Source organism: Companilactobacillus halodurans, assembly GCF_009600995.1.
Taxonomy (GTDB): domain Bacteria; phylum Bacillota; class Bacilli; order Lactobacillales; family Lactobacillaceae; genus Companilactobacillus; species Companilactobacillus halodurans.
Window position 1 is genome coordinate 1 of sequence record NZ_VDFO01000007.1, and the last position, 57,671, is coordinate 57,671.

At 35.5% G+C, this 57,671-nt stretch carries 49 protein-coding genes, 1 other RNA gene and 1 pseudogene (1 of these 51 running past the window's edge); 19 read left to right on the forward strand and 32 right to left on the reverse strand.

What is annotated here, in order from left to right; genetic code table 11:
• Positions 1 to 104 precede the first annotated feature (104 nt).
• Entirely contained in the window at positions 105 to 1,445 is a 1,341-nt protein-coding gene (locus tag FHL05_RS02550) for a C40 family peptidase (protein ID WP_153521951.1), read from the reverse strand.
• 330 nt (positions 1,446 to 1,775) lie between these two features.
• Here FHL05_RS02550 and FHL05_RS12795 point away from each other — a divergent pair, with 330 nt between their 5' ends.
• Positions 1,776 to 1,883, forward strand: coding sequence for an IS3 family transposase (locus FHL05_RS12795; protein ID WP_153386431.1), 108 nt, complete (start codon positions 1,776 to 1,778; stop codon positions 1,881 to 1,883).
• A gap of 52 nt (positions 1,884 to 1,935) precedes the next feature.
• Here FHL05_RS12795 and FHL05_RS02560 read toward each other — a convergent pair whose 3' ends face one another.
• Genes FHL05_RS02560 through FHL05_RS02570 form a run of 3 tightly spaced genes read right to left on the reverse strand, consistent with a single transcriptional unit; the run spans position 1,936 to position 4,220 of the window.
• Positions 1,936 to 2,946, reverse strand: a complete 1,011-nt coding sequence (locus FHL05_RS02560) for an alpha/beta hydrolase (RefSeq protein WP_153521953.1) — start codon at positions 2,944 to 2,946, stop codon at positions 1,936 to 1,938.
• Positions 2,947 to 2,965: 19 nt separating this feature from the next.
• Positions 2,966 to 3,700: an SDR family oxidoreductase gene (locus FHL05_RS02565; protein ID WP_153386435.1), complete on the reverse strand. Its 735-nt coding sequence runs from the start codon at positions 3,698 to 3,700 to the stop codon at positions 2,966 to 2,968.
• A 1-nt stretch (position 3,701) separates the two neighbouring features.
• Positions 3,702 to 4,220, reverse strand: a complete 519-nt coding sequence (locus tag FHL05_RS02570) for a DapH/DapD/GlmU-related protein (protein WP_153386437.1) — start codon at positions 4,218 to 4,220, stop codon at positions 3,702 to 3,704.
• Between the two features lie 117 nt (positions 4,221 to 4,337).
• Between FHL05_RS02570 and FHL05_RS02575 the strand changes: the two genes are divergently transcribed.
• From FHL05_RS02575 to FHL05_RS02585, 3 genes are all read left to right on the forward strand, one after another.
• A complete protein-coding gene (locus tag FHL05_RS02575; protein WP_153386439.1) occupies positions 4,338 to 5,222 on the forward strand; it encodes a LysR family transcriptional regulator in 885 nt (294 codons plus the stop codon).
• A gap of 128 nt (positions 5,223 to 5,350) precedes the next feature.
• Positions 5,351 to 6,748: a hypothetical protein gene (locus FHL05_RS02580; RefSeq protein ID WP_153386441.1), complete on the forward strand. Its 1,398-nt coding sequence runs from the start codon at positions 5,351 to 5,353 to the stop codon at positions 6,746 to 6,748.
• 451 nt (positions 6,749 to 7,199) lie between these two features.
• Positions 7,200 to 8,240, forward strand: a complete 1,041-nt coding sequence (locus FHL05_RS02585) for a zinc-binding dehydrogenase (RefSeq protein WP_153386443.1) — start codon at positions 7,200 to 7,202, stop codon at positions 8,238 to 8,240.
• Between the two features lie 346 nt (positions 8,241 to 8,586).
• Here FHL05_RS02585 and FHL05_RS02590 read toward each other — a convergent pair whose 3' ends face one another.
• The 5 genes from FHL05_RS02590 to FHL05_RS02610 form a co-directional block, all read right to left on the reverse strand.
• On the reverse strand, positions 8,587 to 9,405 hold the full coding sequence (locus FHL05_RS02590; RefSeq protein ID WP_153521955.1) for an alpha/beta hydrolase: 819 nt from the start codon (positions 9,403 to 9,405) through the stop codon (positions 8,587 to 8,589).
• Positions 9,406 to 9,443: 38 nt separating this feature from the next.
• Entirely contained in the window at positions 9,444 to 10,745 is a 1,302-nt protein-coding gene (locus FHL05_RS02595) for a PTS transporter subunit EIIC (RefSeq protein WP_238334024.1), read from the reverse strand.
• A 25-nt stretch (positions 10,746 to 10,770) separates the two neighbouring features.
• A complete protein-coding gene (locus FHL05_RS02600) occupies positions 10,771 to 12,099 on the reverse strand; it encodes an Nramp family divalent metal transporter (RefSeq protein WP_153386445.1) in 1,329 nt (442 codons plus the stop codon).
• A gap of 85 nt (positions 12,100 to 12,184) precedes the next feature.
• The gene (locus tag FHL05_RS02605) at positions 12,185 to 12,412 is read right to left on the reverse strand and encodes a hypothetical protein (protein WP_238334025.1); all 228 of its coding nucleotides are present in this window, start codon (positions 12,410 to 12,412) and stop codon (positions 12,185 to 12,187) included.
• Positions 12,413 to 12,566: 154 nt separating this feature from the next.
• Positions 12,567 to 13,838: a YhgE/Pip domain-containing protein gene (locus tag FHL05_RS02610; protein ID WP_153386447.1), complete on the reverse strand. Its 1,272-nt coding sequence runs from the start codon at positions 13,836 to 13,838 to the stop codon at positions 12,567 to 12,569.
• Positions 13,839 to 14,003: 165 nt separating this feature from the next.
• Between FHL05_RS02610 and FHL05_RS02615 the strand changes: the two genes are divergently transcribed.
• On the forward strand, positions 14,004 to 14,555 hold the full coding sequence (locus tag FHL05_RS02615) for a TetR/AcrR family transcriptional regulator (RefSeq protein WP_153386449.1): 552 nt from the start codon (positions 14,004 to 14,006) through the stop codon (positions 14,553 to 14,555).
• Between the two features lie 383 nt (positions 14,556 to 14,938).
• Here the strand turns inward: FHL05_RS02615 and FHL05_RS02620 are convergent, their stop codons facing one another.
• Positions 14,939 to 15,673 (reverse strand): SDR family NAD(P)-dependent oxidoreductase, encoded by a 735-nt coding sequence (locus tag FHL05_RS02620; protein WP_162000176.1) that lies wholly within the window; start codon positions 15,671 to 15,673, stop codon positions 14,939 to 14,941.
• Between the two features lie 378 nt (positions 15,674 to 16,051).
• Here FHL05_RS02620 and FHL05_RS02625 point away from each other — a divergent pair, with 378 nt between their 5' ends.
• Both FHL05_RS02625 and FHL05_RS02630 read left to right on the forward strand, forming a co-directional pair.
• A complete protein-coding gene (locus FHL05_RS02625; RefSeq protein WP_153385772.1) occupies positions 16,052 to 16,276 on the forward strand; it encodes a hypothetical protein in 225 nt (74 codons plus the stop codon).
• A 299-nt stretch (positions 16,277 to 16,575) separates the two neighbouring features.
• The gene (locus FHL05_RS02630) at positions 16,576 to 17,163 is read left to right on the forward strand and encodes a site-specific integrase (RefSeq protein WP_153385773.1); all 588 of its coding nucleotides are present in this window, start codon (positions 16,576 to 16,578) and stop codon (positions 17,161 to 17,163) included.
• Between the two features lie 62 nt (positions 17,164 to 17,225).
• Here FHL05_RS02630 and FHL05_RS02635 read toward each other — a convergent pair whose 3' ends face one another.
• Complete coding sequence (locus FHL05_RS02635; RefSeq protein WP_153385774.1) at positions 17,226 to 18,491, reverse strand: CAP domain-containing protein; 1,266 nt, start codon at positions 18,489 to 18,491, stop codon at positions 17,226 to 17,228.
• A gap of 130 nt (positions 18,492 to 18,621) precedes the next feature.
• The gene (locus FHL05_RS02640) at positions 18,622 to 19,488 is read right to left on the reverse strand and encodes a DegV family protein (protein WP_153521957.1); all 867 of its coding nucleotides are present in this window, start codon (positions 19,486 to 19,488) and stop codon (positions 18,622 to 18,624) included.
• Positions 19,489 to 19,624: 136 nt separating this feature from the next.
• Between FHL05_RS02640 and FHL05_RS02645 the strand changes: the two genes are divergently transcribed.
• A complete protein-coding gene (locus FHL05_RS02645; protein WP_153385776.1) occupies positions 19,625 to 21,286 on the forward strand; it encodes an Rqc2 family fibronectin-binding protein in 1,662 nt (553 codons plus the stop codon).
• 58 nt (positions 21,287 to 21,344) lie between these two features.
• Here the strand turns inward: FHL05_RS02645 and FHL05_RS02650 are convergent, their stop codons facing one another.
• The 7 genes from FHL05_RS02650 to FHL05_RS02680 all read right to left on the reverse strand — a co-directional run bounded on the left by FHL05_RS02650 (position 21,345) and on the right by FHL05_RS02680 (position 28,902).
• A complete protein-coding gene (locus tag FHL05_RS02650) occupies positions 21,345 to 23,744 on the reverse strand; it encodes an ATP-binding protein (protein ID WP_153521959.1) in 2,400 nt (799 codons plus the stop codon).
• Positions 23,735 to 24,823, reverse strand: a complete 1,089-nt coding sequence (locus FHL05_RS02655; RefSeq protein WP_153385778.1) for a carbamoyl phosphate synthase small subunit — start codon at positions 24,821 to 24,823, stop codon at positions 23,735 to 23,737. Before FHL05_RS02655 ends, FHL05_RS02650 begins: the two co-directional genes overlap by 10 nt.
• 26 nt (positions 24,824 to 24,849) lie before the next feature.
• Positions 24,850 to 25,377, reverse strand: a complete 528-nt coding sequence (gene pyrR / locus FHL05_RS02660; RefSeq protein ID WP_153385779.1) for a bifunctional pyr operon transcriptional regulator/uracil phosphoribosyltransferase PyrR — start codon at positions 25,375 to 25,377, stop codon at positions 24,850 to 24,852.
• A gap of 92 nt (positions 25,378 to 25,469) precedes the next feature.
• The gene (locus FHL05_RS02665) at positions 25,470 to 26,381 is read right to left on the reverse strand and encodes an RluA family pseudouridine synthase (RefSeq protein ID WP_162000181.1); all 912 of its coding nucleotides are present in this window, start codon (positions 26,379 to 26,381) and stop codon (positions 25,470 to 25,472) included.
• Complete coding sequence (gene lspA / locus FHL05_RS02670; protein ID WP_162000177.1) at positions 26,374 to 26,838, reverse strand: signal peptidase II; 465 nt, start codon at positions 26,836 to 26,838, stop codon at positions 26,374 to 26,376. The genes FHL05_RS02665 and lspA overlap by 8 nt, the downstream gene beginning before the upstream one ends.
• Positions 26,838 to 28,520 carry a formate--tetrahydrofolate ligase gene (locus tag FHL05_RS02675; RefSeq protein WP_153521961.1) on the reverse strand — a complete coding sequence of 561 codons (1,683 nt, stop codon included), beginning with the start codon at positions 28,518 to 28,520 and terminating at the stop codon, positions 26,838 to 26,840. The genes lspA and FHL05_RS02675 overlap by 1 nt, the downstream gene beginning before the upstream one ends.
• Positions 28,504 to 28,902 carry an EbsA family protein gene (locus FHL05_RS02680; protein WP_153385781.1) on the reverse strand — a complete coding sequence of 133 codons (399 nt, stop codon included), beginning with the start codon at positions 28,900 to 28,902 and terminating at the stop codon, positions 28,504 to 28,506. Before FHL05_RS02680 ends, FHL05_RS02675 begins: the two co-directional genes overlap by 17 nt.
• A 27-nt stretch (positions 28,903 to 28,929) precedes the next feature.
• Here FHL05_RS02680 and FHL05_RS02685 point away from each other — a divergent pair, with 27 nt between their 5' ends.
• From FHL05_RS02685 to FHL05_RS02695, 3 genes are all read left to right on the forward strand, one after another.
• The gene (locus tag FHL05_RS02685; RefSeq protein ID WP_153385782.1) at positions 28,930 to 29,334 is read left to right on the forward strand and encodes a reverse transcriptase-like protein; all 405 of its coding nucleotides are present in this window, start codon (positions 28,930 to 28,932) and stop codon (positions 29,332 to 29,334) included.
• A 72-nt stretch (positions 29,335 to 29,406) separates the two neighbouring features.
• Positions 29,407 to 30,420, forward strand: coding sequence for a lipoate--protein ligase (locus tag FHL05_RS02690; protein WP_153385783.1), 1,014 nt, complete (start codon positions 29,407 to 29,409; stop codon positions 30,418 to 30,420).
• Positions 30,421 to 30,523: 103 nt separating this feature from the next.
• Positions 30,524 to 31,468, forward strand: a complete 945-nt coding sequence (locus FHL05_RS02695; RefSeq protein ID WP_153385784.1) for a magnesium transporter CorA family protein — start codon at positions 30,524 to 30,526, stop codon at positions 31,466 to 31,468.
• Here FHL05_RS02695 and FHL05_RS02700 read toward each other — a convergent pair.
• From FHL05_RS02700 to FHL05_RS02715, 4 genes and pseudogenes are all read right to left on the reverse strand, one after another.
• A complete protein-coding gene (locus FHL05_RS02700) occupies positions 31,465 to 32,583 on the reverse strand; it encodes a THUMP domain-containing class I SAM-dependent RNA methyltransferase (RefSeq protein WP_153385785.1) in 1,119 nt (372 codons plus the stop codon). The genes FHL05_RS02695 and FHL05_RS02700 overlap by 4 nt on opposite strands.
• A gap of 69 nt (positions 32,584 to 32,652) precedes the next feature.
• Positions 32,653 to 33,014: RNase P RNA component class B (gene rnpB, locus FHL05_RS02705), an RNA gene on the reverse strand.
• A gap of 261 nt (positions 33,015 to 33,275) precedes the next feature.
• Positions 33,276 to 33,674: pseudogene (gene gpsB / locus FHL05_RS12800) on the reverse strand (cell division regulator GpsB); the annotation flags it as partial.
• A gap of 60 nt (positions 33,675 to 33,734) precedes the next feature.
• Complete coding sequence (locus FHL05_RS02715) at positions 33,735 to 34,286, reverse strand: SLOG family protein (RefSeq protein WP_153521963.1); 552 nt, start codon at positions 34,284 to 34,286, stop codon at positions 33,735 to 33,737.
• A gap of 64 nt (positions 34,287 to 34,350) precedes the next feature.
• Between FHL05_RS02715 and recU the strand changes: the two genes are divergently transcribed.
• Both recU and FHL05_RS02725 read left to right on the forward strand, forming a co-directional pair.
• Positions 34,351 to 34,974, forward strand: a complete 624-nt coding sequence (gene recU, locus FHL05_RS02720; RefSeq protein WP_153385787.1) for a Holliday junction resolvase RecU — start codon at positions 34,351 to 34,353, stop codon at positions 34,972 to 34,974.
• Positions 34,974 to 37,487: a PBP1A family penicillin-binding protein gene (locus FHL05_RS02725; RefSeq protein ID WP_153385788.1), complete on the forward strand. Its 2,514-nt coding sequence runs from the start codon at positions 34,974 to 34,976 to the stop codon at positions 37,485 to 37,487. Before recU ends, FHL05_RS02725 begins: the two co-directional genes overlap by 1 nt.
• A 67-nt stretch (positions 37,488 to 37,554) precedes the next feature.
• On the opposite strand, the gene FHL05_RS02730 is transcribed toward FHL05_RS02725, so the two are convergent.
• The 6 genes from FHL05_RS02730 to FHL05_RS02755 all read right to left on the reverse strand — a co-directional run bounded on the left by FHL05_RS02730 (position 37,555) and on the right by FHL05_RS02755 (position 49,417).
• On the reverse strand, positions 37,555 to 38,223 hold the full coding sequence (locus FHL05_RS02730) for an endonuclease III domain-containing protein (RefSeq protein WP_153385789.1): 669 nt from the start codon (positions 38,221 to 38,223) through the stop codon (positions 37,555 to 37,557).
• 1 nt (position 38,224) lies between these two features.
• A complete protein-coding gene (locus tag FHL05_RS02735; RefSeq protein ID WP_153385790.1) occupies positions 38,225 to 38,848 on the reverse strand; it encodes a DnaD domain protein in 624 nt (207 codons plus the stop codon).
• Between the two features lie 66 nt (positions 38,849 to 38,914).
• A complete protein-coding gene (locus tag FHL05_RS02740) occupies positions 38,915 to 39,394 on the reverse strand; it encodes a cell wall elongation regulator TseB-like domain-containing protein (protein ID WP_153385791.1) in 480 nt (159 codons plus the stop codon).
• 47 nt (positions 39,395 to 39,441) lie between these two features.
• Entirely contained in the window at positions 39,442 to 42,252 is a 2,811-nt protein-coding gene (locus FHL05_RS02745; RefSeq protein ID WP_153521965.1) for a helicase C-terminal domain-containing protein, read from the reverse strand.
• A 12-nt stretch (positions 42,253 to 42,264) separates the two neighbouring features.
• Positions 42,265 to 45,924: a helicase-exonuclease AddAB subunit AddA gene (gene addA, locus FHL05_RS02750; protein ID WP_153385793.1), complete on the reverse strand. Its 3,660-nt coding sequence runs from the start codon at positions 45,922 to 45,924 to the stop codon at positions 42,265 to 42,267.
• Entirely contained in the window at positions 45,917 to 49,417 is a 3,501-nt protein-coding gene (locus FHL05_RS02755; RefSeq protein WP_153521967.1) for a PD-(D/E)XK nuclease family protein, read from the reverse strand. The genes addA and FHL05_RS02755 overlap by 8 nt, the downstream gene beginning before the upstream one ends.
• A gap of 103 nt (positions 49,418 to 49,520) precedes the next feature.
• Here FHL05_RS02755 and mvk point away from each other — a divergent pair, with 103 nt between their 5' ends.
• The 4 genes from mvk to fni are packed head-to-tail and all read left to right on the forward strand — an operon-like array spanning position 49,521 to position 53,575.
• Complete coding sequence (gene mvk, locus FHL05_RS02760) at positions 49,521 to 50,471, forward strand: mevalonate kinase (RefSeq protein ID WP_162000178.1); 951 nt, start codon at positions 49,521 to 49,523, stop codon at positions 50,469 to 50,471.
• On the forward strand, positions 50,464 to 51,429 hold the full coding sequence (mvaD, locus tag FHL05_RS02765) for a diphosphomevalonate decarboxylase (RefSeq protein ID WP_153521969.1): 966 nt from the start codon (positions 50,464 to 50,466) through the stop codon (positions 51,427 to 51,429). Before mvk ends, mvaD begins: the two co-directional genes overlap by 8 nt.
• A gap of 24 nt (positions 51,430 to 51,453) precedes the next feature.
• On the forward strand, positions 51,454 to 52,533 hold the full coding sequence (locus tag FHL05_RS02770) for a phosphomevalonate kinase (protein WP_162000179.1): 1,080 nt from the start codon (positions 51,454 to 51,456) through the stop codon (positions 52,531 to 52,533).
• Positions 52,526 to 53,575: a type 2 isopentenyl-diphosphate Delta-isomerase gene (gene fni, locus FHL05_RS02775; RefSeq protein WP_153385797.1), complete on the forward strand. Its 1,050-nt coding sequence runs from the start codon at positions 52,526 to 52,528 to the stop codon at positions 53,573 to 53,575. Before FHL05_RS02770 ends, fni begins: the two co-directional genes overlap by 8 nt.
• On the opposite strand, the gene FHL05_RS02780 is transcribed toward fni, so the two are convergent.
• From FHL05_RS02780 to FHL05_RS02790, 3 genes are all read right to left on the reverse strand, one after another.
• Positions 53,564 to 54,913: an RsmF rRNA methyltransferase first C-terminal domain-containing protein gene (locus tag FHL05_RS02780; RefSeq protein WP_153385798.1), complete on the reverse strand. Its 1,350-nt coding sequence runs from the start codon at positions 54,911 to 54,913 to the stop codon at positions 53,564 to 53,566. The genes fni and FHL05_RS02780 overlap by 12 nt on opposite strands.
• Positions 54,914 to 54,917: 4 nt before the next feature.
• Positions 54,918 to 55,892, reverse strand: a complete 975-nt coding sequence (locus FHL05_RS02785; RefSeq protein WP_153385799.1) for a hypothetical protein — start codon at positions 55,890 to 55,892, stop codon at positions 54,918 to 54,920.
• A gap of 97 nt (positions 55,893 to 55,989) precedes the next feature.
• Positions 55,990 to 56,751, reverse strand: coding sequence for a hypothetical protein (locus FHL05_RS02790; protein WP_153385800.1), 762 nt, complete (start codon positions 56,749 to 56,751; stop codon positions 55,990 to 55,992).
• A gap of 186 nt (positions 56,752 to 56,937) precedes the next feature.
• On the opposite strand from FHL05_RS02790, the gene lepB reads away from it, so the two are divergent.
• Complete coding sequence (gene lepB, locus FHL05_RS02795; RefSeq protein ID WP_153521971.1) at positions 56,938 to 57,603, forward strand: signal peptidase I; 666 nt, start codon at positions 56,938 to 56,940, stop codon at positions 57,601 to 57,603.
• Between the two features lie 36 nt (positions 57,604 to 57,639).
• A protein-coding gene (locus FHL05_RS02800; protein WP_153385802.1) for an LBP_cg2779 family protein crosses the window boundary here: on the forward strand, positions 57,640 to 57,671 show its beginning. The gene runs 154 nt beyond the window's last position; 32 of the gene's 186 nt are visible here — the first part of the coding sequence; it begins with the start codon at positions 57,640 to 57,642; its stop codon lies off the right edge, out of view.

Sequence of the window (57,671 nt, forward strand, 5' to 3'; positions counted from 1 at the left end):
GTTAAACTACAAAACTCCACGGGAACTATTCACTAGTTTCTGTGGAGTTTAGAAATGTACTTTTCTGGTACTGATATATTTCGTATTTATTTTTGGACAAGTGGCTAACTTGTTCTTGTAATTTTCGGTTTGAAACTGTTAGATATATTGTCGATTTTTACGTTAGTTCCAGGACGTAAAGCATTGAGATATTGATTATTACCAAGATATAACGCTACATGATAACTTGCTCCTGGAGTCCCCCAGAACAATAGATCGCCACGTTTGGCTTGATTGGTCGAAACTCTAGTTCCAGCTGTCTCTTGAGGCACGGTCCATGATCCAATATTTTGCCCGGTAACTTGACGAAAAACATACTGCATCAACCCTGAACAGTCGAATCCATCAGGTCCCTTGCCATTCCACACATAAGGCTTACCCAATTGATTCTTAGCACTTGCTATTACTGCTTCAATGGCTTGAGATTTAGTTTTGCCATTCAACTCGATGGCAGACCGTTTGACGGAAATATCCTGAACATTAGTAGATGGCAACCAGCCACCATTACTTGTTTCATACCAAATGGTACTGCCTTCTTGAACAGTCGAGGCTACTTCAACAATCGTCCCAGCAGAAACCTGGCTCGTCTGTTTAGCAGAGAATTTACTATCGGAGTACACCCCTGAGTTTTTGGTAACTTTAACAGCACCAAAGTTTGGATCCCAATGTTTGGCAGCAGCTTCATTAAATGAAGTGTTCTTTATTTTAGTGAATGCCCCTGAAATCCAGGCGTTGTTTCCAACTTCATACCAAGAATCGCCATTCCAATCAATTACTTTTTGCGAAAAATGCCAGTTAGTACCGTTGGCTAATCTTTGTCCACTGTCGGTTTTATTAGGTCCCAAGCCATTAAAAAGCGTTGTTCCTGAAGCTGGAGCATAGCTTATTTGTGCTGTACCGGTATTTTGAATCGTGATACCGTCAGAAACATCATCGCTACTGATCCAAGTATTGGTTGCTACTTGATACCAAGTTTTGCCATCAAAATTATCCTTGCGATTGTATTTCCAAGCACTGGAACCAGCAAGTCGGTTGCTTGAATCAACATATTTATCAGTTTGATAATTATAAATTAAAGCGCCACTACTTTTAGTCCGAACGATTCCATTAGCAGCGCTCCCCGTTTGTAATTGCACGTCGGAAGCTTTGACAAATTCATTGGTGGCAACTTGGAAGCTAGTGCCGACTTTTGGCAATTCTATTTTTTTATTAGTAAACCATGGAGTGTTGGCAGCTAGAGCTCGATTGGTTATTTTTTTGCCATCTTGATTATACAAAAAGGTCACCTTTGAGGTAGTTACGACCCCATTTATATTATCAGCTGCGTTAACTGTCAATGGATTAAAAATTGTTCCACCAAAAAGACTAGTTCCAAGTAAAAGAGTTGTCAGTATTTTTTTATTCATATGTTCCCCCTACTGAATCATTTGAATTAATAAAAAATATCCTAATCTAAGGACAATTATAAATCTATTTACTATAAAAAACAGTCTTATTTGTTCACTAATAATAATTATATATAAAAAAACAGTCTTTTAAAATGTAAACTGCTTCATAATTGTCAGATGACAACCATAAAAGGATTATCGCAGTATCTTCGAGTTGGTATTAGTATTAGCTTTCTTTTCAAAAAAAGTAACCTACAATTTAGATATTCATTTATCAGATACCGTTTTGCACCGTTAGATGGATGAACTAAATGTTCAAGTAAGTAACAGTCCTAACAGTAAATTGATATGGATACACTCAAGGATTACATTGATTGGTTCAACAATCAATGTGTTTCAAGGAAAACAAAAGGCATAACTCCCCGCGAATATAGAGAGCATGCCTTAATAGATTAAAAATATTCAATTTTGTCTAACTTTTGTGTTGCACTTTAATAATCAAACTTTTTTAACTAAAGATTTTTTTGAAGAAACTTTCAAATTTATCAAATGGAATCAAATCCATTTTGTCATACAAATCAGTATGAGTAGCGCCAGGCACAATAACTAATTCCTTAGGATCCTTCAAGCGATTATATGATTCTTCAGCCATATAACGTGAATGGGCCTTCTCTCCTGTCACGATCAAAGCTGGACGGGGTGAAATAGTTTCGATATGTGCTTGCAAATGGAAATTATAATAACTAAGTGGTGATGTAGCAGTCCATGCGGCAGAAGAATTCACTGAACGAGGGTGGAAAGCCCTACCACGATAATAATTATAGAATTCAGTTGTAACCGAATCAGCATCCTTAGGCAATGTTTCTGGGAGAATAGTGTCAGATTGCATAGGTTTGTCATTTTCATCGAATGGTAATTCATGTAGTCCTCGAGCGGGAACTCCGTTTTCAGCATCTTCCCAACGTTGTTGAGCTAGAGTTTGTTTTTCAATTTCACGTTGCTTCTCAGTCTTAGAATTATTCATACCCATCCACATTGAATCAGACATATCATTCATAACTGATGTAGCAACAGCCTTGATTCGAACATCAATTGAAGCTGCAGTTAAAACGTGACTTCCTAGGCCACAGATACCAACTGCTCCAATTCTATCGCGGTCAACAAATTTTTGAAGACCAATAAAATCAACAGCAGCCGAGAAATCTTCCACAAAGATATCAGGTGAAGCTACATTTCTAACACTGCCGGAACTTTCACCAGTGGTTGATTGATCAAATGCGACTGTTACAAAGCCACGTTCAGCTAAGGTCTGTGCGTATAAACCACTTGATTGCTCTTTAACAGCACCGAAGGGGCCAGAAATTACAATTGCAGGATATTCTTTACTATCGTCAAAATCTAATGGTAAGTATAGGTGTCCTGCAAGGACAAAACCATATCGATTTTTAAAGCGAACATTTTGTACATCTATCTCAGGATTAATCTTAAAAACTCTTGTATCATTGGCTAATTTACTCATAATTAATTTCCTCTCTTATTTAAACATCTTGTCTAATAGGACGGATGATAACTTCATTCACATCCATATTATCTGGTGAACTAATTGCAAAAGCGACTGATTTAGCAATATTTTCAGCCGATAAGCCGATTTCTTTTTCGACATTTATTTCATCTTTTTTGTTCTCAGGGTTATTAATAGAATTATAAAGTTCAGTTGAAACAGAACCTGGAGAAACAATCGTTGTCCGAATATTGTTATTATGCTGTTCCTGACGTAAGCCTTCCATGATTGCTCTGACAGCAAACTTTGAACCATTATAGACAGCTAAATTTGGTACGACCACGTGACCAGCAACTGAATCAGTCGCAATAATATGACCTGACTTTTGTTTGACCATAGTTGGTAGTACTGCAGCAATTCCGTTGAGAACTCCCATAACATTAACGTTTAGAATTTGTTGCCATTCGTCACGAGCTCGATTGATCAAAGCGTTAACTGGCATTACCCCAGCGTTATTATATAAAACGTCAATATGACCAAATTTTTCATTAGCAGTATCGATCAATGCTTGAACTTCATCGAAATTAGTAACGTCGACTTTTTGAGTAATGATCTGTTCATTTGGAAATTCATTTTTTAAATCATTTAGCCGATCCAATCTTCTAGCGCCAATAACTAACTTGGCATGATTTTTAGCTAATTCTCTAGTTGTAGCGGCACCAATACCACTTGAGGCACCAGTTATTACGACAACTTTATTTTCTATACCCATCTTATGATCTCCTACTTTCTTTATTATTGATTATTTTTGCTGGATTACCAGTAACTTCAGAATTTTTGGGAACACTTGTGACCACGACCGAACCAGCATCAATAATTGAGTTCTCACCAATCGTGACACCAGGTAAGACAGTTACTTGACCACCGATATTGGCACTTTGTTTAATTCTGATCGGCTTTTTTATCAAATTCTCTTTAGAATAATTAGTGGTTATTAAGGTTGTGTTAGGACCAATAATAACGTCATCGTCGATTTGTATACCACCAATATCGACCATTGTGACGTTACTGTTGATAAAAACGTGTTGTTTGATCTGAATGTTCCTTCCATAATCGGTGTAGAAAGGTAATCTGATTTCATTATTGGGATTCAATTCATATCCAAATATCTCACTCAATAATTGATTTATTTCTTGAGAACAAAAATGACCGGTGTTTAGACGTTGCATTAAACGTTGATTTTGTTCCACTAGACGTTTATCAATATTGAATAAATCACTTTGACATGTCATCGTTATATTCCCTCCCTTTCCATCGAATGACTATAGTATAAAATCATTTGCTAACTATGTGAAATACTTCTAAAATATAGACAAGCATAATCAAAAACTATGGAAGCGGGTGTGACCTTGGAATTGAGAATTTTACGTTACTTTTTAGCCGTATCGCAGGAAAAAAATATTACGAAGGCAGCGGAGAAACTACTAGTATCACAGCCTACTTTATCAAAACAGTTATCTGACTTTGAAAAAGAATTAGGGACTAAGCTTTTCGTTCGTGGTCACCGTCAGATAACTTTGACCTCGCAAGGTGCCTATCTCCGTTCAAAAGCTGAGGAAATAGTTTCCTTGGCTGACAAGACAGCTTTAAACATTCAGACTAATCAAGTTATCAGTGGCGATTTGACTATTGGTGCCGGTGAAAGCATTGGTATGAAAAGAATTATTGATCTAATGGGCAATATTAATCAAGATTACCCTGACGTTAAGATTCATTTAATCAGTGGTACTGCTGATGAAATGGAAACAATGCTTAATAATGGTTCAACTGATTTTGCCGTATTTATGGGCGAACGAAATCTGAATGACTATAATTATTTGCAGCTACCAGAAACTGACCGCTGGGGTGTGATCATGCGTAAAGATTCATCCCTAGCTGATAAAACAGCAATTTCGCCAACTGATTTATTAGAGAAGCCGCTTTTGATTTCTTCACAAGAGATTTCTAGGAGCCGTTTTAAAAATTGGTGGGGAAACTTAGGTTCACAGATGAATATCATAGGTACCTTCACTTTGGTTTTCAATGCCGAATTCTTGGTGGAAAATGGAACTGCTTATATGCTGAGTTTTGACAATTTAATTAATAGAACTAACCAAACTGAGTTAACTTTTCGTCCACTTGATCCACCGATGATTGAACCAATCACGATTGTTTGGAAGAAAAACACCGTCCTCTCAAAAGTTGATCAATTATTTATTAAGCGGTTACAAGCCTCGTTACATAATAATGACTAGCCAATGAAATTTTTGAAGTTGACTTTACCTATAAACTAACGGTTGACTCTTGAACAACTTTTCGGAGATTCACAATACCTGTTTTGACGCCTATACTTAAAGTAACTCATTTAAACAGAGGTATATTCATGTCAATCAAGAACAGGCTTTATCGTGATTTCATCTTGTTGTTAGTCGTCTTACAAATGTTAGAGATAATTCTGCCCATACATTTAACACTGTTGGTGGCTATCATCTCAGTACCAATCTTTATTCTCGGACTCAGCCGTTTGAGTCATTCATTCAAAATTGCTACTAGTATCTTCTTAGTTATGGGAATCATCTTATTATTGACCAGCAAACTTTCGTTAAATAGCTTTGCTAATTCAGTGACATCGATGATTGATATCGTAGTCTTGTTAGTAATCATGCAGTTATTTATGGTACCTGTGACGATGGGAAATTATCAGACAGCCGTCGAAGACTTTATGAAAAAGAAATTACATACACCAAAAGCCATTTATATATTTGTTATGGCTGTTACCCATCTATTATCCAGTATCTTATCGATGGGAACAGTTCCAATCGTCATCTCAGTTTTAGGTGACAGCATCAAGCAACGTGTCAATGATTACCAACAGTTTTCAGGAAAAGCTATCACCAGAGCTTTTACGCTTGGAACTCTCTGGGCTCCTGGCGCAGCTACGATCTTTTTGATCAGTACCGTGACTAAAGTTAAATGGAATGTACTATTTTTACCATGTATTATTTTAGGAATACTAGGTCTGTTCTTAGCCTATTTTTTGGAATCGAGACAAGATTTCTTTAAGAAGCCTCAAAGAACAAATAATTCTGAACAAGCATTTGAACAATCAAGTAAAGGACAATCATTGATCCCCGTTTTGGTTGCCATTGCAGGCTTATTGATTCTAAGCTTTATCTTCATGCATTTTAATATTGGAAGTTCCATGAATTCAGTTACTCTTGCCGGAATCATCACCATTGGAGTTTGGATTGTTTTGTTGTTGTTACCTAAAAACAGCCGTCAAGAACATTCTCAGTCATTGAACGTCGCTGTCAAAGAGTATTTAAATAATGGCGTCTTTAGTGGTGCCTCATTAGCACCATTCTTCATTGGTATTGGGACCTTTACTTACGGTTTTGAACACTCTGTCGTCAGTGCCATGTTGATCCAATTCCTCAAACCGATTTTTTCTCAGCTAGGTTGGGCTCTAGTTGTTTTGATTCCATTGATTGTAGTCTTATCATCATTAGTTGGGATTCATCCCTTAGCATCAGTTGCTCTGATTGGAAAAATTGTTATGTCCGCTCACCTTGTCTTATCCCCATTACTCATCGCTTTGAGTTTAAACATTGGAAGTGTGATAGCATACATGGTTTCGCCATTTGCCGGAATCATAATAATTGTGGCTTCATTATTGGAAGTCAAACCAACGACCATTTCCTTACGTTGGAACTGGCTGTTTTGTCTTTTGTTTGCGGCAGTCGGATTAACATTTTCAGTTTTGTTTAGCTTTATATATTGAGTACTTCAAAATTAATTTTATGATGATCATCCATAATTAGGTGCGTATCAAAAAAAAGAACAACTGCTAGTCAGTTGTTCTTTTTTGTCTAACTTATTAAAAAAACAGTTAAAATCATTTGAACTAGGATGTTGTACCTTATCTTTGGAGGAGACCGACCAGAGTCTATGGTTCTTATCAGTTACAACACAATTATTATAAACAGCCTTCGCATGACCTTAAAAGTTATCGATTGAAAGGTTTGCACTACTTACTATCAAGCCTACCCAAGATATAAGGCTAAGCATTATATCTCCTTTTTACTATGAGAGTTCTGTTAAATCAATTATTATATTATATGGATATAAATTGTAAAACTAGATTATAAAATATATAATTGTCTTGTATAAAATATATAAAAAAGGATAATTTCCAATTTTAGTTCCTCATTGGGAATAGAAGGTTATTGTTTATGAAAACTGCGATTTTTGAAAAACCCGGATTAGTGGACACCGAGGATGTTGAAAAGCCTACTATTCAAGCTGACGATGATGCAATTATCAAAATTGTCCGCACTTGTGTTTGTGGCTCTGATCTTTGGGCATACGCTCAAGGAGATCGTAAGGAGAAACATTCGATTAACGACGGTCATGAAGCACTGGGTATTGTGGAAGAGATTGGCTCAGCTATCAATACGGTCAAACCTGGTGATTTCGTGATTGTTCCATTCACCCATGGTTGTGGTGACTGTGCATCCTGTCGAGCAGGATTTGACGGAACTTGTGATCGTCACCAAGGAGGTAGTAATTGGTCGAACGGATTTCAAGCTGAATATGTCCGTTTCCGATACGCTAATTGGGCTTTGATCAAGATTCCAGGACAACCAGAGGATTATACTGAAGGCATGCTAAAGTCACTCTTAACTCTTGCCGATGTTATGCCAACAGGTTATCACGCAGCACGTTGTGCCAATGTACAGCCAGGAGACAAAGTTGTTGTTATTGGTGATGGAGCTGTCGGACAATGTGCTGTCATTTCTGCTAAAATGCGTGGAGCTTCGCAAATCGTTTTGATGAGTCGTCATGAAGACCGTCAACAGATGGCTCTACAATCTGGTGCTACTGCTATTGTCGCTGAACGTGGCGAAGAAGGAATTAAAAAGGTACGTGAAATCCTTGGTGGCGGTGCCGACGCAGCACTTGAGTGTGTAGGAATGAAGACGGCCTTTGAACAAGCTCTTGGTGTTCTACATAATGGTGGTCGCATTGGCTTCGTTGGTGTTCCCCACTATGACGATCATGCAATCGGTTCAACCTTTGCACAAAATATCGCCATTGCCGGTGGTTCAGCTTCAGTAACGACTTATGACAAACAATTCTTACTTAAAGATGTGTTGGAAGGTAACATTAATCCTGGTCGTGTCTTTACTCAAACTTATTCTTTAGATGACATTAACCAAGGTTATCAGGATATGCAAGCTCGTAAGACAATCAAAGCAATGATTCAACCATAATAGATGATTTATTAAATATGAAAAAGTGAGATGAAATTCCAATTATTTGGATTTTCATCTCATTTTTCTACTATTTCCATAATTTCCCTCACTTTCAATCCATACATCTCGTATGTTAGGACTAAGATAGTATATATCTAAAGAGTTTGTTTTAAAAAATTTGAACGTTTAATTAGTTTTACCAAATGAAAATCAAGAAGAAGACTTATATAATGTTATTAATCAGGATAGGAAAGAATTATCTAATTTGAAAAGTTACGCTCATTCATTTACTTACCTCCTTGCGAAATAACGTAAATCATATAATATACGAATTATTTCAGAATATAAATTAAGATAACTAATCTTAGGTTGTTTCAATATATTGTTCAATGGCCATTATTATTTGTCGGTTCTGTGGTAAATCAGAATGTTCCGCCCCAACACCTGAAACAGTTATTTGCGTATAATGTTTAACTTGCTTTTGGTAAATATAACGACCTGACAATACACTGTACAAAGGAACTAACCCGTCATTACTATAACTTTGAGTGCCAGCTAAAGAATACATATCAATTGATTTTGGAATGTATTTTTTGTTTGTAACCAAGTTTTCTAATAATTCAGTCTCACTTCTAACAGAAGAATCGTTCAAATTATACGGTGCAGCAATAGTCATAACCTTTTTTACAGTTAGGTAATGACTAGTCAAATTATGTTCCAGTGCATATGTGATAACCAGCCCACCATTTGAATGCCCAATTAGTGAAACCTTTCGAAATTCATATTGTTGTGATAAACATTTTAAAGCGTATTTTAACCAGTTAGCCTGCTCCTTTATATTTTTAAAACCATCTTTATTGTCTTCAAAAGCAATCACAATATAAGGTTGTTTATCACCTTTTTTTATTGTCCCACTATAGGAAATCGTATAATTTTTATTCACTAACACTCTTAACGAAGAATGAGGTATTTCTTCCCTTTTATTAATGTCTCTTATAAGAGAATCAAATCTATATTGCGTGGCATCACTACCTGGAACCAAAACTATGGGTTCAGTAACTGAGTTGCGTTGAATCTTCAAATTTGAAATATTCTGTTTAGTCCATTTATCAGATAACAAAATTAAAGTCATAAAGAAACATAGTAGACCTAATGAAACAATAATTTTTTTTAAGATTCGCAAATTAATCACCCCATCTATGATTCTCTAGACACACAAATTCAAAATTTATCTTTTAAAGGAGGACTAATTTTTGCATGCTCTAGATTAATTAGTTTCATCTCTGCTTTAACAAACGGTAGATATATCAAGCAAGAAACTATTAAGCAAAAAAGTCCTAATAGTAGGGTCAAAATGTTGCCCCCAGTGGCAATAAAACCCATCAGCGGTCCTGGCGTACCATTAGGCACTGGATAAACTGGTGTTGGGATAATATTATACTTTAAAAACGGATAGACAATGATCGTCGTTACTAAAGGACTCATTATAAAAGGAATTAGATAAATAGGCATATACATTATTGGAAATCCAACCATCACTGGTTCTGAGAAATTAAAAAACGTAGGTATGAACGACCAAGTTAATAACCTTCTCAAATGTTTATTTTCCCCTATGATGAGTACGACAATTACCAATGCTAGTAACATGCCATCACCACCCAAATGTACAAAACAAGAATATAACGTCGAGTAAGCGGTCGGATAAACTGCAGCTACAGGATGTGAAAATTTCAAAGCATGATTTAAATTTACCAATTGCGCTCGGGTACTAAAATCAAAAATAGAGTCTGTACTAATACCCATAAACTTACTGATACTTCTCAGAAAAATTATTAGTAACATTGGTATCAAACTGTAGTGATTATCAGTTAGATTTGTCTGAATTATGCTCTGAATGCGAACGTTTATTCCATTTGAGTAAATTTCAAAGTTTAATATTTTTAGAACTAAAATACCAAAGATGATACATAGAATAGGCCTAATGTTTGCCAATGTCGAAATTAACGAATTTTGATAATCATTATTATCCCTATTTACTTCGACTCTAAAAAAATCGAAACATTTACTAACTCCTAGTCCCGTTAGCAAGGCAAAAGTCACACCATGGATTATAAAAATTAATTCGTTACTTTGACCCAACTTAATGCTCAAAATAATAAAAGAAAATGCAGTCATTGCACCACAAGTTATATTATTATCTAGAGATTTAGCTACATTTCTTGAGAACTGGACAGCAATTATTGTATTGGCAAAAACTTGCAATAACTTAACTAATACAGTCAGTTGATTTATTAAAACAACATTACTTGCAACAAAGTGTTCTAAGTGAAATGTAACTACAAAAAATCCATTGTCAGTCATTAATGTTTGCAAGATTGTCTCAAGAAATCCATTAACAACAATTATCGGGAAAGCAACTATTAATGCGTTTTGCAAATAATTAAAACATTTTAAAGTACTGATTCTGTAAAGCCAACCAATTATGGGCCGATTATTATATTTTTTCATTGATTGTTTCACCATTTAGAATTACTTCCCATGTCAAATGTCAAAAAATCTGAATAATTAAATATATATTTAATAGGATTAAGATACTTGTTACCGTCCACGCAGAAATTTTCATCCAAGTGGGATTGACAAATCTATTACCCATTAACTCTCTACTATTAGTTAATTTGACAAGTGGAATAACGGCGAAAGGAAGTGCAATACTCAGAAAGACTTGGGAAAATGTCAATAGTGATTCAAGCTTAGCTTCATTTCCATGATAGTAAATGGCAAACGCCAATACTGGTGTTACTGATAGTAAGCGTGTTATTAACCTTTGTGCCCATAAAGGCATCTTTAATCTAATAAATCCCTCCATGATAACCTGTCCTGCCAAAGTTCCAGTAATTGTTGAACTTTGACCTGACGATAATAGAGCAACCGCAAACAACATACTTAAAAATGGGCTAGCTATTGAGCCAACAATTTGTTTGTTGCTCAGTGCATTAAATAGATCAACAAAATGCCCTAGATTACTGTCTTTACCATAGAAAAGTGCAGCACCCAAAATTAATAATAAACAGTTTACAATAAATGCAATTATTAATTGATTATTTGAGTCGATAGTACTAAATTTCAATGCTTTTGCTATTTCGTTATCATTTTTCCGATCAACCTTTCGAGTTTGTGAAATGGAAGACCCTAAATATAAATCATGAGGCATAACCGTTGCACCTACGATTCCTAATGACAGATACAACATGGAATGATTTTGTAAAATTCTCATTTGTGGAACTAAGCCTGTCAATATACCTAAAGGATCTGGTTTTGAAAGAAAAACTTCATATATAAAGACTAATAATATTACTAATACAAGTGTGGCAACTATTGCTTCAATCTTCCGAAAACCAAGCTTCATTAGAATTAAAAGTAGTAAAACGTCTGTCGCAGTTATTAAAATACCGACAACTAATGGAATTCTAAATAACAACTCTAATGCTATTCCTGATCCGATTATTTCCGCAACATCAGTGGCCATAATAGCCAGCTCAGCAATAATCCACAAAATGATTCCAACTGACTTAGATGTTTTCTCTCGTGTAAGCTGCGCCAAGTCCTTGCCAGTGACAATTCCAAGTTTTGCAGACATTACTTGCAGTAACATGGCAATTAAACTTGACAATAATATTACAGACAATAATGCATATTTATATTTCGCCCCTCCGGCAATGGACGTGATCCAATTACCGGGGTCCATGTATCCGACCGCAATCAACGTACCTGGACCCGTATATGCAGCCATTGTCTTCCAAAAACCTGCGTTTTTTGGGACATCTATGCTACCATTTATTTCATCTAAGCTTTTATTTTCCTTATTTACGAATTTCATATCTATGTCCTCTTTTCTTTGTACAGAAATTTGACTTTTCGAATAGAAATCCCTCAAGTTAAATATTTGTCGAGCGTTCAACAAATTAATGAAAATGTTTCGGTATCTTTACATATTGTCGATAGTAATGACGTTTATTAGGCTCTACAATATTAACGGGTGGGTAGTGACGATAAAATGTTTTTCTATCTACCCCTGACGTTAAGCAAGGCTTTGTAACGATAATGCCTTCGAGCTTTTGTCCATCCTCAATGAAATCAAATAAATGATTTACCAATTTAGCATCAGTTAGTTGATGTTGTTCTAGTGACATTTATTTTATCCTCTTTCATAAAAAACCTTGAAGATAAATTATCATTTGTTGAATTAAATAGTGGCAAACCAGGGATATGTTTGGTTTAACCACTATTCATGTCTTAAATTCGTTTTTACTAAGCTCAGAATTTTAAAAAAGGTGTAAATAAATTTTATGCTATGTCTTCTTTCCGTTTCTTAATGAGAGTAGATGCATACATGGCAATGATTGAAGCTATTCCAATGTACAACAAGCTCAACATTGAAGAACCAGTGATTGATGCATCTGTAATATACATCTGGTTAAGAATAAGATCGTAGGCAAATCGAATTGGAGTAATATCATAAACGTAATTATGATATAAGGGACTCAGCATTTGCGGAATGAAAGTAATGACTGCCATTGAACCTATCCAGATAATAAGCAATAGTGGCCATCCTTTTAGTCCAAGCAAATCGAGTACAGCTGACTGCAGTAGATAGAAAACAAATGATATACCACCAATCAGCAATAGAAATTGTTTTGGATCATGGATGGGAACGGAGTAGCAAACTTTTGTGAAGAAGTAAACTGATACAGCAATCGCAGCAACAATTGCTACGCCTGAAATTAATTGACTTGTGACACTAGTTAATGAAAGGCGACCATCACTACGTTTCTTTTCATTCTTACTATGGTCTCGCCAGTTCAATAAACTAGCAATAAGACTACCGAGCCAACAGAAGATGGTTACTAAGAATGGTGCCATACCATTTATTTCTTTGGTTGAAACTTTATTACGTTTTATAAGTGTTGCGTGAATTGGTGTTTGCAATTTAGACCAGTCTTGTGGAGAGAGCGTTAGCCCTGATTTATTTGCAACAGTTATATATTTGTTAGAAATCTTCTGATTTAGACGGTCAGTCATCTTTGGAAGTGCAGTAGTCAAAATGTTTGCAACTGTAACGTTACTTCCTTGACTGACGTATAAAGATACTTTTGCTTGTTTGGGAGTTTTCATGGTTAATGAATTTGCTAAGACTTTTTGTTGTTGGAATGGTGCCGTCTTAGCAGCCATTGGTGTTTTAACTTCCAGTGCGTCTAGTTTCTGAGTTATGATTTTACCTTTCAAATAGTCTGTTTGTTGATTGATATCTTTAGTAAATCCTGAATGAATGACAACGGCCCCGTAGTATTTTCCGGATGCAAAACCTTTAGTGAGTTCATTCGTGTGGTTTACATTGACCCATTTGATTTCAGAATTTTTCTTATAACTCTCTTTTTGTAATTTCTTAACAACATTATTAGCATCTTTTCCTTTATCGTTTACTACTAAAGCTAATGGTAAATGACGAACCTTAACTGTGCTTCTAGCTCCAACTTGCGCGAAGGCAAATAATCCAATTAATATAGCAGCGACTAACATGCAGATCCAGATGCTTTTTCTCTTAAATACACTGAACATTTTCACTGCCTCCTTTTTTTATTCTAGGGGTAGTTTATATTAATTTTTAAATTAAAAACATGGCCAAATTAATATGATTTGGGTCTTAATGCTACAGATAGCAGCAATATGTGTCATAAGGTTACAGAATTGACAAAATTGGTAATTGGTAATGGAGGAATCGATATGACAGATTTTAGAATGAAAAAAACTGACGATGTTATCAGAAAATCATTTGTTGACCTAGTAATAGAGAATGGGTTTGACAACGTTACTGTTAGTGATATTGCACTCAGATCTATGATCAGTCGTAAAACGTTCTATTTGCATTATGAGGACAAATTTGCATTGACAGATGCAATATTACAAGATATTCTTACGTGGCTTGATGAGACCTTGAAAAAAAAGCTATTACTCATAAATCAGGGAATTGTCTTAAATAACTCAATTAGTATACTAGAACCGGAACTTAGACAATTAATGAAGTGTTGGAGCAGACCAATAAAAGCGATAATGACAATTCCGCAAGCTAAAATGCAACTAATGGATGGTCTTAAAGATATTTTAGCTAATCATTTACAAGTAGGTCTCAAACATCCAGAATCAGATTTGGAATTAAATGTTATTGGTGGCATGATGTTAGGGATGATAAGATATTACTTGCAGACAAATGACTTTCCATCAAGCAAAGAAATCCAGCAATTATCAGACACTCTTAATTTGATATTTGTTACGTAGTATAGGTCAGTCACATCTTTTTCGAATATAAGCCGCAAATAACGCTTTAGAAGCCGGTATATATATTAAATCTATAGTCTAATCTATTCATGGAATCTAAAACACAGAAAAATCAGGACCAGAATTGTAATTTTTACAATCTTGGTCCTGATTTTTTTGGCTCTTTGTCAACAGCTGTTGATGAGGAATTTCCTTTTATTTTACATAAAAAACCAGAAATTAGGTGTTGATGGAATTCTCCATCAACACCTAATATTGTAGAGCCGTAATAAGTCATTCAGAGATTTATCAATATTTGTTAAATTTCCAAATTAAAGTAGATTGAATATTTTTAGTATTGAAGTGCACCCTCTCAATTGGAGACAATATGGAGAGTGTTTTTTCTATACATCTTGTTTAATAGGACGAATGATCAATTCATTAACGTCCATATTATTAGGGGCGTCAATTGCAAAGGCAATCGAGTTAGCAATGTTTTCAGCTGAAAGACCAATTTGTTTTTCGACATTGATTTCAGCTTTTTGATTGTCAGGATTATTGATTGATTTATAAAGTTCAGTTGAAACTGCTCCTGGTGAAACAATAGTTGTCCGGATATTGTTTTTGTGTTGTTCTTCGCGAAGTCCTTCCATGATTGCTCTTACAGCAAATTTCGAACCTTTGTAAACAGCTAAATTTGGAACAACAACATGACCGGCCAAGGAATCGGTTGCTAAGATATGACCATATTTTTGCTTGACCATAGTTGGCAACACAGCAGCTATACCATTGATAATCCCCATAATATTGACATTCAAAATCTGTCGCCATTCAGCACGAGCACAATTAATCAAGGCATTGACAGGCATTACCCCAGCATTGTTATATAAAGCATCGATATGTCCAAATTGTTTGTTGGCGGTATTAATCAAATCTTGAACTTCATTTAAATTAGTTACATCGACTTTTTGAGCAATGATTTGTTCGTCAGGGAATTCATTTTTCAATTCGTTTGGTTTTTCTAATCTTCTAGCTCCAATAACTAATTTAGCGTGTTTTTTTGCTAATTCTCTGGTTGTTGCTGCACCAATACCACTTGAAGCATCTGTAATAATAACAACTTTATCTTTAATACTCACTTAATTTCTCCTTATTACATTTCTTCATTGAATGACTACAGTATATGAATATTTGCTAGCTATGTTAAATACTTTTAAAATATGGACAAGTATAACTATTAATTATGAAAGTTGGAATATTAATGGAACTAAAGATTTCACGTTATTTTTTAGTTGTAGCACAAAAAATTATTACTAAAGCAACAAAAAGTTATTGATATTACAACCTATCCTTTCAAAACAGTTGTCAGATGTCAGATTTTGAAAAAGTAATTTATCATTCCAAAAGATTTGAGTGGTTTACCATTATTAATATCATCTCAAGAAGTTTCCAAAAGTCGTTTTAAAAATTGATGTGGAAACTTAGAATCTAAGATAAACATTATTGGAACCTTTACCTTGGTTTTTAATGCCGAGATGTTGGTAGAAAATGGTAATGCCTATATGATGACTTTTAACCATCTAATTAATAAAACTTATCAAGAACAATTAATATTCCGCCCTCTTAATCCACCGATGATTGAACCAATTACTATTGTTTGGAAGAAAAATGCTATTTTATCGAAAGTGGCACAATTATTTGTTAAACGAATCAAAAATTCTTTACATCAGGATACGAGATAATTACAAATCTTCGAAAAAGCTCATGCTAATTAATTAGTATGAGCTTTTATTTTTGTGATTTTTGATATGTCTGACACGTTCATTCTATGAATTTCAAACGTAGAGATGGTCACATTGAAGATGAACTTGTTCATAGAATTAAGATTCTCAAAAATACTCTTTTTATACTCAAAACGGGGTCTATTTGTAAGAAATAGACCCCATAAAACCTTGACGTATCAACCTAGAAAAATTACAATAAATACCTAGGGGTTATTTATTAATAAAACGAAATAATAGCCCCTACCATGGAGGGTGCTATGAAACAGCTAGTTTTACCAATAAAAGATACAAATGTCCTCAATGAGGTTAAAAATACTCTTTTAAGGAATTTTAAATATGGACGACGCAACTACACAATTTTTCAAACTGGCAAGGCAACTCTTTTGCGAGTCTCTGATGTCATGTCTTTAAAATATCACGATGTCTTTGATGATTATGACGAGATAAAAAAGAACGCTTATATTCACGATAAGAAAACTGGCAAACCAAATACTTTATATTTAAGACCAATAACTAGAGATTTATTGATTTATCAAAAATGGCTTTTAGAAAATCATATCCAATCAGAGTGGTTATTCCCATCTATGGAACGTCCCGAACGCCATATTTCTGAAAAACAATTTTATAAAGTAATGGCAAAAGTTGGCGACCTCTTAAATATTAATTATTTGGGTACACATACGATGAGAAAGACTGGTGCCTATCGAGTTTACTTGCAGTCGAATTATAATATTGCTTTAGTAATGCGCTTGTTGAATCACAGTAGTCAACAAATGACTTTAGCTTATTTAGGATTAGATCAAGAATCACGAGAACAGATGTTAGATCAAGTAGACTTTGGATAAAAAAATAGACTATCAACTCATTTAAGAATTGATAGTCTATTTAATTGGAAAATATTCTACTATTAATTTTGTGACAATTGATTTTGTTGAATCCAAGCGTTAGTACCGATACGATACATCTTCACGTTTGTCTTAGGGTTAACCGCTCTTCTGTCAACAATCCAATCAGTACCTGGTGCAACTGTGAGTCCAGTTGGGTTACCGTTATCATCATAGATAGTAGCATTGGTAGTTGCTGTAACAGATGAACCGGCTAAGAAACTGGCCCAAGGCAAGGCATCATTAGCTGATACGAAACCATTGGTGCTGACGTGATAATAGAAGCCGCCATCAATAATAGCAATCATGTCAGAAATCCAAGAAGAATTTGGTGCCAAGGCAATGTCAGTCCGTTTGTTACCATCGCGGTCATAAACAGTTGTTACTTGATTCTTTGTGGTTACCCCACCACGAAGATCAGCAGTTTGGTAATTATCCCGTGTTTGATAATCAGCACCATCTTTTTTGGCCAGGTCATATTGTGAAACATTGGCATAATCATTTTCATTAGTTAAATAATAAGAGTAAACATCGTTTGCGTCATATTTACTATTAGATGCTTTATCATTACCCATTTCTTGTGAAAAATAAATCATACCATTTGGAGAAATGCTAACACCAATACCAACATAGTCGATGTATGGATTCAACATGTTCTTTCTGTGACCATAATTTGGTTCTGGATCATAAGTTTCACTATAAAATTCATGCGTAATCTTTTGTGCGATTGTTGTTGGATCAATTGAACCAATCATTGAATAAGGCATTTGAGCAATATTCTCTTCAGCATTCAAATTATATGGATACATGTCAGCTGAATTCCAACCCACATGATTATCTACGCTACCAGTATTAATAAAGCTATCAGTTCTTGATTGAGCGTAAACATTCAATGGATTGACCATCTTGAGTGCAGATAAACCATTTTGAGCACGTAATCGATTCAATTCAGTGAACATTGCTGCCTTAACAGCAGCAACATCAATACTTTGATAAGCTGATTGAGTTGTTGCTACATTGTCATTTTCCTTTGATTGTGACTGACTAGTTTGATTAGTTTCACCAGATTGACTAGATGTAGATGGTTGAACAACTTGATTAGTCGTATCACTGTCATCATTTGTCGCCGTTGAGACACCATCAGAATTATCAGTGGTGGTTTGTTCTGAAGTATTGATTGCATTATTAGCAGTCGCTGCATCAGCATAAGCGACATTCCCTCCTAAACTCGTTGCAAGAAGTGCGCTTGCGGCTAGTAACATAGCCGCTCTCTTAGTTTTAGAAAACATGATACTCCCCTTTTCATTATGGAAATAATGGTTATATTTATTTTAACTCATTAGACATATTAATAAAGAACTTATTCTAATAATTATTTTATATTATTCTGATAAAATAAAAAAGCCTTACGGCTTTATTTTAAGATTTATCGAAATCCCTAATCCAAGCAATAGCTAAAGCACCCTTGCCCAGATGAACTCCAATAACAGGTCCAAAGTAAGAACGATCAAGCGTTGTTTCTGGATATTTTTCTTGAAGATCCTTTGCCCAACTGTCTCCAGCACTTGGATCATCGGCATCGATTACTAAAAGTCTTAAGGGATGCGTAGCGTTTTCCATAGCAGTCGCAAGTTTATCTTCAGCCTTTAATTTGGCTTTCTTCATGGAACGGACCTTATCATAAGCCACAATTTTATGAGAATCATTGTCAAATTCTAATAAAGGTTTAATATTTAATACGGTGCCTATTACAGCGGAAGTATTTGATAATCTTCCACCTTTGACTAAATTCTTCAAGTCGTCAACGACGAAGGATTCACCCATCGAATCTCTTAAGGTATCAAGACGCCCGATAATTTCATCGACATCTTTGCCTTCATGAGCCATTTTAGCAGCTTCTTGTGCTAAATATCCCATTAAGCGTACAGTAATTTGAGAATCATAAACAATAACATTAATATTATCAATTAGTTGAGCAGCACTTTTTAGATTATTTACAAATCCAGAGATAGTACTTGCCAAATGAATCGATATTACGGTATCATAGCCTTCTTTAGCCAGTTTATCGTATACGTTCATCATTTCGCCAATTGAAGGTTGAGCCGTTGAAGGTAGTTCAGGTGAATCTTGTAATAATTCATAGAATTGTGAAGTTGTAATATCGATATCTTCACGATAAGTTTTGTTATCAAAGACTACTTCTATTGGAACAACTGTTATATTATATTTATTGACTATTTCTTGTGGCAAATAAGATGTACTGTCAGTTACAATGGCTATTTTCATAAATTTATCAATTCCTTGTTTGGTTACGTATAATGATTGTATAACCCTTAGATTATATCATATTCATACGATATTATATTTGTTACAGAATAAAAGTTTCAGAAATTATTGAGCAATATTAGAAAGGAAGCAAAATATGTCTTTCGACGGAATGTTTACCCATGTGATGGTAAACGAATTAAATCAAAACCTTAGCGGTGGTCGAATCAGTAAGATTCAACAACCATTTGCTAACGAATTGATTCTTACAATTAGAAGTAATCGTAAGAATCGTCAACTCCTGTTGTCAGCTCATCCCTCATATGCAAGAGTTCAGATAACTGATCAACCCTTTGCTAATCCTGCAAAACCTTCAACATTCGTGATGTCATTACGAAAATACATCACCAGTGCTATCGTTAAAGATTTTCATCAACTAAATAACGATCGTGTTGTCATGGTCGATCTTTCGGCCAAAAATGAATTGGGCGATATTCACGATTATACACTTATCATCGAGATTATGGCACGCCACAGTAATATTTTCTTAATTAATAAAGAAAATGGTCGAATAATTGACCTGATCAAACGTGTCTCTCCCGAGAATAATAGTTTCCGTGGACTCCTTCCAGGGGACGATTATAAGTTACCGCCAGCACAAAATAAAATCAATCCATTTTCAACGAAAGATGAAAATTTATCGAATTTATCTGCTTCCGATATTCGTAAGAAATACGAAGGAATCGGCCTGGATACGTCAGCTGAATTAGAAAAGTTCATTGCTAATGGGAAAACTTTTGATGACTTCATCAATCTTTATCAAAACAATCTTCATCCTAATACTGCTAATTCTCAAAGCAAGCATAAGTTAGGTTTCTTCCCAATTGCCTTTTCCAATACGACGACTGAGGTGAAGTCCTATGCAACTTTAAGTGAATTGCTAGATAATTTTTATCTGGATAAAGCTCGAGTTGACCGGATTGAGCAACAAACCAAAAATATTACTAGACGCTTGGATATCATCCTTAAAAAGGATAAATCAAAGGTCAAAAAACTACACAAGCAACTAGATAAAACTGATGTGATGAATAAATATAATCTTTATGGCGAACTTTTGACGACTTATATGTCGAAAATTCAACATGGTTCCAGTTCTATCACCTTGACGAATTATTATAATAATGAAGACGTTACGATTAAGTTGAATCCTGAGTATTCTCCTTCATTAAATGCGCAAAGTTACTATAAGAAGTATCGGAAGTTGCAAAATTCAATCCCTCATATTAAGCAACAGCTCGAATTAACAACTAACGAAATCAATTATTTAGATTCAGTTTTAGCTTCCCTTGAGTATGTTGATATTGAAGATGTTGATGGGATCGTTGATGAATTGATTCAATCAGGCTACATCAAAAAGAAGAAAAAGAATGCTCGCAGAAAACGCAAGAAGAAAGTCGGCGAGAATTTCCAAACAACTAATGGAATTGAAATCACCGTTGGTAAGAATAACTTGGAAAACGACCAATTGACAATGAAACTTTCCCAAAAGAATCATTATTGGTTCCACGTCAAAGATATCCCTGGCTCTCATGTTATTTTAAAGACTAGCACGCCAGATGAAGAATCAATCGTTCAGGCAGCTACGATTGCAGCATATTATTCTAAAGCTCGTGATTCCAGCAAAGTTCCCGTCGATTATGTTCAAATCAAACATATTCGTAAACCTAATGGTGCTAAACCTGGATTTGTGATTTTTGAAGGACAAAAGACGGTTTTGGTTGATCCAGATCGTAAATTAGTCGCTGACTTAAAAGAATAGAAAAATCAAAATGCCCTAAAGCGTTAAGTATAACTTGACGACTTTAGGGCATTTTACTTTATTCTTTTTTACGTAATTCATGCAATTTAGTTTGAATTTCATCTTTATCCAATAATTTATAACGTTTTTTATCTATTGTTAAAAGATACTTCGTATCAAAGTTATTGAAAATATCTTCGAGTGACAAATCTGAACCAATCTTATTACCAAGCAATAATTTGACTAAAGTATCGATTACATGGACCGAACTAGCTAATTCATGTCTGATAATATCGTTGGTCATTCCTCGATACTTCTTAGTTACCAGCCAATGACCGTTACTTTTGACTAATTCAAAGTTATATATATCAACATGATTGTCTTTTTCTAATTCTTGAGAAATCAAACCGGCAAAATCAGCCCGATCTTCGACCGTCATGAAATTATTGACCGAGCTAATTTCATAAGTATGGCCATCACGCTTGCCACGATAAATTACCGATGGAGCAAGATAATTTTGGCCATCGCTGATGACCATGATTTTAACAGTAGTATTGCCCGTTAAATCAATATTTTTAATTTCTTGGGCACTGAACTGAAATACTCGGTCATCGTCTGTATCGACCATATTTTTCGATAAATCAATAATATTTAAGATACTGTCGCTATCGATTAAGTCTAAACTTTTGATTTCCATGTGAGGATCGTCAATCTCGACAACTTTTCGTCTCGTTCTCAAAGGCGAATTCCAAGGCTCGCGACCAATGATAATTGGTTCCAAACCGTTTTGGTCAATTGATTTAGCAAGTTGGAATAAAACGAATTGTCGAATCATGATATCAGTTTTTGAAGTAATAATCGGCGTACGAACGATAATCTTCTTTCGATCGCTTAATTCCAACTCGTTACTGATACCGCTAGTTACAAAATAATTATGGTTGATATATTGATTGTTAGCTACAGAGACGGCACGCTTATTTTTAACAACAGTTTTTGTGACAATGTCAGGACTGTCGAGCAATAGTTTGCTATGTCCAACACCCTTAACTCCCATTTCGACCATTCTTTCAACATTTCCGCCATCAATCTCGCCTTCACGAATAATCAAGCTGTTATCGATAATGTTTTGTAAAGCAGCTAAGTACGGTAAATTTATCCCCGTAATTTCTGATAGAACAGGCTTTTCAAAATTTCTACGCAAAGCCTCTAACAAAACATCCAGCATCCAATTAGTGGGATGAATGATTTTTTCAAATAATTCATCGTCATCTAATTTTTTCAATTCATTATATCGTTCAAAATTATTGTTCAGTTTGTCATTTAAAGCGCCCTTATTGAGAACTTCCTCCAAACTAAAACCATTGACGACGATACTTGAATTGGAAGTTTTACTTGGTCCAAGGTATCTTTGCTTGTCATTTTTCCATTGAGGAAATCTCGAAGTGATATGGTCAACAAATGGTTCTGTGGCTCCATTGAAGGAATTCCCAGCATCTAATTGCAATTTATCTAAGTGATACCCGAGACATAATTCAGCCACGGCAGTTGCCAAAGGATAACTAGTAGCATACTCCAAAAATTTAGTCTCCTCACTTAATCGAGGAATAAATTCCGTAATATAAGACTCATTGGTAACGTGATTGTAAGCGAAATGGACTGTGCAGACACCAACAACGTTAAAAGCTCGTGCTAACTTAATCGAGAAATTTCGTAAACGTTGAAGCTTCGAGTCGTTCAATGAAACAGCTGGGGAAATCAAGTTGGAATCCAAATGGTGAATCCCAATTGGTTCAATATCCTCAATTGTGCCAATCAGAGCGGAATTATCGAAGCGGTCTCGCAAAATAGTAAATGAATATTCGCTGAATCCACGAATACTACGTTCAATTTCAATTTTAGTATCGTCGATATCTTCCATCGCCATGAAGTTATCTAATTCAAATAGATTATTGATATTAGTCCAGCCACTGGAGTGACGGTTCGAATATCTTCTGCGAGCGATAATTGGAAAGCCGATGGAACGAATGAAACTATATATTTCTTTTTCATCATCAGAAGAAACAAATTTAATCACGGGTAAATTAGCTTTGGTTAAACGTTTGACAAACAATTCACGCTTGAAAGTTGCTAATGAGGCTGCATAATTTGGACCCAGAACTCTAGTTTTCCCAATCTTACCATTCAAACTAGCAACTATTCCCAAAGCATTGCGGTCCCCCACTGTTGGCAAGATAGCGTCGGGATGATATTTTTGCACATACTTCAAAACATTCTCGCCGCTAACTTTTTCAACGATGGTCTTGTCGTAAAAATCACCTGATGATAACAGTGAAGTTGGATCCTCAACAATGATTGAGATTTTATAACCCAATTGGTGCAAAATGTCGACTGTATCGTAAAGTGCCGTCGACAAATCAACGTTCTTATCGCTACTCGTTGGTCCAATAATTAATATGCTATGTATTTCATCTAATTCCATTGACTTCTAACTCCCTCTTGCTGTCTGACTGATTCAATCAAATCGATGAATTCATCAAAGACATAATATCCGTCAGTAGGTCCTGGGGCTGCTTCGGGTTCAAAGAGCACACCCATAATTGGTAGATATTCGTGACGAATCCCTTCAATCGTTCCATCAGAAACGCAAACGTTAGTAACGATAAAATCAGAGGCACTAATATATTTTGGATCAAGGGTATAAGAATGATTGTGATTGACGAAATCAATTTTGCCACTGGCAACTTCTTTAACTGCTAAAGAAGATTCGTGGTGCGGCTGTGGCAATTTTTCAATCTGACAATCATTAGCCATCGCAATCAAAAGGTTCCCCAAGCCGATTCCGAGGATGGGGTAGTTCTTTTGCAAAATTTGAATAGTTTCAATCGTTTTAGGTAAATCTTCTGGTGCTCCTGGTCCGTTGGAATAAATAATCCCATCAGGATGTAAATTCTCAATTTCTTCAACCGTTGATTTATAATTGACGATTACCGAATTACAGTCCCGATATGATAATTGCCGTAAAATTGAATATTTAAGTCCTAAATCGACGATAACGATTTTTAAGCCCATATTAGGATTAGGATACGATTGTCGCGTCGAAACGCGTTTGACTAAATCTGGTGGCAAAACTAGCGCCTTGATTTGATCAATGGCATGCTCATCGTGCGTATCCATAATGCTAGCCTTCATTTCTCCATGTTCAGCAATATGTTTTGCTAATGCTCTAACATCAACATTTTTAATCCCAGGAATTTTTAAACTAGTAATCCAATCTTCAAAAGAAATCGATTTATCGACTGTCAAAAGGCTGGATGAACCAATAACGACTCCCTTGCATTGGGAATTGATTGATTCGTAGAAATCTCGATTAATTCCTGAGTTACCAACAGAAGGAATCGTGAACGCAATAATTTGACCTTCAGTATCAGGATCAGTTACTGATTGTTCGATTCCAGTCCGGTTATTTGAAATCACTAATTGTCCAGTAGTGATTATAGAAGATCCAAATCCTTCACCTGGAAAGACGGTTCCATCTTCTAAAATTAAATAACGTTTCATTCCATAGCAACTCCTTTAAAGATAGCTTATTCAATTTCAATCTTGTCTTCGCCATCAATTTCTTTCATTGATACTTTGATTTTTTCCTTTTGAGAAGTCGGAATATTTTTGCCTACAAAGTCAGCTCTAATTGGTAGTTCACGGTGTCCACGGTCAACTAAAACAGCTAGAGAGATTTTCTTAGGACGTCCGGCATTCATTAACGCATCCATAGCGGCCCGAATCGTCCGACCAGTATATAAAACGTCATCTGTTAAAATTACATGTTTATTATTTATATCAATATCTAATGGTTCCGTTTTTACTTTAGTAAGATCCTTTTCATCATGAGTTTGGTCATCACGATAAGGAGTAATATCTAGCTCTTCAACTGGAATCTTGATGTTTTCCAATTGTTTTAATCTTGATTCGATCCGGTGAGCCACAAAAACACCACGAGTTTTAATACCAACTAGTACTAAATCATCGATTCCTTTATTTCGTTCAATAATTTCATATGTTATTCGAGTCAAAGCACGTGTCATTGTTTGACCATCAATAATTTCTTTAGCCATATTTATTCCCTACTTTCAAAAAAGCACTCACTAAGTGAGTGCTTTACTATTTTTATAATCACACACAATTCTATTTCTAAATTATAGCACGATTAAGATTGTCGATGACGCAATTGTGCTAGTGTATCTAGAAAAATCTGTGGAGGCTCAACTGAAAATTCCATCCACTTATGCGTTCTAGGATGTTCAAAGCCCAGGGTCTTTGCGTGTAAGAATTGTCCCTTACCATCAAGGGTATTTTTCGGTCCATACAATGGGTCCCCAGCAACGGGATGACCAATGTATTTCATATGAACTCTGATTTGATGAGTCCGACCAGTCTCTAACTTCAATTTCAACAGTGAATAATTTTCAAACTGTTCTAAAACTGTAAAGTGAGTGACTGCATGACGTCCATCTTCAACAACTGCTTGTTTTTTACGATCAGTCTTGGAACGCCCCAGTGGTGCATTGATTCGACCAGTCTTTTCTTGGAAGTTGCCATGAACGATGGCAACATATTCACGGAGATTACTCTTCTCCTTCAATTGCTTCATCAAAGATTGTTTTGCTAAATTATTTTTTGCAATCATCAATAGACCAGAAGTATCTTTATCGATTCGATGAACGATACCTGGTCTAATGACATCGCTGTCGTTGATTTGACAATGATACAAAATAGCATTGACCAAAGTTTTATCCGGATGACCAGCAGCCGGATGAACGACCATCCCTTGAGGTTTATTGACCACAATCACATCTTCGTCTTCGTAAACGATGTCTAACGGGATGTTTTCGGGAATAGCCTCTAAAGGTTTTTCTTTAGGAATGTTAACAATGATTTTATCACCAGTCGTCAATTTGGCCCCCGTTTTAGTTATTTCTTTATCATTGACCAAAACGTTGCCATCTTTGATGAATTTTTGAAGTTGAGATCTTGTAAAATCACTGATTTCAGTACTTAAAAATGTATCTAAGCGACCTTTTTTTGTTTCGTTGTACTCTAAATTTAAAGACTTACTTATTATTTTTCTCACCTGCTAATTGGATAATCAATGACGCGATAATGAAGATTACACCAATCGTGATGTAGGTATCGGCCAGATTAAAAATTGGAAAATTGATAAAGTCTAAATTGAACATGTCGACCACATAATGTCTGGTAAAACGATCAATTGCATTACCCATTGTTCCCGCTAATAAGAATATCAAAGAAAATCGATAAAGATAATCTTTTTTATCAGCTTTTATAAATAAATATACTAAAACTACCACAGCAATGATAGTCACAATGTAAAAGAATAACATTTTACCTTCAAGCATGCTCCAAGCAGCACCAGTATTAGTGATATGCGTAATTGAAACGATACCTGGAATAAAATCATGGACGCTCATTGTTGCAATATTGGTCGTAACGTAATATTTCAGCGTTTGATCACCAACTATTAAAACTGCAAATAGCAGCCAATAAACCAACTGCACTAGAATAGTCCTCCGATTGTTCCTTCATTGTCGACATCCATCCCTAAAGCGGCTGGTTTCTTGGGAAGACCTGGCATTGTCATAACATTACCAGTTAAGACAACGACAAAGCCTGCACCTAACTTCGGTACAATATCAGTTACATGAAGCGTAAAGTCTTTAGGTGAACCCAGTTTTTTAGGATCGTCACTCAATGAATATTGAGTTTTGGCAACACAGACAGGTAAATCGTCCCAAGCATTGTCTTTTAGAACTTGCAATTGGTTTGAAGCTTTCTTGCTGTAAGCAACATTATTAGCTCCATATACTTCGGAAGCAATTGTAGCAATCTTAGCTTCAGTAGTTTCGCCGTCTTCATAAAGACGAGTATAGTTGGCTTCTTTTTCGGTAGCACGAACAACTGCTTTTGCAAGAGCTTGACCACCTTTACTACCATTGTGGTGAATCTCTGCCAATTCAACTTCTACACCGACTTCATCACAAAGGGATGTCAAAAGTTTAATTTCATTAGCAGTATCAGTTTCAAATTTATTGATAGCGACAACCACAGGAATGTGATAGTAACGCATGTTGTGGATGTGACGTTTCAAATTCTTAAAACCTAAGTTCAATGCGTTCAAATCTTCATCTTTGATATCAGCTAATTTTTGACCGCCATTATATTTCAAAGCTCTCACAGTTGCCACGATGACAATTGCATTTGGAGCATGATTGAGTTTTGGTGTCACGATATCAAGGAACTTCTCGCCACCAAGATCGGCTCCAAAGCCAGCTTCTGTGACCGCATAGTCGCCAAGTTTCATAGCTAACTTTGTAGCTAAGATACTATTGCAACCATGGGCAATGTTAGCGAATGGACCACCGTGAATGATAGCTGGAGTATTTTCCAGTGTTTGAACTAAATTAGGCTTCAATGCATCTTTTAAGAGAACAGTAATGGCACCTTCAACATGAAGATCTCTGACGAAAACGGGTTTCTTGTCAAAAGTGTAAGCAATCAAGATACTTGAAATTCTTTCTTTTAAATCGTCAATGTCTTGAGCTAAACAAAGTACAGCCATTAATTCGCTAGCAACGGTGATTTCAAAATGTTCTTCTCGAGGCATGGAATTGAATGGACCACCTAAACCAACTACAGTATTTCTTAAAGCACGATCGTTAATGTCTAAGGCTCTCTTCCAAACGATTCTTCTTGGATCAATGTTCAAACTATTTCCTTGATGGATATGATTATCGATTAAGGCTACTAAAGTGTTAACAGCACTTGTTAAAGCATGCATATCGCCTGTAAAGTGAAGATTGATATCTTCCATCGGTACTACTTGAGCAAATCCACCACCAGTAGCGCCGCCTTTCATCCCCATAACTGGTCCAAGAGATGGTTCACGTAAAGCCAAAACAGTTTTCTTGCCTAATGATTGCAACGAATCAGCCAAACCGATGGCAACCGTCGATTTACCTTCACCGGCAGGAGTAGGATTGATCGAAGTAACTAAAATTAATTTACCGTCATCTTTTTCCATTGCTTTGCCGATGCTGCGAGCAGAAAATTTGGCCTTGTAATGACCGTAAGGTTCAATATCGTCGGCAGTTAAACCGACCTTGTTAGCAATTTCGTTAATATTTTTCATTTTATCGTGCTCATTGATTTGAGCGATTTCGATATCACTTGGAAATGACATTGCTTTCACCTGCTTCTTTTCTAATTAGATTTAAAATTCCCCTAGTAGAAGTTACCCTAAATGGAAAGAAATCGTGATTATTAAAATCAAACTCAATCGTCCATTTATTATCTATCTTTAAACCAACCTCCGCATGTTTAAAACTGCGGGTTTTGTAGTAAGGCTCTTTGATGACTACTTCATCGTCTGTTATTCTAACCCAAGAGTTAGCTATAATGTAGAAGACGTAAATTCCATCAATAATCCAAACTAAAAACGGAATAAAGCTTAGCGCCATAATTTCCAACTGTAAAATAGACCCTAAACATGCAAGACTTAAAGCAATCGACCACATGATGATTCCCCATGCACCAGCTGGTTGAACAAAATGTTTCTTTGACATAATTTCTCCTGAAAGGTTCTAAATAATATGATTAAATTGTACACCGATGCCGGATTAAATACTAATTTAAATCTAGGCGTCGTCTCTTACGTAATAAAACGAAATAACAAAATTTATCAAGATGCACTTCACCAAGATAATCAAGATAATCATTATCTCGAATTCTTAGCCTTAAAAATTGCTTTGCAAAAAATTATAGAAAATCATTGGAATGATGAGATAGTTTTAATCCATTCCGACAGTCAAATCGTCATCGATAGTTTGGACAAGAATTATTCCAAAAATTATCAACCGATACTCGATGACATTTTGTCTGAGCTTGAAAACTTTCCTGAATATTTTGCCAAGCACATTGCTGACAAGGATAATCGTGCTGCACATACGCTCGTCCATCAAGAAATGCTAAAAATTAGGACACATTCTGATAAATAGCTGATAATTTGTTTCTGCAAATTGTAAAGTATGCTACTATTAAAACGCTTTCAAATAAGAGGAGGTTTTCCCATGTACTATGTTGTAATGAAAGATCGCGATATTCGTGATAACTTAGCTACGGAACAATACCTAATGAATAACGTCAAATTCGATGAACCATTAGTACTGTTCTATATTGAAAAACCATGTATTATTGTAGGACGTAATCAAAACACAATTGAAGAAATCAATAGCGATTACATCAAAGATAACAATATCACTGTAACACGCCGCATCTCTGGTGGTGGAGCAGTTTACCAAGACCTCGGCAACCTTTGCTTCAGTTTCGTGGTTGATTCAGATGATAAAAACTTCGGTGATTTCAAATCATTTACGCAACCAATTATAGACGCTTTGCATCAAATGGGAGCCACAACTGCCGAAGTGTCCGGTCGCAATGATCTCTTAGTCGATGGCAAGAAATTCTCTGGCAATGCTATGTATTCTAGAAACAATAAGACATTCTCTCATGGAACTTTATCCTTAGATGTCGATTTAGACGTTCTAACAAAAGCTTTGCACGTTTCCAAGGATAAAATAGCTTCTAAGGGAATTAAGTCAATTCGCTCAAGAGTTACTAACTTACGTCCATACTTAGCTCCTGAGTACCAAGATTTAACAACAGAGCAATTCCGCGACCGCTTATTATTAGAATTATTCCATGCCGATAATTTAGATGAAATTAAAGATCACGAATATGTCGTAACTGATGCTGATCAAAAAGAAATCGACAAAATCAAAGAACAATATTATTACAACTGGGACTGGGTCTATGGTAAATCTCCTGCCTTTACAGCTAAACAAAGAAAACACTTCGATATGGGAACAGTTGATGTTCGTTACAATATCGAAAATGGTAAGATAGAGCATGTTGAGATTTATGGTGATTTCTTTGGTATGAAAGATGTTAATGACATTAAAGAAAAACTTTTGAATCTTAAATATGATCGTGAAGAGATACTAAATGTGCTCAACCAATTTAATCTTGATGATTATTTCAAGGGCATCCCTAACGATCAATTGAGTAAACTATTTACTCCCTAACTATTAATTTAGAAATTTTAACTACAAAAAAACGGGTTGAGAAAATAATTCTCAATCCGTTTTTTATTTTTTGGTATGATTGTTTTTAATGAGAGGATAAAAAATGATTAATGAAACCATATTGAACCAAGATGTAAAATTAATAGATGTTCATTCCACTAAAACACTCAACGACGATGATCGTACCCAGTTAATTGAAAAATATGGTCTGACTAATGAAATTTTAGATTACGCTGATGATGAAAATGAACGCGCTCGTTTTGAATATGACGATATTTCTAAAACTTACTTGCTGGTCTATAACGTTCAAAATGAAAATAATCAAACAACTGATTTGTCGCAACGTACCCTGCCTATTTCATTTACCATTAAAGATAATCAATTGTTTCTTTTTACAAACGATGCTACGCATTACATCAAAGATTACTTATTAAAGGCCAAACAGCGAATTAAAACAAATATCAAGGATAAACTTTGGGAATATATTTTCAATACTTTTGACCAAATAACGAGTGACTTTAGTGACCAAATCAGTGAAACCGACAGTATACGAAACAACATTCAACATTTGATCAAGCGTCATCATTCTTCTGAAAAGCAAATTCTAGAATTAGCCAACTTACAAGATTTGACCACTTATCTGAATACTGCCATCAACGGAAATTTAGGAGTCTTGAAACAACTAGAACTCATTTCGTCGGGCAATGTTCAAGATTTACATCTAACTAAATCTGCCCATGAACATTTGCATGATTCCATGATTGAAATTGAACAGATAAAGAATCAGGCGGATCTCAGTTCAGACATCATTGATCGAATTTCAAACACTTATAACAATATTTTGAATAATCGAACAAATACGACCATGAAGATACTGACAATCTACACGATTATTCTCAGTATCCCCACGATCGTATCAGGGTTTTACGGAATGAACATGAAATTACCAATTGCCGATAAGGGCTGGTCTTGGGTCTTTTCATTAATCATCACGATTATTATTATTTTAGTAATTCTTTGGGACCTACACAGGCGCGATACGCTCTAATGTTTTTTAGCCCAATATTGGTAAAGATCGGTCTTTAATGAACCATTATATAATTTACGTTTTTTAGTGGCTAAGGAACCGAAGTATTTTTCAAATTCGACATCACTAGTTAAAATATATTTATTCCAAGTGGGAGCAGTCGCAAAGACTTCTCCCATTTCTTTATAAAGTTTTCTAACTCCTGCCATGTCGCTCATTCGTTGACCGTAAGGTGGGTTAGTAATAATGGTTCCGTACTCCCCTTCAATCTTTAAATCTTTGATAGCGACTTGTTTAAATTGAATATCATGCAAAACGCCAGCGTCATGTGCATTTAATTTAGCAATATCGATCATTGAACCATCGATATCTGAAGCACGAATATCTAAATCGACATCTTTGACGCCAGCTTCAGCTTCTTCTTTGAGATTCTCAAGAATCTTATTATCGAACCAATCGAAGTTTTCAAATAAGAAATGACGCTTTATTCCTGGAGCAATATTTTTAGCCATTCGTGCTGCTTCGATTGCAATCGTACCGGAACCTGTGGTTGGATCTAAGAATGGATCTTCTTCTGGATGCCAGACAGTCAAAAGAATCATTGCAGCAGCGAAGTTCTCCTTCAAAGGAGCAGCACCATGCTCGATTCTGTAACCACGCTTATAAAGCGATTCACCAGTAGTATCAAGTGTTACTTCAACAGCATCTTTATGGATTCTAGTTTCAATTTGAAATGTTGCGCCAGTCTCTGGTAAACGTCCACGACGCATGAAAACATCAGCCATTTTATTTACGATGGCTTTTTTTGTTATGGCTTGAATATCACGTTCTGAATGCAATTTTGATTTAACTGTTCTTGCTTTAATTGGAAAAGCCGCATTCAATGGCAACCAATCATCCCAAGCAATTGCATAAACTTTATTAAAAAGTTCATCAAAAGTGGTTGCCTTGAACGTTCCAATCAGAATTTTGACACGGTCAGCACTTCTTAGCCACAAGTTAGCTCTAGCAATATCTTCATACTCGCCGTCAAAATAGACCTTACCATTCTCGGTCTTTGTATCGTATCCCAAATTTTGTAATTCCTTTGCGGTTACAGATTCAAAGCCGCTTGACATAGTCGCAATTAATTTCATATTGCCCCTCTTAGTTTAATTTTTTGTATAAAAAAAGGACGAACAAGTCGTCCCTCTGCCTCGATAAACTCCTATAAGCCACGTTTTGTTCATGTATCAGGACGGCACCCTAATACAGTTAGTAATCATCTATCTACAATTAAGCCTTCACAGTAGATTCATTTCTCGTTATGAAGCGCCCCTACCAAAGTTTGGGTTGCCCGCTTGCGGGGTTTACCTCGTTCCACCATTGCAATTTCTCACAATAATACGTCTCTGTGGCACTTTCAAGCTAGTAACACATGGTCAAAGACTTTAGTGCGTTCACTGCCATTACCTTTATAAAAGGCACCTTGGTTTATTGGACCAAGCACAAACACTGCAAGCATCTCAGCTCGCGCGGGCGTGGACTTTCCTCAGCCTAGATAACTAGACCGCGATTACTCGTAATTTACCGACTTGAATAGTATACACTAAAATTGATTAAAATGGTTATTATTATTCAAATTTCCATTAAAATTATTTTGATTTTGGCCAGAAGCCCCATTTGTAGGGCTATTTGGTTGAAAATTATTTGAGTTTTGACTAGGATTATTAAAGTTATTGTTCATTGAGCCTTGATTCATCCGTGGATTAACTTCAGTGTGTCCACTCTCTACTCCACTATGGTTGTTCATATTATTAGGAACAACTGCTGAAGCAAATTGTTTCGACTCGTTATTTTCTGGAACGCCATTAGCAAAATCATGACCAAAGACACGTTTTTCCAAATTAGAAACACGTTTTAAAATATCATAATTAGTTGAAGCTTCAGCCGTAGCCGTCATAGCTGGCTTTTGTCTCAATCGATTATTTTTTTGTCTTTGTTGAAAGTTATTTTGTGGATTTGTTGGGCGTGCTTGAGCTAAACGGTCATTTTCCGACTTTAATTGACTGATTTCATTAGCAAATGTTTCGTAATCTTTAATAATACCATCTAAGAATTGGTCAACCTCTGTGGGATCATAGCCACGCATTTTTGTCTTAAATTCTTTTTGCAAAATATCATTTGGTTGATAATTTAATGAAGTTTCATTTGAATTGTCATTGCCATTTGGTTGTTGTTGGTTCATTCCGTTCATATTATTCATTATTAAACACCCCAGTGTTAATTATTGTCGATTTAACTTATCCTAACTATCATATAACATATTAGCAAAGTCCTGCATAGAATCAAAATCAATCAGCTCTAATTGGTAGTCGATACCACGATTTTGATAAGCTTTGATTGCTTCATAATCAAATTTAGGTTTGCCACCACTGTCAGGATCATAAAAAATCAAAGCGCCATCTGTGTGTTTAAGCATAAAATCTTGCCAAACTCGCAGTTGCTTACCACTATAATAACTCTTATTAGAAATTTTATTGACATAGTCGGCATTTCTTAAAAAAACATTTAACAATAGCTGATTATTTTCATTCCATTTTTTACCAAACTCGTTAAAAGGTAATATCACTGCATGTCTTATATTATAGCCTTTTTTCTTAACTTCTTGTATGGCCTTTCCGATAATTTGTTCTGTGCCAAGTTGAGCGCCAGTGATGACCCATTGAGTTCCGTCTTCTACGTAATTAGTAATTCTTTGTTCAAAAAAGTCTTGAATTACTTTGGCTTTTGGGTCATTATCTTTAAAAATGCCCAGTTCATATGAACGGTACCCTGTGATCCATAAATTTTTTATCATCAAGAACCTCCTTAAATAATATTTTTGCTGTCATGGTATAATTTGCAACGTAGGAGTTGATATTTTGAAAATAAACTACCCAGATGGAAGAAGTTTTAATAATCCATCACACTCTTCTCTCCACGCTTCTAGTGCCAAGAAAAAACTTATTTTTGGCGATCGCGGTATGACTCTGGAAGAAGAGATTAATGAAAGTAACAAGTACTATCGCAGTCATGATATCGCAGTAATTTATAAAAAACCAACGCCGATTCAAATTGTTAAAGTCGACTATCCTAAACGTAGCCGTGCCGTTATTAAGGAGGCATATTTCAGACAGGCTTCGACAACTGATTACAATGGTGTTTATAATGGTTATTATGTTGATTTTGAAGCTAAGGAAACTAAGAACAAAAATATCTTTCCTTTAAAGAACTTCCATCAACATCAGATTGATCATTTGCGGATGTGTCAAAAACAAGGTGGCATTTGCTTTGTTATTATAAAATACGTTACATTAAAACGATATTTTGTAATGCCAGCCGATACCTTATTTTTGCACTGGGATGCTCAAAAACACGATGGCGCAAAGTCAATTCAGCTTCAAGATATAATTGATAGCTCAATTGAGATCAAGGCTAACTATGATCCTACTTTACCGTATGTTGATGCGATTCAACAACTCATCGAAAGTGGGAAGGAGAAATAATGAATAAAAAGAATAATAATATTTTGACATTTAAAAATATTTTTAAATGGGTTTTATCTATTCTAGCTGTTTTAGTGGGAATATTTTTATTTGTCTTTGTATATTACGCTTTCAGTGCCCCGGCAATCAGTCAGGAAAATCTGCAAAGCGGTGGCTCTTCAACAATCGTTGATTCCACTGGTAAACAAATTGCCTCGCTTGGAGACAATAAGAGAAATTATGTCACCATCGATAAAGTTCCTCAACAAATGGAAGATGCTGTCGTTTCCATTGAGGATAAGAACTTTTATAACGAACCTCTAGGAATCGATCCGGTTCGTATTGCTAAATCAGCTTTTAATAACGTTACGAAAGGAACTCTCCAAGGTGGGAGTACTTTAACGCAACAATTAGTTAAGTTGACGGTCTTCTCGACTGATACCAAGGACCAAACTTTTAAACGTAAAATGCAAGAAGCTTGGCTTGCCATGCGTGTCAGTCAAAAATTTTCTAAGCAACAGATTTTGGAATTCTATATGAATAAAGTTTATCTGAATAATGGTATTTATGGGATGCAAACTGGTGCCAAATACTATTATGGCAAGACATTGAAACAATTGTCTCTTGCACAGATGGCCATGTTAGCGGGATTGCCTAATGCACCAAGTAATTACGATCCTTACACTCACCCTGAGGCTTCAAAGAATCGTCGTGATTTAGTTATTAGATCAATGTATAACAATAATAAGATTACTAAATCTCAGGCTGAAAAAGCTATCAACACGCCAATCAGTTCAGGTTTGCAGCCATATAAGAAAGTAACTAATAGTAATAATACTAAGAGAATCATCTCTGACCCTTATATAAAGGAAGCAATTTCCGAAGTTAAGAAAAAAGGCTTCGATCCTTATCGTGATAACCTCAAGATAACGGTCAATATGGATTATGATGCTCAAAAGAAACTTTATAATATCGTTAATAGTTCTAATTACGTTTCATTCCCTGACCAAAAGATGCAAGTTGGATCAACTATCGTTAACCCTAACAATGGTAAAGTCGTAGCGATGATTGGTGGTAGAAATCTCGGCGATGTTCAATTTGGATTGAATCGTGCGGTTCAAACTTCTAGAAGTAATGGTTCAACAATGAAACCAATCCTAGATTATGGACCAGCTATTGAATATCTCAATTGGTCTACTTATCATCAAGTAGAAGATACTGCCTATACTTATCCCGGAACTAGTATCGAATTGAAAGATTGGGATGAGCAATACGATGGTCAAATGAGTATGCGTAAGGCTTTAGTAAATTCTAGAAATATTCCAGCTATACGTACTCTTTCCGCAGTTGGTTTTACCAAAGCAAAGAAATTTGCTTCCAAATTAGGAATCGATATTAAAAAGAATCAAGGCTTGTCAGCTGGTATCGGTAGCGATGTTTCAACATTACAAGGTGCTTCAGCTTATGCAGCCTTTTCAAATGGTGGAACGTACTACAAACCATATTATGTTTCTAAAATTGAAACGGCTGATGGATTGACCCATAACTATGGCAAATCTGGTAAGCGGGTCATGAAGACTTCAACTGCCTACATGATTACCGATATGCTCAAGGGTGTTCCTTCAACTTATGCCACATATGCTAAAATTTCTGGATTGCATCAAGCTGGTAAAACCGGTACAACAAATTACAGCGATTCAGCGATTGCAAGTAATTCCGCTTTAAGTGGTACAGCTCAAGATTCATGGTACAACGGCTATACGCCAAATTATTCAATCAGTGTTTGGACAGGTTATGATTCACCAAATCAAAACGGTATTTCCTCAACCTATCAAAGTATTGCTGGTAAGATTTATAAAGCTGAAATGAGTTACTTAGCTAATAAATCAGACAGCAATCCTAATTGGAAGAAACCTGACACCGTTGTATCAAGGATGATCAAGAATGATGGTTCAACTACTCCAGTAGTAGCATCGCCAAGTTCAAGTTCATCAAGTTACACAAAAGAATTGTTTGTTAAAGGACACGCTCCATCAAATCCTTACAAGAGTTCAGATTACTCAACAAGCAGTGCCTCTGGCTCAAGCAGCAATCAAGTAACTACTAACCAGCAATCAAGCAGTTCTTCAGAATCAAGTGATAATGAAAATGATGATACCGATAGTAATAATGAAACTGGAACTCAATCAAATGGCAGTGATGATTCAACTGACACAACGACTGATTCCAACGGTACTTCATCATCAACAGACTCTAACGGCTCAAGTACAAATTCCAATACCAATACTGGCGGTAATACTAATACTGGTAGCACTGGTGGAAATACTAACACAGGTAATACTGGAAATACCGGCAATACTGGTAGTAACGGTGGCGGCACGACAACTGGAGATACCGGTTCAAGTGGCGACACAGGATCAACCAATACGGGTGGTACAGACAGCACTGGTGGTGGCAGTACTACTAATAGTGGTGCTACTACTAATGGTTCATCGAGCAACAGTTCTACTGTTCAGTCAACCAGCGAACAATAAATTATAAATTACAAGCAAAAAAGCCTTGGAAACGAAATTTTAAACGTTTCTAAGGCTTTTTTTGTGTTTAATCATTTGTATTTTTATTATTGTTCTTATCATTTTCAGAATTTAATTGGTCGCATTCAATAATCAATTGATTCGTCTCTTTTGAGGGGTCCAATTTCATCGAATACTTACGGCCATATTCGATCATTGTATGATGAGCTCGATGCAATTCTTCTGGCTTCATAACACTGACGATTTTCTTCTCTACTTGAAGAGGATTAGCTTTTTCATCAACAAAGTGCAACCGTTTTGAAATAGCTGACACGTGCGTATCGACAGCAAAAGTTGGCTGGTCAAAAACATCGCTCAAAACGACATTGGCAGTTTTTCGACCAGCACCAGGCAAAGCCATAATTCCCTTTCTTGTCGTTGGGACAACATCATTTAATTGTTCATGAACGATTTGGGCAGTTTTAATGATGTTTTTTGCTTTGTTATGAAATAGTCCAACGCTTTTGATTATTTGTTCAACGTCTAATACATTAGCTTTCATCAAATCCTTTGGTTCTGGATATTTGCCAAACAATTCTGGCGTCACTTTATTGACTGATATATCAGTCGCCTGAGCACTCAAAATAACTGAAACTAAATATTGAAATGGCGTTCTTGAATCTAATGTCCGTCCAATTGGTCCAATGTCGTCTTCCATTTGATGGATGGCCCAAACAATCTGTTCATCTTTTAACATATTAATACCCCAATTTCTTTCGACGTTCTTCCAATTGTTCTGCTGTCTTAATATTACTCTTTTCCCAACTGATAAGGATTCGGTCCATGTATTTCAATGAATAAGCTTGATTCAAAACTGCTTCTCGTAAAGCTAAATCAATCAACTCGACACTATAATGATCATCATCAATCCATTGGTGGATTTGTTCTTGTTCAATTGGTGATAAAGGACGTCCAAATTCAACTTCAATCTTTTTAAATAATTCTTCAGTATCTGACATTAATTTGTCTTTTTTGTTGGATTGCTTTTCTTGTTTTAAAAGATTTTGAATCCGATAATAAATCGGCGTTAACGAATAAAGGTCTCGTTGTTGATGGTGATCCATCACTGTTTTCAATTCGATGATTCCAAGTTTGATCATTCCTTGAATAATCGTATAAATAGTGGCTTCATCCATTCCCGTATCTTCTGCCAAATTTTTTGCCATGGGAAAAGTATTGCCCTTTTGTGCGTACATCGACAAAGCTAAATAGACAATCAAATCTTTTTCAGTCATGCCCAATTTATGAAAATTTTTGATGATTAAATTGTTGATAGTCGTATTGCCGCTGTCAACAAAGGTATTGAATAATTCATCATCCATATTAATTACTCCAATGAATAAAAAAAGCCCGAGAAATCTATTAATCTCGACTTTTTTTAGAATTTTTTAAATGTTATTGATAATTTGAATACTCTTGCCGCTACGGAAATCAACCAAGTTATAGCCAATAGACCCATTTTTCTTTTGGAAAGCAACTTCCCAAGTAGGTTTATCTTTATAAATACCTAAATTGATATGCAAAATCTTTTTAGCATTATATCTTTGTGCTACACCATCGATAACTGTTTGACGAACAGGAGCATTATTTTTATTAACAACTTCTGTTTTACCACTTTTTGCATTAATAATAATATAACGATACTTTTCATTCTTCGTTAAACCGCCAACTGCATAATACTGCTTTTGGCGGGTGTAATTTCCAAAATAATCAGCTTCAACTATCCCAGCTTTTTCTTCGGCAATATCCTTAGCCTGTGACTTGGCACTCGAATAAGGAGCGGAGGAAAGGTTCAAGTATGTTAAAGCTGAAACAATTGCTAATGCAATTAAAGAGATAGTCAATAAGATTTTTGTGCTTCTACTCATAATACGTCCTTTTTTAAACTAACAAAAATAGTATAGCAGTAAATTGTCTAATTCAGAAATTCATTTATATCTTTTTTAATCGAACTCATATCCTCATTGACAATTGGTAGCCCCTTCGGCAAGGATTCTAGAATCGTTTTGCCGTAACTCTTGGTTAAAATTCGATTGTCTAACATCAAAATCACGCCACGATCGGTTGGTGTTCGAATCAGACGTCCTAAACCCTGTCTTAATTGCAAGATAGCATTTGGCAACGAATCAACTTTGAAGATATTCATATCTTGACGCTTAAGGATGTCTTGTTTGATTTTAACATCAGGTTGCTCTGGCGATTCAAATGGAATCCTCGTAACGATTAAAATCTCCAAGACTTTCTTAGGAAAATCGACGCCTTCCCAAAATGAGTTAGCTCCTAATAACACGGAGCGCTGGCCAATGGCAAAACGTTTTTTGATTTTTTCGTTTGAACCAGTGACACCCTGAGCTAAAATCTCCCATTTACCTTTGACGTCAGTTTCCATCAGACGCTGATAAACTTTACTCAAAGTATTCAATGAATTGAAAAGAATCATTGTTTGATGATCTAGATTATCTAAAACATCAACAATATATTTTGTGACCATGTCATAATATTCTTCACTATTAAGCGATTGAATATCTGGCAAATCAGCTGGCAAGTAAATTTTGCTGTTTTTGGAAATACTGTTCATATCCGGCAAAATAACCATTTGATTGATTTGGTTTTGATTCAATTGTGTATCTAAAATAAAGTGCGAGAAATCCTTTTGAATCGTAATAGCCGCTCCGATAGCGAAGATTTGGCTGAATCGATCAGTCGTTTCATCGATTAAAGTTTGAATATTATACTGACGCCAACTTAACTTCAAAGTTTTAGGGTCATAATAATCGCGCATATCGATTTGAATTCCAAATTGGTTATCGGAACTTTGGAGAGCTTGCAACAACTCATCCAGATTTTTGATAACTTTTTCTAGTTTGCTATTTTCAATTGTTAGATTAGAAATAACTTTTGATAATTCAACGGAAATAAAGTTCTTTTGGAAATTATATTGGTCGAATAATGTTTCAACTCGATTAGAAATCAAAGATAGTTCAACAATCAAATCGGATAATAACTCAACTAATTTGTTATTATTTTTACCGAATTTATTGCTGCTGTCAAGAATTGAAACGTACTCTTCTCGATCCTTAAAAGCTACTTTATTTCTGACATAGCGACCAAAAATATTATATTCCAATCGTTCCATCAATTCATCGACTGCTTGAAAATGAATCTCCATGTTTTGCAAGTCTTGGTAATTCCACAATTGTGTCGTTACTTCGGTAAAGGCATAACGTAAAGTTACCCGGTTTTGATACAAGATATCGCTGATTTTTTTGACATATTCATTCAATTGTAAGAAATCAATCGTTGGTGAACTGGCAGCACGTAGACTGCCAGCAAAGTGGTTCGCTTCATCGATGACCAAATAAGAATTGTCGCCCCAATACTTGCTTTCTAAATGACGCGATAAGAAAGCTTGATTGGTGACCAAAATTTTCGATTCTAAATATCGATTTTGTTGATACAACCAAAAGTCATCGTTGCAAAAAACGGTGTTCTCTTTAGATTCGCCACGGTGTCGAATAATGCTAAACAGCGGACTGTTGTAATTAGTTAAATGTAATTCACTCAAGTCCCCTGTCGTCGTCATTGTCAACCAAACGATAATCTTCATCTTCAAAATTGCGGTATGACTATGCAAACGATAATTATCTAGCGCTTCAGAGAAACGGTCTAAGTCAATAAAATTGTAACTGCTCTTGACGATTTCAGCATGATAATTATTTCTCGTAACTTGGTTCAATAGTGGAATCGATTGTTCTAAAATTTGTTGCTGCAAAACCTTCGTTGTTGTAGCAATCACTAATTTTTGATTAAGATTGATCAGATATGACAGTGGCAAAAGATAGCCTAAAGTCTTCCCTGCTCCAGTTGGAGCTTCAATTAAATTCCATTTTTTTACTTTGTCACGATGTTGACTTGTTTTATAGATGTTGTCCATTAAATTGGACTGATTGACACGATAGTCTAAGATGCCATCTAATAGTTCCTTTTTGGCTTCACGCGTTTGCGGATATTTATTAGTGTGATCAATTTGTTCACTAACATGAAAATCCTTTTTACGTAAAATCAAACCATTTCGTTCAAAAAGATATGCTGGCAACACTTCGGTCCGCGAGTTTTTCTCCCGTTCTTCGAGAATCGTTTTAAAAACTAGATTGGTCTCGCGAATCGTATTCTTGCCAAACTTGGCTAACATACGCAGTGTTTCAAGCGGTAACTGTTGAATTCTTTTGAGTAGAACTAAAAACAGTTCGCCGGTAACATGAGCATCGCTGTTAGCACTGTGTGGATTTTTGTGAACGATGCTTAAATAATGCGTTAAATCTTGTAGTTTATAACTACTAATAGTTGGAAATAAAATCTGCGCTAATTCAACAGTATCGATAGCTTTGACATTGAGTTGATTCATTCCGATACGTTTAAGTTCTCGATTTAAAAAGGTCAAATCAAAATTCACGTTATGTGCAATAAAAACTCGATTTTTTAAAAGTTTAAAAATATCAGGTGCAACTTCTTCAAATGTTGGCGAATCTTTGACATCTTCGTCGCTTAGTCCCGTTAGAGCCGTGATTCTTGCTGGAATGGGGACTTTTGGATTGATCTTTTGATCATAAAGGTGCGTAATTTCACCATTTTCGATAAGGGCACAGCCGAATTGAATTATACGCCCGTTGTCATGCCAATTAGAATTGGTAGTTTCCAAATCAACAACAGCGTAAGTATTTTTCAAATCATTCACCTCTCATCTTTTAGTTTCCTCTAAATTAACCGCTTGATTAATCTTCAAGAAATAAAGATATTTACCCACGACGGGTTTAGTTTTAATAGCAGAAATGGCTTCTGCATATAAATTGACTTGCCCAGAATACTTAGAAATAAGTTCATGTAAATTTTGACTCGTGACGTTATCGGTCTTGTAGTCAAAAATTACGATTCCCTGGTCTAATTCAATCACTCCATCAATAATACCATGAACTAATATTTTATCGTTAGTGGAATCATTATTTGAACTGTTTTTAAACAACTTTTGAGCTGACATCAAGATTGAACAAGTATATTCGCGACTAACATTTTCATGATTTTCGACAATTAATTTACCCAAATCGCTTTGATAAAATTTAACAAGACTTTCGCAATCGATTTTATCAGCTAATTCTTTAGTTAACTGCTTCTCATTGACCATTTGCGCAATCAGACTTTCAAAATCGTTTATTTGCGGCTCCTTTTCAATATCAATTTTTTGCAAGACTAAGTGAGTTGCGCTCCCTATATCAGCTGCTGTAACTTGTTTGGTCTTCGTTAAAAAGCTTGGTTTAGCAAACGAACCCAAATTATATCGGGCATCATTATTTTTTTTATCCTGATTAAATAGATTTGTCGACATCTGTTCATCATCTGGATCAGCGAATAACCCTTTGATCTCTGAAACGGATTGATAGGCTGTAGTATTAACTGCTTCTTGATGTTGATAATCCATATTTAAAATATCGTCGACCGATTGCTTAAACAGACTGCTTGGCTCAACGGGAGCTTTTTTAGGAATAATGATTTTTGCTTGATTGTCAACGGCTTTTTCAGTTGAAATAAGATGGAAATCAAGCTGACAAGTTGAATCTTCAAAGTGATTCTCATCAACCTCATTTCTATCATCGCCAGATAAAGTACTGATTCCAACTAGATTTTGGAAACTGTTAGCTTTTAAACGAGCTGATTCATTGATTAAATGACCGTTTGGATGAATATCATCCCAAGTCTTTAATAAATCGTCGGGACTCTTGGTAAAACCAAACATAATCAATTTTTGCTTGGCTCTAGTTAAAGCTACATAAAGTAAGCGCATCTCTTCAGAAACGGTTGAAATTTTCTTTTGATTGCTAATGATGCCACGCTGCATAGTCCGATATTGCAAACGCGAATCGTTGTCGCTTAAAGTAATCCCGATGCCCTTATGAGCATCAAAAACGGTATTAGCATTAACATCTTGCATATTGAATTGCTTAGCCATATCTAAATAGATAACTACTGGAAATTCCAAACCTTTCGAGGCATGAACAGTCATGACCTTAACTGTATCTTCCGTTGCTTCAATACTGTTAGGTTGTGAAAGGTCCTTATCAAGTTTTTGCATTCGATCAATGAAACCAATGAATTGATGGAGACCTTTATAATTATTTTCTTCATAAGAATTGGCTCTTTGGTACAAAGCGTGTAAATTAGCTGCTCTTTGTTTTCCACCAGGCACCCCTGAAACGTACTCCAATAAACCAGTTTCTTGATAAATTTTCCAAATCAATCGAGCAATACTATTCTTATTAGCAAAGTCACGATAATTGTTCAACTGCATCAAAAATGATTCCAAACTGTTTTTGATATGTTGGTCAGCATTTTCAAAATTCAAGTATTCATTCATCGCCGTGAAGTAAGTTTCTCTTTTATCGACTAAACGAATTTTGCTCAACATTTCTTCATCCATACCAACGATTGGCGAACGTAAAACTGCCACTAGCGGAATATCTTGATAAGGATTATCGATAATATCAAGCATCGACATCATGATTTGCAATTCCGTCGTTTGGAAATAGTTTTGAGCATCAGTCACCATTATAGGGATATTAGCTTTTGAGAAATACGAAATCAAATCAGTATTGTTTTCCTTAGTTCGCGACAAAATAGCAATATCGGAATATTTCAAAGGGCGAACTTTTTCTTCATCCGTATCAGCTTTAATCTTGCTGTCATAGATTTGGAAATTATTATTCATTAGTTTTTGAATCCGTTTAGCCGCTTGTGTAATCAGCAATTGACGTTTAGCAGTCTCATCATCTTCATTTTTAATCAGCACATTGAATTCATTAGTCATATCGACTGATTTGGGGAAATTAGTTCCCACAACCAATTTAGAACTTTCATCATAATCGATATCGCCAATCTTTTGATCAAAGATTCTCGTAAAGATTTGATTAACAAAATCATCGACTGCCACTGAAGAACGAAAGTTTTTGGACAGTTGAATCAATTCATTGGGATTGTCGTCTTTTTGATATTTGGCATACTTATCCGTAAAGATATAAGGTGCAGCTTGTCTGAAACCATAAATTGATTGTTTGATGTCCCCGACCATGAAACGATGATTATTTTCACACGACAATAAACTAATGATTTTTTCTTGCATAGCGTTGACATCTTGGTATTCGTCAATCATTAATTCATGAAATTTATTTTGATAGTATTCTAGAGCAATCTTGTGACCATCGACTTCTCCAGTCAAAATTGCCACTGCTTTATGCTCCAAATCATTGAAATCTAAAACATGATTGTTTTGCTTCAAGCGGTCGAATTCTTTAATAAAACTGTGCTCAACTTCAACCAATTTTTCAATCAAGCCTTGAGCAATCCTCAAAGAATCGTTGACATCAGTTTCTGCTTTAACAAAGTATTCGTCATATAAAGACGTAACTTGTTTCGTTATGTCTGCTCTGATTTTTGAAGCATCATTTAAGAATGATAAATCCTTGCCTTCTTTATCAGCTTTTTTGATGGTGTCTTTTTTAGCTTTAGGCTTAAAATTAGCCAACAAAGTTCTAATTTCATCATAGTTTTTAGTAGGCGATTGTTCTTCTAGAGATAACAGCCACTCATTGATTTCTTGGAACACCTTGAGATAAGAGTTAGCCAGTTCATCTTCATTAGCTAATTCAATCCCGCGAAGGACCTCTTCTCTAATTTGTTCCAGACGAGCTTTCACTTGAGGTAAAAAGTCAGTTTGATAAAATTGCGATTCAGAAAAAGTTGTTTTGAATTGATAAGCCGTAATTAAATTTTCGAGCCACTCATTAGTATCGGCGTTGGTGATTGCAAAGTCGTATAGCTTGAAAATAATATCTTTCAAGCCGTCATCGGAACGGTCATTAGTGAAATTATCGGTCAATCGTAAAAAATCAATATCGCCACTACTATAATAACTGTCACGCACATTGTCATAGGCTTGTTCTTGAATAATGGACTTCTCAGTATCGTCGCTTAGCAACCTAAAATTAGGATCGAGTTCGATAACGTAATAGAATTTTTTGATAACGCTCAAACAAAAAGCGTGCAATGTACTGATATTTGACATGGGAATATGAAAGATTTGTTTCTGAAGGTGCTGACGCATCTTGGCATCCGTTTCTGAATTCAATTCATCTTTCAGACTGCTTAAAAGACGGTCCTTCATTTCTTGAGCAGCTGCTTCAGTAAAGGTTGCAACTAATAAATTATCGATATCTTCGCCATCATTTTTAAGCATTTCAATGATGCGCTTGATTAAGATAGTCGTTTTCCCGGACCCTGCAGCCGCTGAAACTAAAATATCGTGGCCACGATGATAGATGGCCTTTTTTTGATCTTCTGTCCACTCAGGCATTATCTTCACCATCCTCTAAAATCGTTTGTATTTCTTTAATAACGTTTTCTTTGTTGTAATTGATTACGTCGTGGTAGTCATTTTCTGGCAACATTGCATCAAATTCAAAAATTGGTCGATAATCGCTATATTGCAAGCCAGTCGTGGTTTGATAACGATAAGGATTCAATTTCAATTTACCAGAATAAATCGTTTCTCCTGCTTGTTTAATCAAACGTTTATTGTAGTTTAATATTTTGAATAAATCATCGTCACTGACGACATCTTTATCAGAGGCACTGACGACCGGTGATGTTTTGCTTCTCTTGTTAGCTTTTGTTCTGGCATCGACGTCAAAGTTTTCCAATAAATCCTCATCATCAAGCAACAATCCTTGAAGTTTAAATTGACGCAAAATTTGCGTATCCAGATTATTTAAAGCTGATTTAGTTATCTTAACGAATGGATTACTGATGTGCTCATACAAAGCTCCACCAACTTTTAAGTTAGAACCCAAATCAGGTAAGTTATTAGTCAAACTTTGAATATAAGTTGGCATTTGCATAGTGATTCCATCTAAAAATTCTGGGAAGTTGAACTTCTTATCGCCTGATTTATAATCGATGATTGCTAAATAAGTAATGTCATTTAAAATCATTTCATCAATTCGATCGATTTTTCCACGAACATTGATTTTGTGACCACCAGGTATTTCATATGACAAGCCTTTTAAGTCTTGTTCATTGTCGATTCGGCCAAAGGTCACTTCTGAAGCTCTGGGAACGAATTTATTCCGTTTGTACTGTTGTTTCATGTTCGTAATCAATTGAACTAAGGTACTTTGCAATTTAGAAGCAATATAATTCATCCGAGCTGATGACTTAAAAATTTTATTTTCTGGCAATTCAACTTGTTCGGCAAATAAATCAGCAACTAATTGTTTTATCTCTTGGTCATCGAAGTTAGTCAATCGTTGTTGGTGTGCGTTCAGGTATTTGACCAAACCATCTAAAACAGCATGGAAAATCGAACCTGTTTGAGCAGGCGTGATTTCAAATAATTGCCTTGGACGTAGCCTTAAGCCATATTGCAAGAAATATTCATATTGATTTTGGTAGAAAGTCTCTAATTGTGAGATTGAGACGTTGATATTTTTGCCATATAAGGCATCGACAGTTTCAATATCCAAATCGTGAGGAATATTTTGATAATCTAAAGAACTTAAGGCGAAACTCGACTTATCTGGTTCATCGTTTAATAATTGCTGACGAACATATTTCCAGGCATCTGGCAAATCAGTCTGATTATCTAAAGCAGAGCGTGACACGCGTATCAAATAATTAAGACTAGAAGCCTTGGACCCCATGTAGCGTAAGATATCATTTTCGTCTGTATCATCAATTGAAGGATTCAATAAAACTAATTGCTCGTCGAGTCGGAAATGTTCTTTGATTCGTTTAACATAACTAGACAAGTCTTGCTTTTTATTGTCCTCAGTCAAATTAGGATACGTGAAAACTAGTCTTTGACTTGGAGTTGTAAAGATAATGTCGTGCAAGAAAGGTTCTGAGTTATTGACGGCCTCATCCGATTCTTGGAGATATTTGCCATCAGTCAATTCATCATTTAAAAAACCCCGTTCATCGTCAGTTACGATATTGTTGGTAACGGTTGCTGCAGGCATATTGTTGGTTGTAGATCCTAAGATAAAAGTGATTTTGCGGTCAGTTGGTTGAATCATTCCGATTTCAGAAATACTGACAGCATCTAAAGTTGAAGGAATCTGCGAATAAGTAGCACTTTCAAACGCTGCATCCAAAATCTCAATAAAATCTTTCGATTGAAATTTGGCGTCACCAAAGACTTCGACATACTCATCTAAAACTTGATTGAAGAGATTGACGATTTGTTCCGGCTGATTAGCAAGACTCAAGTTCTTTTGTTCGGTGGCTTGATTTTGCCATTTTAGAAGCGTCTCGAAAACTTGATGTTTATCTAAAAAGCTGTATAAAAAGCTAGCACTTTCTAAGGAAGTGTGATTGGAGTTGAGGAATTGGTCTAATTCTTGATAAATTTCTTCAATAAAATTCTTGATTACATTGATTTGGTCAAAGGCTTCAATCTTGAAACTATCAATTTTTTTATCCAATGTAACGTTCGGCTTGAAATCATCTCCAAGCCAATTACGTTTGGTCGTGCCATTGGCTAGAATATAGTTTTCCGTTAAATCGACTGCCTGACGGAAGCCTTCGATATCGTCTTGAAATTGTTCTGGCAACAAAAGTTCAGTCCGCAACAAACTAATGACGTCATCTTCTTGCATGCCCTTGTTATAAATCGCAAATAGCAAGTCGATGAGACGTTTAAAGGGATGGTTCGCCATCTTTTTTTGTAAATCGATAAAGTATGGCACTTCATTATTTTCCATGAAGGATTCGACAAAGGAACCATATTCTGATAAATCTCGAGCTAGAATAAGGAAATCTTTGTAACGATAACCTTGCCGTGCCACCATTTGACGGATATAGGTGCTGACAGCTGAGATTTCAGTTTGCTTATCGGTACATTTCCAGATTTGGACTGAAGTTTGGCTGTCTAATCCGCTTGCCTTAATATGTCCGCCGTCGCTTGATTGAATCCAATAATCTTCTAATTTTGCTAAATCGGAGCTAATCCTAGGTTGATCAGCAAAATAATTTCGTGTAATTATTTGTTGAGACTTTGCAAAATTATGCAGTTGTTGATAAGTTGAAGTAGGCCGATAAAAAAATTCTGATATATCGTTTGGTTCCAAAATAGGTTTTTCTAATACTAAAGAAATATTTAAATTGGCACTATTTAATAGCATCGTTTTAACTAAATTCATTTCCGTAGCGGTAAAAGTTGAAAAACCTTCTAAATAAAAATGATACTGTGATGTTTTGATTTTTTGATTTAAAAAATCGGCTAATGAATTTAGCTGAAAGTCATTCGTATTATAATTTTGAATTTTTTGAAGATAATCTGTATAAATTAGGTTTAATTCTTTGATTTTGTCAGCAAAGATGCCATCGCCATTTTTATCCAGAACTTCAGCAATGTCGTCAGGTTGGACTTGTCCATTTAAGAACTCGTCAAATTGAGAGATCATTTGGTCAATAAAACCGGGTTTGTCGACCATGCCTCGAAATATCTTCAAATCCGACTTGTGTGATTGGATAATTTCTTTCAACAGCATAGCTGCTTTAGTTTGCGTTAAGGTTGCTAAATTATAATCGCTGTTGCTACGTAAGAAATACCAAGCTAAACGTGAAAAGGAAAATGTCTGGACGTTATGAGTTGCTGTCACTTCGTCTTTGTCGTCGCCTTTTACAAAATGTTTAAGAATATTGATTTCTGACTCAAACTTAATGTGGTTAGGTACTAAAAAGAAGAATTGTCCGTTTTTATCTTTTTGATAATCTGAATCGAACAACTCCATCATTTTTTGATGATGATCAAATTGGTTCTTTCCTAATACAAAATTTAATGTCATTTTTCTTCACCCGCAAAAATTCTATCATAGTTTGATGGTCATAAAGTGGAAATCCTTACAATAGATGTATAAAATATAGTCTTAGAGAAACTGAGGTGAGCATGTGCTTAAAGGAATAGGAAAAAGTCACGGCAAAACTATTATTATGGGAGAACATGCGGTAGTTTATGGCTACCCTGCATTTGCCATTCCCCTACTTAGTACGCCTGTAATCGTAAAAATAAAACAGAGTAAAGAAAACTCATTGATTTCCAAGTATTATGCTGGAAAAATCGAGCAAATACCTGATTCTTTAGCAGGAGTAAAATATTTGATCAACCTGCTCAATTCGCATTTAAATCAGGAGAAGGTCAATTACACGATAAGTATCGACAGTGGCCTGCCTATTGAACGCGGGATGGGGTCGTCAGCTGCTATTGCTGCAGCAATTACTCGCGCCTTCTTTGATTTCTTCAATCAAGAACTGACTCATGAGAAATTATTAGATTATGTCAATAAGTCAGAAACTGTCACCCATGGCAAAGCTAGTGGTTTAGATGCTTTAACAGTTTGTTCAGAATATCCCATTAAATTCAGTAAAAATGAAGCACCAAAAGCTTTTAGCTTTAATTCTGAAGGCTTTATCGTCATCGCTGATTCAGGGGTCAAAGGCAAAACTAAGGAAACGGTCGCTGATGTGAGAAAAATGTATGAAGCAGACCAAGCAAAAACTGGCGCTTATTTGAAACAATTAGGTGACTATGCAGCAGAAGCTACCCAGCTTTTGATTAAGGGCAATCTTAAAAAACTTGGTCTAACTTTCACATTAGCTAATGAAGCTTTAACTAAATTGAATCTATCGATTCCTAAAACTGATAAATTGATTGAAGCTGCTAACCACGCTGGAGCCCTTGGAAGTAAAATCACCGGTGGCGGTCGTGGAGGCTGTATTATTTGTTTGGCCCACAACTTAACTAACGCTCAGATGATTCAAAAGGCTTTAACTAAAGCTGGCGCAGAACAAACTTGGATTCAGCCACTCTCAATTTATGCGGAGGATTCAGACATTGACTAGAACGGCACGTGCCTTCACAAATATTGCTCTAATTAAATATTGGGGCAAAAAAAATAAGCAATGGAAATTGCCCTATACAAACAGTCTGTCTTTAACTTTGGACCGTTTTTATACAGATACTAAATTAACGATTATCGATTCAGACAAAGATATCGTTTCTTTAAATCATAAAATTTTAAATGACCAAGAGAATAAACGTATTTTAAATTATCTTGATACCGTTCGAAAACTCTATTCATTTGAAGACCATTTTCAAGTAGACACCGTTAATCATGTTCCAACCTCAGCTGGATTTGCTTCTTCAGCTTCAGGTTTTGCGGCTTTAGCTGGTGCCATCAATGAAACAAAACAATTGAATTTGAATCGTCAGGAACTTTCGATTTTAGCTCGCAATGGATCTGGTTCTGCCAGTCGCTCAATCTATGGAGGTTTCGTTGAATGGATTGCTGGAGACAGTAATGAAACATCTTTTGCCAAACCAATCGATGAAACGCCAAAAATTGATTTGGTCTTACTGTCAGTAGTAATTAATCAGCAATCAAAGAAAATTTCTTCTACCAATGGTATGGAAAATAGCGTAAAAACCTCCCCTTTTTATCCAAATTGGGTTACACTGGTGGCTTCAGAGCTTCAAGAAATTAAGCAAGCAATTGCAAAAAAAGATCTTCAAAAAATTGGTGAAATTGCTGAGCACAATGCAATGTCTATGCATGCCCTGACACTTTCTGCTAATCCTTCATTCACATATTTTGCACCTGAAACCATTAGGATTATTCAAATCGTCAAAGAATTGCGGCAAAAAGGTATTTTTGCGTATGCTACAATTGATGCCGGACCTAATGTTAAAATAATATGTACGAAAGAATCGCTTGAAAAGGTTCAGACATACATCGAACAACAACTATCAAATGTAAATACCGTCATTGCAAATATTGGCTCAGGTATTCAATACATCTGATATAAATTGAAAGGTATGATATTTTTGTCTACAGGAAAAGCACCTGGAAAATTATATTTGGCTGGAGAGTATGCGGTCGTTGAAACCGGCTTTCCCGCTGTTCTTACTTCAGTTAATAAGTATGTGACTGTTACGGTTAATAAGTCGCAAAATGGTGGAACGATCCAGTCAAAGAATTTAAATAAGGAATTGATTCATTGGAATCGTCAAGGAACTCAATTAGTCTTTGACGATACCGAAAGTCAATTGCAGTATATTTTGGCAGCAATTAAATTTGTTGAGAAATATGCTCTAGAAAGAAACGTCAAGTTAAACTACTATGATTTATTAGTTACTAGCGAATTAGATTCAGAAGATGGAAAAAAATATGGTCTCGGTTCATCTGCAGCTGTGACAGTTGCCGTTGTCAAAACTCTAGGAGATTTTTATCATCTAGAACTTAGTGCAATGGATATTTATAAAATCTCTGCTATTTCGCATCTTTCCGTTCAAGGCAATGGAAGTCTTGGCGATATTGCTGCGAGTGCTTTTGGTGGTATCGTCGCCTATTACTCGCCAGACCGGAACTGGATTTTTAATATGATTAGAAATCATAGCATTACTGAAATTCTTTCACTTGATTGGCCTCAATTGAAAATTCAAAGTTTGAGTTTGCCTAATGATCTTGAATTAACGGTCGGTTGGACAGGATCACCAGCTTCAACTTCAATTTTGGTTGATCGGATTGCTTTAACTAAAGCACAAAAAGTCGAAAAGTATCAAAACTTTCTTCATGCTAGTCGTCAAAATGTTGAACACTTGATTGAAGGATTTAAAAATAATAATACAGCTTTAATCAAAGAAATGTTCACGAAGTATCGTGCTTTGCTAGACGATTTAGCTGAATTCAGCGACGTTCATATCGAAACTGACTTGTTAACAAAACTTTGCGATATTGCCGAGAAATTAGGTGGTTCCGCAAAAACTTCCGGTGCCGGTGGCGGTGACTGTGGAATCGTTTTGAGTGACAAGTCATTAAACGTGTCTGAATTAAAAAAGGAATGGAAGAAAGTTGGTATTACCCCACTAACTCTAAAAATTGGAGAAACAATTGCCCATGCCTAAACAAGACCCACAGATGCAGCGTAAAGTCGAGCATCTTTTTTTGGCCGAAAAATTCTTCACTGAAGAATCCTTGGCTGATTTTGATAAAGTTCGCTTGTTGCATTCTGCCTTACCTGAGCTTAATTTAACAGATATCGATTTAAAAACTGATTTCTTGGGAACTCAAATAGACGCACCAATTTATTTTAATGCTATTACCGGCGGTTCTAAGCAATCTAAAGAATTCAACAGTGAATTGTCCCAGTTAGCAAAAAAGCTAGGAATACCCGTTTCTAGTGGCTCAATGGGCGTATTTTTTCGTCTACCTGAAACAAAAGAGTCATTTACAACTTTACGAGAAAATAATCCTACAGGTTTCGTAATTGCTAATGTCTCTGCTAAAGCCAATGCCAAACAAGCTAAACAAGCAGTTGACTTATTAAAAGCCGATGCTTTGCAGATTCATTTAAATGCTATTCAAGAATTGGCAATGCCTGAAGGCGACCAAGAATTTTATTGGCTCCATAATATTAAACAAATTGTCGAACAAGTTGATGTGCCAGTGATAGTTAAAGAAGTTGGCTTTGGAATGTCTCAAGTCGATTTAGATAAATTATGGCGTGTTGGCGTTAGAAACGTTGATATTTCCGGTTTTGGTGGGACTGACTTTGCAAAAATCGAAAGCCAAAGAAATCATGAAGCAGATTTAACTTATCTTGATCAATTATCGCTTTCGATCGTAGAATCCTTGATTGAATCAAAGCTCTATCAAGATAGAATGACGATTTTGGCTTCAGGTGGCATCAGAACGCCAATGGACGTTATTAAAGCAATCCGTTTAGGTGCTAGTTCAGTTGGTATGTCAGGTCTTGTTTTACATCATTTGCAAAAATCATCATTAGAAGAAACAGAAGTATTTTTTAGAGAATTTATTAAACAATTACGCTTAATCATGGCAAGTATTGGTGCCAAGTCAATTGCTGACATCAAAAAAGCCCCCATCGTTTTTGATGAGAGCTTAATCAGTTATGCTAAACAACGTAAAATCAAATTAACGTCTTAGTCCTTTTGGATAGACGTTTTTTATTTGGGCATTGCTAAAACGTCCCCAACTGAATAGTTTATTTTGATAAGATAAGCCAATCCATTTATTAAAATTAGGTCGATCTTCTAGAATCACTGATTCACCATGCAAATACTTTTTAAATTGTGGTTCATCGAAATGATAAACCGTCTTCAATTCACTAGGTTTGAGTGCTAATATCCACGCGATATCGGGCTCGAACCTATTTTTTTTGAATTCGCCCAATTTTAAGCCATTACGAAGAATATGCAAGCCTTTAAAACGATTATCCAAACTAGCTGCTTGGTATAAGAAATCACTGATTCTTAACCAGTTGACGTCAGATAAACCATTCAAATTAGCTTTAGCAAACTTATTAAAGAATTGACGATCTTCTTTTTTCAAACCATCGTTAATTGCTCTTTCTTTGATAGTTTTGGGCTCGCCATCTTTAACTAAACGACACATGAAATGCCCTTCGCCATTGAATTGGTCTGGAAACATTCGTAAAGCTTTTTTCAATTCAGGATTGCCATTGTCCCACTCTGGATGGCCGTCTTCCATGCCGTGATATTTTTTAACATCAACTAAGTGCATATCAGGATATTTGTCTAACAACCAGGAGATATTTTCTTCATTTTCTTCTGGAGAAAAAGTACAAGTAGAATAAACCAAACTTCCACCAGCATTTAATAACTTATACGCAGAATCCAGGATGTGTCTTTGACGATTGGCACATTGCTCTACGTAATCTAATGACCAATACTTGACTGATTCGGGGTCTTTGCGAAACATTCCTTCACCAGAACAAGGTGCATCGACCAATATTTTATCGAAGAAATCACCAAATTTCTTTTCAAAATCTTTGGGAGAATTGTTAGTGACTACTGTATTAGAAATACCCATTCTTTCAATGTTAGACGAGAGAACTTTAGCTCGCTTGTCGTTTATTTCATTACTAACTAAAAGGCCTTGAGAAGCCATTTTTGAAGCTACATACGTAGTTTTGCTTCCCGGTGCCGCACAAAGATCCAAAATCTTATCATTTTCTTTAGGATCTAAGATTTCTGTAACATACATGGCACTGGGTTCTTGACTGTAAACATAACCAGATAAATGGTCGATTGAATTGCCATCAATATCGCCAAAATAACCAATATTGCTATATTCAATCGGTTTATCCAACGAATAAGAAACATTTTGATAATCTGGTTTCAAAGGATTCAAACGAAACGCCTCTTGACTATCTTGTTGAATCGCCTCAAACAAATCCTCAGCTCTTTTTCCTAATAAATTACGATATTTTGTTTTAAAGTCATCACTCAAATTGACTTTCATTAAATCATTCACTCCGTTTAATAAAGAATATTTGCGATAGTCCAATCAAAATCGTGCAAAGAATTGAAACTGTCATGAACAGGTTAAAGGTATTGTGACTAATAATTACGATTCTCCAATGAACAATAATGAACCCTAAAATATTGGGGACCAAAGTATAAAGTAAATATCGAATCATTAAACCGTTTCGATAATTATTTTTTAAATCACCTGTTAAATGCGATCTCGAAAGGTCATATTTCAAAGGTACCAAAATATAAAAGTTTACTGCTACGATCAAGAAGAATAGTAAAACAATCCCCACCATGTATAGCTCGCCATTATTGCTTGTTTCTACATTGGTAAAATCATCGCTTTGTGGGACGTATTTATGCGTCGATTTTACGTGAAGAATACTTTTGATTTTATTCAAACTATCTTTATTTGTTAACGCCTTACCGTCCAAAACAGTTGTTACTTGATTCAAATGAAATTTGGATTTGGGCTGATTTGGCGACAGCGATACTAAAGTTTGCGAATTCAAAATCTCAGCACCATCAAAACCTACATTGCCAATGACTGAAATATATCGGTTATTAACTTTGATATACGATTGGCTTTGGGGCTTATAAGATTCAATTTCAGAATTCTTCCCTTGGACAGCAAATGGAATCTGCGATGTAAAATCGTCTAAAGAGAAATAACGTCCAGACGTAATTGGCAGTTTGCTAATTTTGCCATGGCTATACATGTAGCCCATATCGCTATTACCTTTATCAAAAAATATCAATTGATAACTAGACATTTTTTTTTGCTTGTCTAAGTCCTTAACAGCAGTAATCAAATTCTTTTTTGATTTGGTATGTAAAACTACTGCTTCATCGCTCATACCTAAACGATTCATCGTATTGTTATATTTGATTGAATCGCTTTTGGAGATAGCAACTCCTGTTAATAGAACAATCAAAAAAATAACAATACTCGAAATTATCTTTTTCATAAAAATTCACCTATAAAGTTTGTCTTACTGATATCTCATTTTACACTAAACGACAACTAAGGCCGAAACAATTTTCAAATTGCCTCAGCCTTAGTAATTATTTTACAAGATATAGTTGATCATGAACTAAATCATAACGTGAATATTTTTCATTAATACGTTTAATTTTATCATCTTCAATTAACTCAGCTTCTTGCCAGAATTCATGACTGTCAGTTGCCCCGTTCTTCTCACCGATTAGAAGGAAATTCACATCTAACTTGCGGACTTTTTCTAACACCTTCAAGTCGATGTCCTCCCGATCAGGACTCCAAGCTAAAATAACATTATCAACTTTAGAACCATATTTATCAAGAGCAGCTAAAGCATCTAAAGATTCAACATCAGTAACCTTCAAATTTCCAGTTTGATCATGTTGAGCCCAACTGGAATCATCAGTACAATAAGTTTTTACTCCGAGGTCACGTAATCCCTTAGAGAGATAGCCATTTCCAGCCATTAGTTCCAAAAAACTTTGATCTGGGAAATTATTTTTTATTTCCGCAACAAAATCTTGTGTAATCGTGGCCCAATAACCAAAGCGGGTTTGAAGATAGGTTCTGAAATCGCCTAAGTCGTGATCGAATTCCTCCAAATATGCTGACATTTCTTGAAATTCAATTTCATCTAAATTGATGTTGCCTCTCATATAACTCTTGATTTCATCTTCACTCAATTGCAATTGCGGAAAATGATATTTAGGCAATTCATTATTTAGCAGTGCTTGACAGATACGTTCCATGAACTTTATACGAGCGTTAAAAACCATTCCATTCGGCAATCGACTGACATCTTCTCTTAATCCATCTATGTAATTCATACTTTCCCCCAAAGAAACTTAATTTAATAAGATTTATCTTACTAGAATGTACAAAAAACATAAAGTCATTAGACCTCAAGTCAAAGATTGATATTATATTAAATTTTTTTAACTAACATATGACAAATATTTCCAATAATCTGGAAAAAGTGTAATATCTTAGTTAGTACATGTACGAGGTGAAATATGGCAGAAAATAATAGAAGAACGAAGCCTAAAAAGGATGAAGAAAGCGGCTGGAAGTTCTGGTTACAAACCATTGCTTTAACCATTGCAATTTATGCAGTTTTCTTCCTTGGGTTTAAGTTCATTCTCTCGAATGATAAAGTTTCTGGACCTTCCATGCAGCCGACCTTTGAAAATGGAGATAAAGTTATTGCAACAAGACATTCAAAGATTTCGCGTGGCGACGTTATCGTTTTAAAGGCTCCTGATGAACCTGGTTCATTTTATATTAAGAGAGTTATCGGTTTACCTGGAGATACTTTTGTTTCTAAAAACAATAAAATCTATGTTAATGGTAAACTATATAAAGAGGACTTCCTCAAAGCAGGTAACAAAGTAAAGGAACCCGACACTAGTCTTTATGCGGGTAAGCCTTATAGCTATACGTATAATTTCACTTTAAGCTCTTTAGCTAAGAATTCGCCTGAATGGCAAGAACGTTATAGCAATTCTTATCTAAACAAGATTAAGAAGAATAACAAAGTTCCTGCTGGTACCTACTTTGTTATGGGAGATCACAGAACGGTTTCCAAGGACAGTCGTATAATTGGTTTCATTAATAAGAATAGTGTTATTGGTGAAGTCAAATGGCGCTATTGGCCATTGAATAGATGGGCCATCTTTTAAGGTTTGAGTTTTTGATAACACATTGGAGGTATTTATATGGATAAACCAAATATTGCTGAAATGATTCT

Excerpts from the sequence above, each read along its gene's own strand:
- pyrR (WP_153385779.1), bottom strand. The coding sequence starts at position 25,377 with ATGGCTAAAGAAATTATTGATGGTCAAACAATGACACGTGCTTTGACT.
- FHL05_RS02755 (WP_153521967.1), bottom strand. The coding sequence starts at position 49,417 with ATGACATTAAATTTTGTATTAGGAAAGAACCAATTTGATCATCATCAA.
- FHL05_RS02640 (WP_153521957.1), bottom strand. The coding sequence starts at position 19,488 with ATGAAAATAGCCATTGTAACTGACAGTACATCTTATTTGCCACAAGAA.
- FHL05_RS02725 (WP_153385788.1), top strand. The coding sequence starts at position 34,974 with ATGAATAAAAAGAATAATAATATTTTGACATTTAAAAATATTTTTAAA.
- fni (WP_153385797.1), top strand. The coding sequence starts at position 52,526 with ATGCCTAAACAAGACCCACAGATGCAGCGTAAAGTCGAGCATCTTTTT.
- FHL05_RS02600 (WP_153386445.1), bottom strand. The coding sequence starts at position 12,099 with ATGAAATTCGTAAATAAGGAAAATAAAAGCTTAGATGAAATAAATGGT.
- FHL05_RS12795 (WP_153386431.1), top strand. The coding sequence starts at position 1,776 with ATGGATACACTCAAGGATTACATTGATTGGTTCAACAATCAATGTGTT.
- FHL05_RS02645 (WP_153385776.1), top strand. The coding sequence starts at position 19,625 with ATGTCTTTCGACGGAATGTTTACCCATGTGATGGTAAACGAATTAAAT.
- FHL05_RS02650 (WP_153521959.1), bottom strand. The coding sequence starts at position 23,744 with ATGGAATTAGATGAAATACATAGCATATTAATTATTGGACCAACGAGT.
- FHL05_RS02570 (WP_153386437.1), bottom strand. The coding sequence starts at position 4,220 with ATGACATGTCAAAGTGATTTATTCAATATTGATAAACGTCTAGTGGAA.
- FHL05_RS02550 (WP_153521951.1), bottom strand. The coding sequence starts at position 1,445 with ATGAATAAAAAAATACTGACAACTCTTTTACTTGGAACTAGTCTTTTT.
- FHL05_RS02790 (WP_153385800.1), bottom strand. The coding sequence starts at position 56,751 with ATGAATTACATAGATGGATTAAGAGAAGATGTCAGTCGATTGCCGAAT.
- FHL05_RS02735 (WP_153385790.1), bottom strand. The coding sequence starts at position 38,848 with ATGGATGATGAATTATTCAATACCTTTGTTGACAGCGGCAATACGACT.
- FHL05_RS02565 (WP_153386435.1), bottom strand. The coding sequence starts at position 3,700 with ATGGGTATAGAAAATAAAGTTGTCGTAATAACTGGTGCCTCAAGTGGT.
- FHL05_RS02585 (WP_153386443.1), top strand. The coding sequence starts at position 7,200 with ATGAAAACTGCGATTTTTGAAAAACCCGGATTAGTGGACACCGAGGAT.
- lepB (WP_153521971.1), top strand. The coding sequence starts at position 56,938 with ATGGCAGAAAATAATAGAAGAACGAAGCCTAAAAAGGATGAAGAAAGC.
- FHL05_RS02595 (WP_238334024.1), bottom strand. The coding sequence starts at position 10,745 with ATGGTGAAACAATCAATGAAAAAATATAATAATCGGCCCATAATTGGT.
- FHL05_RS02635 (WP_153385774.1), bottom strand. The coding sequence starts at position 18,491 with ATGTTTTCTAAAACTAAGAGAGCGGCTATGTTACTAGCCGCAAGCGCA.
- FHL05_RS02785 (WP_153385799.1), bottom strand. The coding sequence starts at position 55,892 with ATGAAAAAGATAATTTCGAGTATTGTTATTTTTTTGATTGTTCTATTA.
- FHL05_RS02675 (WP_153521961.1), bottom strand. The coding sequence starts at position 28,520 with ATGTCATTTCCAAGTGATATCGAAATCGCTCAAATCAATGAGCACGAT.
- addA (WP_153385793.1), bottom strand. The coding sequence starts at position 45,924 with ATGCCTGAGTGGACAGAAGATCAAAAAAAGGCCATCTATCATCGTGGC.
- FHL05_RS02680 (WP_153385781.1), bottom strand. The coding sequence starts at position 28,902 with ATGTCAAAGAAACATTTTGTTCAACCAGCTGGTGCATGGGGAATCATC.
- FHL05_RS02685 (WP_153385782.1), top strand. The coding sequence starts at position 28,930 with ATGATTAAATTGTACACCGATGCCGGATTAAATACTAATTTAAATCTA.
- FHL05_RS02560 (WP_153521953.1), bottom strand. The coding sequence starts at position 2,946 with ATGAGTAAATTAGCCAATGATACAAGAGTTTTTAAGATTAATCCTGAG.
- FHL05_RS02740 (WP_153385791.1), bottom strand. The coding sequence starts at position 39,394 with ATGAGTAGAAGCACAAAAATCTTATTGACTATCTCTTTAATTGCATTA.
- FHL05_RS02730 (WP_153385789.1), bottom strand. The coding sequence starts at position 38,223 with ATGTTAAAAGATGAACAGATTGTTTGGGCCATCCATCAAATGGAAGAC.
- FHL05_RS02655 (WP_153385778.1), bottom strand. The coding sequence starts at position 24,823 with ATGAAACGTTATTTAATTTTAGAAGATGGAACCGTCTTTCCAGGTGAA.
- FHL05_RS02630 (WP_153385773.1), top strand. The coding sequence starts at position 16,576 with ATGAAACAGCTAGTTTTACCAATAAAAGATACAAATGTCCTCAATGAG.
- FHL05_RS02605 (WP_238334025.1), bottom strand. The coding sequence starts at position 12,412 with ATGTCACTAGAACAACATCAACTAACTGATGCTAAATTGGTAAATCAT.
- FHL05_RS02610 (WP_153386447.1), bottom strand. The coding sequence starts at position 13,838 with ATGTTCAGTGTATTTAAGAGAAAAAGCATCTGGATCTGCATGTTAGTC.
- FHL05_RS02690 (WP_153385783.1), top strand. The coding sequence starts at position 29,407 with ATGTACTATGTTGTAATGAAAGATCGCGATATTCGTGATAACTTAGCT.
- FHL05_RS02700 (WP_153385785.1), bottom strand. The coding sequence starts at position 32,583 with ATGAAATTAATTGCGACTATGTCAAGCGGCTTTGAATCTGTAACCGCA.
- FHL05_RS02615 (WP_153386449.1), top strand. The coding sequence starts at position 14,004 with ATGACAGATTTTAGAATGAAAAAAACTGACGATGTTATCAGAAAATCA.
- FHL05_RS02715 (WP_153521963.1), bottom strand. The coding sequence starts at position 34,286 with ATGATAAAAAATTTATGGATCACAGGGTACCGTTCATATGAACTGGGC.
- FHL05_RS02780 (WP_153385798.1), bottom strand. The coding sequence starts at position 54,913 with ATGAAAGTCAATTTGAGTGATGACTTTAAAACAAAATATCGTAATTTA.
- FHL05_RS02580 (WP_153386441.1), top strand. The coding sequence starts at position 5,351 with ATGTCAATCAAGAACAGGCTTTATCGTGATTTCATCTTGTTGTTAGTC.
- FHL05_RS02695 (WP_153385784.1), top strand. The coding sequence starts at position 30,524 with ATGATTAATGAAACCATATTGAACCAAGATGTAAAATTAATAGATGTT.